The sequence below is a fragment of the Acidaminobacter sp. JC074 genome (assembly GCF_022496765.1).
Classification (GTDB): domain Bacteria; phylum Bacillota; class Clostridia; order Peptostreptococcales; family Acidaminobacteraceae; genus JABXKX01.
Map to the genome: position 1 here is coordinate 1 of NZ_VANV01000009.1, position 57,671 is coordinate 57,671.

The following is a 57,671-nucleotide window of genomic DNA, read 5'->3' on the forward strand; positions in this document are numbered from 1 at the left end:
ACAGTCTATCAAATGACACTACTGTTATTTGTKGTGAGGAAAAATGGATTTAAAGGTATATTTACTGTACAAAGACTTAAATCTATAGGAATTGTATCAAAGAAAGGATATGTCAAAGTATTGGAATTACTTACTTGACATAAAGAGGAAATATGAATTATTTAATAGTTTTAAATAAAGATGAAGATACCGTTTCTTACATAGATTTAAATACCCACCAAACGGTCAAGAAAATCGCTACAGATTATAATCCACATGAAGTGGTCATCAGTCCTGATAAAAAGAAAACCTTTGTGACTTGCTCACTAGGCAACTCACTTTATGTCATTTCTAATGAAAGTCTTGAAGTTATTGATGTCATCAAACATGAGGATTTTAACTTTCCACACGGTTTAGCTGTTTCAAAAAAACTCAATGAACTTTACTTGGCTTCTACCAGGTCCAATAAGTTTTATGTTTTAGACATTGATTCACACGAGATAAAAAGGGTTTTGGATACTTATCAAGATATGTCTCATATGGTGACCATGTCACCTTATGAAAAACTGGCTTATGTTCCAAATATCGGGTCAAACAACATTTCAATCTATCATACTGAAGAAGAAAAGATCATCAATCATTTTCCAGTAGGTAATGGTCCTGAGGGACTGGCAATCTACAAAAATGGTGATATTTACTCTGCCAACCAAGATGATAACACTGTAACTGTTTATGATCCTGCAACTTTAAAAGAAAAGCATAAGCTCAGAGTGGGTATACTGCCTATACGTGCTATGTTCTCTCCAGACTACAAGTACCTATTTGTACCCAACAGAGAATCTCACGATGTATCAATCATTGTTCCAGACTATGTATTTTGCGGCAAAACAAGACCTTATGAAATCAAAAGATTGCCTCTTGGTAGATGGTCAGGCGGCGTTATCTTTAGTGACGATGGTAAGTTCGCTTATGTTGCCAACAATAAAACAAATGATGTATCGGTCATTTCAATGGACGACTTAGAAGTCATCTATAAAATAAAAACAGGCATCCATCCAGATGGTATTGCCTACTTAAAAATGGACACTGAATAATCAGTGTCCATAGTTTTATACAAGTATTTCATATCCTTCTTCAGTGACAACTAGTGTATGTTCCCACTGAGCTGAAAGCTTGCCGTCTCGAGTGACTGCCGTCCAGTCATCCTCTAAAATATTAAGCTTATAGGTCCCTTCATTGATCATAGGCTCTATGGTAAATACCATGCCCGGCACCATTAACATGCCCTTTTGTCCTGTATCGAAATGACTCACATGTGGGTCTTCATGGAAGTTCTTACCGATACCATGACCACCAAAATCTCTAACTACCGTGTAGCCTTTACTTGTTGCATAAGCTTCAATGGCTAAACCTATATCAGATATAGAACCATATGGCTTGACTTGGTCTAGACCTATCTGTAGACAATCTTTTGCACATTGAACCAGATCTTTAGCCCTTTCAGATACTTGACCAACTAGGTACATGCGGCTGGCATCTGAAAAATAACCATCTAAAATGGTTGTGACATCCACATTGATAATATCACCTTCCTTAAGGGGTCTGTCTTCTGGAATGCCATGACAGATGACTTCATTGATACTTGTACAACAAGACTTTGGAAAACCATGATAACCTAAGGTTGCTGGTGTACCACCTCTTTCTATTGTATAGTCATGTACAAACTTATCAATCTCATTGGTTGTCACACCTGGTTTGATTAGATCTGCAACACCCTCTAAGATGCCTTTAGTAATGACTGAACTCTTTCTTAAACCTTCTATGTCCTCTTCGTTTAAAAGCAATCGTCTTTCAGGTATTTCAAAACCTTGTTTTTCATACTTTTCTAGATTCTTATCAAAATCCATGTGGCACTTCTTATATTTCTTGCCGCTGCCACACCAGCAAATATCATTTCTATTTAACATGTATTCTCCTTCTTCAGTACAAAAGCACTTAACTTTTTATCTAATGAACACAACATGGGTGCCTTTAAAACAAAATCTAAATAAATATTTTCTTTGAAGGGTTTTATAATTGAATTCTTGTTAACAGTTTTGCCCCCCTTTTCATAAACCATCACAAGACGGTTCTCCACAGACATCTTTCGGGCATTCACATAGTCAACAAAAGCTGGGATATCTTCTAAAACATTGATCTTATAGATGATCACTTCATACTCATCAAACTCGTCACATAACTTGTCTTCAAAGTTAACATAAGCTATCTTCTTGAAACTATCAATCCTTAGTTTGCTTATATCCATTTAAACCTCCATCTGTCATTTTACAACATTTCTTATCAATACAAAAGTCATTACCTTCTTAATACCCAATTTTCTAGCCTTAAATACATGACTACTGTTAATTTCTTCTTATATTGGGTAATAAATTCTCAAGCATAACAATAATTAATTTCTTATCAGAGTATGAATTTCATTGTCGAAAATTCGTTGTTTTCTGAATTTTCTGTGAACTTCGTTATTTTTTTACCAATATAATAACGTTTTCCTGATGCATTTATTACAATTTGATTACTCATATGTTACAAGTATACAATATGCGTCATATGTACAATGAACTACTGAATCTTTCAAATGTCGCTATATCAAATGCTTATACAACATTTGTGAATCAAATAACAATGCTACTCTTTAAGAAATCTACTTGTTATGCTGAATATAGTGAAAGAAATATCAATCACAATATAGGGGAGGATAATATTTATGGTAGTGAGTAAGGACAAGGTAGAAGAGATTCTATATAATTACGACTGTCGCCAAGATGCCTTGGTACCCATTTTAATGGATATCCAAGATAAGTGTGACGATCATTATGTAGATGAGGAAACTCAAAGATACATCGCCAATCGCCTGAACTTGACGTATGTTGATGTCTATGAAGTTTCGTCATTCTTTTCTGCAATTAACAAGAAGCCTAAGGGTAAGTATCATATCCAACTGTGCAACAGTTCTGTTTGTCGCATCAACAAGAAGGATATTATTGAGGAATACTTAGAAAAGTCTTTAGGCATTCAAGTAGGTGAAACAACATCAGACAATCTATTTACACTTGAGCACACACCATGCTTTGGTGCATGTGATATTTCACCAGCTATTAGAATCAACAAGAAGGTTTATGGTCATTTAACCATTCAAAAGGTAAAACATTTGTTAAAAGATTTGAGAGGTGAATTAGATGACTAAAACATGTTCTATGATATCAGAATATTTCGACAAATATTCAATTAAAGAAATAGATAAGTATATGGAAATGGGCGGTTTCAGCGGCCTTAAGAAAACACTGGATAAAGGTCCTGACTTTGTTATAGAAGAACTGAAAGCTTCTGAGTTAAGAGGTCGTGGTGGTGCAGCCTACCCTGCTTATAAAAAATGGACAGCTGCCAAAGCTAGACCTGAAGAAGTCAAGTATGTACTTGTTAATGCCGATGAAGGTGAACCAGGTACATTTAAGGACAGAGACTTATTAGCAAGAGATCCTTATAAGATCATTGAAGGTTTAACAATTGCCGGCTATACTGTTGGCGCCTGTGAAGGTTATATCTATATTAGAGAAGAGTATGACGATATCCGTAGACAAATTATTGAAGCAATTGCCATTGCAAAAGATAATAATCTACTTGGTAATAACATTTTAGGTACTGAGTTTAGTTTTAATATAAAGGCTTATACAGGTGCAGGCGCTTATGTTTGTGGTGAAAATACTGCACTTATAGAATCTATGCATGGAAATGTGGGTCGACCAAGAGTTAAAAGACCGAGAGTTGGTGAAAGAGGCTTATTCGGTAAACCGACTATGGTTAACAATGTTGAAACCTATGCATGTGCTGCAACCATTATGAATCATGGCTCTGATGCGTACTCATCAGTTGGCCTTAATGGTCATAAGGGTTCTAAGATGATCAGTTTATGCGGCAACATCATGAGACCGGGTGTTTATGAGGTACCTTTTGGTATCACTGTAAAGGAAATAATCGAGGAAATCGGCGGTGGCACAAGAGACTTGAGTTTGGGGAAATTTATCCAATCTGGTGGTGCTTCATGTCCTTTGATTCCTTATACCCATTTTGATACAGAGTATGGTTATCATACATTTGACGATAATGGTTTTTCCATTGGTTCAGGATCCATCGTTGTTGCCAATGGTAATGTCAGAGTTGTTGATTATTTATCTGCAGTAACTAGCTTCTTTGAACATGAATCATGTGGTAAATGTACCCCATGTCGTGAAGGTACAAAACGTATCCATGAAATCATTGATGATATGTGTGCAGGTTCAGCTTCTATGGCTCAATACCAAAGAATTAACAAGATTTCACATACAATGATCAAGACCTCACTATGTGGTCTGGGTCAAACAGCACCTACAGCAATCCTAAGTGCTATGAAGCACTTTGAACCAGAATTACTAGAAAGTATAGAAGACTAAGGAGGCGAAAATGGTAAAATTAACGATAAACAACACACCCGTTGAAGTACCTGCTTCTTATAGTATACTTGATGCTGCTAGAGAAGCTGGTTTTGAAGTACCAACCCTATGTTTTATGAAAGAAATCAATGAAGTTGGTGCATGTAGAGTCTGTATGGTAGAGGTTGAAGGACAAGGTAAACTTCTCCCCTCTTGTGTAACTAATGTAAAAGAAGGTATGGTAGTTAAAACCAACACCAGAAAAGTTAGAGAATGTGTCAGAACCAATGTGGAGCTTCTTTTAGAAAATCACAATAGAGAATGTACAACATGTTCTCGCTCAGGCAACTGTGAACTTTTAAATCTCGCACATACCCTTGATATTCCAGATTTAGAATTCCAAGGTGCTAAACGCCATAGACATTTTGATAACTTTTCTCATTCTATTGTTAGAGATTCTAGTAAATGTATTCTTTGTGGTAAATGTGTTTCTACTTGTAAGAAGGTTCAAGGAATTGGTATCTTAGGCTTCCAAAACAGAGGCTTTGAATCCAATGTTGGTCCTGCCTTTGATCATAGAATGACTGAAACAGATTGTATTTTCTGTGGTCAATGTGTCAATGTCTGTCCAGTTGGCGCTTTAACAGAGAAATTAGATATTGATAGAGTTTGGGATGCCTTAGAAGATCCTGAAACTTATGTTGTTGTTCAAACAGCGCCTGCTGTACGTGCAGCACTTGGTGAGGAATTTGAAAATCCAATTGGTACAAGAACTACTGGTAAAATGGCTGCATCTTTAAGAAGACTTGGTTTTGACAATGTCTTTGATACAAACTTTGCAGCAGACCTTACCATCTTAGAGGAAGGACATGAACTGCTTCATCGTATTCAAGATGGAGGTGTTCTACCAATGATCACTTCATGTTCTCCAGGTTGGATCAGATATTGTGAGTTTAACCATCATGATTTCTTACCAAACCTTTCAACGTGTAAATCACCTCACCAAATGTTTGGTGCTTTGGTCAAAACATATTATGCAGATAAGCAAAACTTAGATCCTAAAAAGATGTTTGTTGTATCAGTTATGCCTTGTATCTCTAAGAAGACAGAAGCTGCAAGACCTGAGATGGAACAAGAAGGTCTTAGAGATGTAGATGCTGTTATCACCACTAGAGAGCTTGCTAGAATGATCAAACAAGCAGGCATTGACTTTAATGCCCTTCCTGATGAAGGCTTTGATAAGATTATGGGTGAATATACAGGAGCTGGTGTAATCTTTGGTGCAACTGGTGGTGTTATGGAAGCTGCCATTAGAACAGTAGCAGACGTATTAACTGGTGAAGACCTTGAAAGCATTGACTATCAAGCAGTAAGAGGTACAGATGATGTCAAAGAAGCAACTGTCAATCTTGGTGGCATCGACGTTAAAGTTGCAGTTGTTCATGGTACTAAGACGGCTGGCAAACTGCTTGACTTGGTTAGAAAAGGCGAAAAAGACTATCACTTTATCGAAGTAATGGGTTGTCCAGGTGGTTGTGTAAATGGTGGTGGTCAACCTCTTGTACCACAGCATGTCCGAGATGTAGTAGATATCAAGGTTGAACGTGCCAAAGCACTTTACCAAGAAGATATCATCTTAACATCAAGAAAATCTCATAAGAATGAAGAAGTTAAGAAGCTTTATGATGATTATTTAGGTAAACCTAACAGTCATAAAGCCCATCACCTACTTCATACACATTATACAAAAAGAACAATTTAAAGAAAGGATGGGCTGGACCCATCCTTTTATATATTCTCTTTTGTCATCTCATCAATGATTTTTCTTAGCTCTATAATAACTTGATCATCTGTTAAGTGTTTTTTACCATAATCTAAATTGAAGGTATAATCAAAGTCCTTTCCATTGTCAACTTGATTGTGTTGCATGATGGTTTCTATCTTGTCTAGAGCCTTGACTACCCTAGCTTCATAGGTCTTACCTTCCTCGTATTCTAACCATAAATTATAAAGCCAAGTCCTTTTATCATCTGGCAGGAGATTTGATAATCTAATAAGTGCCGCTTCTTCTATCAAGAACTTTGAAGCTTGGTCAGTCTCAACAACAGCTGGAATATCACCTTCATCTAACTCTCCTAAATCATGAATAATAGAAAGTTGAAGAGCTTTTAAAGCATCTAACTCAGGCAGATAATCACTTAAGAACATAATAAGAAGAGACAAACGCCAAGAGTGTTCAGCTGTAGATTCTTTTCTACCTAAACTTGTGTTGCCGGACCTAAGAACCGACTTTATTTTTTCAGCTTCACTTATAAACTCAATTATTCTTAACAAATCATCTGACATCATTTACCTCCCTAATTATTTACTTCATCTATCCAAGGAATAGATCTTGCTGCACCAGACTTACCTATGGCTAAACTAGCTGCTTTAGAAGCAAGTTCTAATGCTTCATATACTTGTTCTGCACTTAACATTGAAGCCATAAAATAACCTAAAAATGTATCTCCAGCACCTGTTGTATCAACAATTTCAATATTTATAGCATCACACTCAACAACTTGGTCACTATCCTTGTAAATAACACCTTGTCCCCCTCTTGTTATGACCACTTTAATAGTCTTGTTTTTCGATAAAAAATAGGTCATGGCATTTTCAATATTGTCTTGTTCTGATAATAAGAGAGCTTCATGAACATTCATGATAAGATAATTGATTTTTCTCAAATCAAGTGATTTTAATGTTTGAGTTATAGGTGAAGGATTTAAAACAACAATCATATTTTTCTCATATGCTTTATCTATAATATCAAGTGTACCTTTCACTTCATTCTGAAGAAGTAAAACATCTCCCTTATCAAAATCTGACAGTATACAATCGAAATCATTTAAGTCAAGGTCATCATTTGCTCCACCTACAACTAAAATAGAGTTCTCTCCCTTCTCATTCACTTGAATAAGTGCATGTCCGGTAGCTTGATCTGAAAGCATTAAGTAATCAGTGTTGATGCCTTGCTTGTCTAAAAAGTCTTTTAAGTAGAGTCCGTCTTTACCAACTTTGCCTGCGTGATAAACTTGTGTGCCAGCTCTCGTCATGGCAATGGATTGATTGAGTCCCTTACCACCTGGATTTTCTGAGTAGTCCTCTACTTTAATAGTTTCACCTTCATATGCGAACCTTTGAAGCTTGTATAATTTATCTATATTTATGGAACCCAAGTTCAGTATTTTCATTCTACCCTCCATCCTACTTGAGTAAAAGTTCAAACATCCTATTCTTAAACAAATCGTTATCAATAGACTTACAGACCACTGCATTCGGCTCATTAGATACAAATCCATCTGAAACTGCAAGTACCGCACCATCATCTAAAATAACCTGACCATAAGCTTTTTCCTCATGAATACAGGTATAACAGTAGCAGTCTACTCTATCAGTCATGATATCATCCCATAAGACCACGCCCATGGCTACTGCATCAGGTAGATCAACAATATGTTCACCACTTCTTTTTAGGTTATAGTCCAATAAAGACTTGTTACACTGAACACTGAAAACAGCTTCTTTAACACCACTATTTAATAACATCTCCATATCTTCTTTATTAAGAGCTGCATCACCCAAACAAACATCAAAACCAATGATGGTGATAGGTATGCCTGAATTAAGCATAATTGAGTAAGCTTCTGCATCCACATAAACATTAAACTCAGATACTGCTGTTGTATTGCCTCTACCGAAGCCAGCTGTGCCCATAGAGTATATTCTCTTCACCTTGGACATAGTTTTAGGCGACTTCATAATTGCCAAGGCGATATTGGTTACAGGACCAATGGTTACGATTTCAATTTCATCTGGATTCTTTTTAACAATATCCAAAATAGCCTCAACTGCATGTCTTTTTTCTGGACCAATTGTAGGATGAATCAAATCGCAATCTCCCATACCATCCTGGCCGTGTACATTTACTGCTGTAATTAAATCCTTGGCCAAGGGCTTAGATGCGCCAACATAAACTGGTGGCATCTCTTTGTTTGTTACTTCCAAGGTCATCAAGGTGTTTTTTGTTGCTAAATCAAGAGGTACATTGCCACAAACCGTTGTAATTCCTTCAATTTGAACCTCATCAGACTTTAAAGCCATAATTAAAGCTACTGCATCGTCTGAACCACAATCTGTATCAATCCATAATTTTCTCATATAATCTCCTTCCAAATACTATCCTTTGACTATAGTATAAATGCCATGATATGATTATTTTAGGTCAAATGACCCAAAGGAGATATTTATGGATTTAAAAGCACTCATCGATCAAGCACCTTCTCAGATCAAAGACCACTTCATCTATAGAACACATCTCAAAGATGATACCATCACTTTTGCTGATGAAAAGAATGACTACCTTTATATCTTGACTGAAGGACAAGCTGATGTGATTTTTCAAACCTATGAAGGTGCCATGCGTACCATATACAATTATCAACCCTATTCCTGTTTTGGCGAACTAGAACTCTTTAATGAAGATGCCAAAACTCATGAAATCATTTGTAAGACCGAATCTAAGACCCTATCACTTCATAAAGACTATGTCTTCATTTGGATGCAGTCAGACTTCAATTTCACCAAGTATTTAATAGAACAGCTATCATCTAAACTTCTAGAAAGCTCTAAAAGCTTATCAGCAGTGACTCTGTTAAATGTAAATGATCGACTACTTAACTGTATTTATACCCATAGCCTGTTAGGTGATTTATAAGAACTCACAAAAGACCAGGTGTGCACCGAAATCAGTACTCCAATAAGGAGTTTAAATAGGGCAATTGCTAACTGCCATTCAAATGGATTTATTGCCTATGAAAAAAAGAAGTTTAAAGTTCTGTCTCATGACAAACTGAAAAACTACTGCGAAACTTTAATCTAAAAAAAGCTTATAACATTTTCATGTCATAAGCTTTTGTATTATAATCCTAAATTTGTTCTGATTGTTTCTCTTAATTTAACCATATCATCAAATTGGTAGAACCACTTAACCTTTTGATCTTTGATTTCATTACCTTCAGGTTTATCAAAACATACAAAGAGTCTAAAGCTTTCAGCAATATCTTCTTCTGGATTTGTAGCAGCATAATCAGTTACAAAGTGATTTTGATACTTTTCGTAAAACTCATAAGCTGTATCAGGGTTATTAGGGTCTACAATTTTGTCAAAATCATCTTTAATCTCTGGCCAAAACTTCTGGTAAAACTCATTTAAGTAAGATGTTTTGGCTAAAATACCTTCTTCATTTTCATAAGTACCATTTGATTTTTCTTGCATTTGACTGGCATTTAACGTCAACAAGTGACCAAACTCATGTACAATTGTTTCATCGTACTCATTGATGTAGTTGCCCTTTTCATCAAAGGCATCTTTAATATCTAAAACCATTCTCCATTTAGTCAGTTCATCATTTTCTTGTCTTACATAAGCAAGAACATTGGCCTGACCATCTGAGTTGATTAAAATATGTTCGACATAAGGTCTCATGTCTTTTGAGATAACCTTTACAGCTCTGTCTACTAAGTAGTTAAACTTCAGCATATCATCAGAAGAAACACCTGACTTGTCACCTACATACTTAACATCCGCACCTTTTAACTGGAATTTTGCATATATCACACTAGATGATTCTAGTTGCGTGATGACCTCATCTGCATCAAAGCCTGCATCTTTAAGGATAGCTTCTAGCTCTTCATACATACCTTCAAGTGCTTCATTTTCTGGATCGTTTTGACTTAAGTCGATGATTTTTTCATCTAGCTCAACCAGCCTATTCTTTTGATCTTGGCTAAACTTATCTGCATGTTCTGTCGTAAACTCAGCCATGGTAGTCATAGGTACCTTTAAACCAAATGACTTTAAAAGTACATTCATCTCACCATATATTTCTCGAACAGCTTGCGCTGTATCTTCATTGTAGTTTTCTTCTGCCTTGTTGATTTTATCTAGTATAAGCTGAGCTTTTTGCTTTTGTTCATCTGAAAGTTTACCAATTTCAAAACCTAAATAGCTTTCTAACGTCCACGGTTCAAAACCATAGTCATCTGAAGGGTTCGAATCCTCTGAGTTTGAATCAGTTGACGTATCATTTGAGTCGTCCTTCATATCACCTTCCATTTCAAATGAAAGGTGAATATCAAAATCAGCTAGTCTTCTTGATAAGTTATTATACAAATCATCTAGACGTGAGTCGTTGAAATCTACAGCTTCGATTTTATTGATTTCATCTAATAAAGCAGTGATCTCATCTTGCTGGTCTTGGTTAAGACTATCGACTTCATCTCCTAATAAATTGTCAAGTGTCCAAGCTTCTATTTCCTCAGAGTCATAATCCATTTTTTCTTCTTGTACTGGTTGATTATTTGTAGCCTCTACAGGCTTTACTAATGCTTTTGACTGACAGCCCGTCATCAAAAGACATACGGCTAAAAGTGTTACTATATATTTTTTCATTACTTTCTCCTTACTTTTTTCGTTTCAATTGCAGCTAGATGACAAGACGATTTACAGTCACCACATCTGATACACTCTATACTGTTTAAATCCTTTGTAGGATTTAAATCAACTTTACACGACTTAGAACATGCGCCACATGATGTACATTTATCATGATCTATTTGATAACCTAAAAAGCTAAACTTGTTAAACAGTCCGTATATAATACCTAAAGGACATAATACTCTGCAAAATATCCTATAGACAAATACTGATACAATTAAAATACTGATTAAAATAAACATCTTCCATGTAAATAAAACACCAAGTGCCGATCTTAAACCAGGATTCTTTATTAATAGGGGTATAGCACCAAAGAAGGTACCACTTGGACATATATATTTACAAAATCCAGGATCACCTAAGCCTAATTTATTTGTAAATAATGTTGGAATTAAAATGACAAAGTAGATTAAAACACCGTATTTTACATACTTCAAGTATTTCGGCATCTTAAACTTTTTTGATTTTATCTTATACAAAAGATCTTGCAGAAGTCCAAATGGACACATATAAGAGCAGACAAACCGACCAAATACAGTGCCGATTATCATGAGTATGCCCATGACATAAAAGGATATCTGATATTTCATAGAACCCATTACTGCTTGTAATGAGCCTATAGGACAGGAGCCCAGTGCACCAGGACAAGAATAACAATTCAGTCCAGGTAGACACATAAGTTTTGTTTTGCCCTTAAAAATCTTACCGTTTATAAAACCACTTACATAGGCATTGGTACTTATGAATGTTAGAATCTGAATCCATAGTCTTTTCATTAACCTACTCCTATACATTCTAGGCAAATCTTAATGGCTTTCTTAAAGACAATGTCTGCCTCATTTCTATAAATGCCATAAGACATAAAACAAATGCCTATGGTCAAAAGATACCATTTAATTTTATTCATTGATTAAAGCCTCTATAGCCTTTGTTAAACCAGCCTCATCTGTGCCACCTGCTATAAATGATTTCAAAACCTTACCCTCAGAGTCTATAAATAGTGTGACAGGTACATAATCAAACTTAGAAGATAGGATTTCTTTTGTTTGGTCATTTTCTTTTAAAAGTGGATAAGTGATCTTTAACGTGTCTTTTAACTCCTTGACTTCATCTTCTGAAGAATCTAAAGCGAGTCCTAATATTTCAACACCCTTATCTTTATAAGCTTGAGATACCTTTTCAAAATCAGGCATTTCTTCTACACAAGGTCCACACCATGTTCCCCATAAGTTAAGGACCGTAACCTTATTATTCTTATATGTCTCTTTGTTAATTTCTTTGCCATCATATGTTTTGATGACCAAATCAGATAAGTCTATACCTTCTGCTGGGTTTGATTCTCCTGTAGATTCTGTTTGTGTTTCTGTTTTGATATCCTCTACATTGTTTTTTGCTGCCTTGGTTTGACATCCTGTAAATATTAATGATGTCATAAGTAATAAAATTATCAGTCTCTTCATGACTACCTCCCTCGATTTCTTAAGTCTGAAATCATTGTAGCAAGTCAAACTTTCACAAAAATAAAGGCAACCTTAAAACAAACTTAAATGTCCTTTTTTCTGTTTTTTTTCATTTGAAGTATGATAAAGTAATATTAGAAAGAAGGTATTTATGAAAGCAAAAATATTATTAATGGAAGATGATCCTGGCATCAACAACCTTTTAACCATGCAGTTAAAATCAGAAGGCTATGATGTTACCCAGGCATTTGATGGTAATCAGGCAACAGACTTATTTGATGACAGCTTCCATTTGGCAATTCTAGATATTATGGTACCCATCAAAGATGGCTTTGAAGTCTTAGAGTACATAAGAAAAACCAGTCACATCCCCATCATATTTTTAACAGCAAGAAACGAAGATCTAGATAAAATGAGAGCCTTAGGACTGGGAGCAGATGATTATGTCACCAAACCCTTTTCAGTGGTAGAAGTTGTCTATAGGTGTAAGGCCCATTTAAGACGTTACTTTCAATACACGCCCATGACCGATAATCATGTCTTAACGGTACAGGAAATCACGCTGGACAAGACTACATGTGAAGTTGTTTTTAAAGGACAGGTAATCAATCTTAACGCCAAAGAATACGAAATGCTTGTCTTCTTTATGGAGCATCCAGGACAGGTATTTACTAAACAACAACTCTATGAACATATATGGGGAGATGACTATTTTGGTGATGACAATACCATTATGGTTCATATCTCAAGACTCAGAGAAAAGCTCGGAGACAGTCCTAAAAACAGTAAGTATATCAAAACCATCAAAGGACTAGGTTATAGATTGGAGAAATCATGAAGTTAAATAGAATATCTAGGCATCTTCTTAAAGGTTATGTGCTGGTTCTTGGCCTTATCCTGGTCTTGATCTTATCAGTTTACGGCATGTATATGGGTTATACCAATACGCAACTTGAACGTTCTTCAGTTGATATGGATCAGCTTATTTTAGATTATGAAAAAGAGGGAGAAAAAGCCTTTGATAAACATGCCTTAAGAGTAGACGATTATTTAATCATCACCGATAAGTCTTATAAGATTATAAATGCATACAACATTGATCCAAATTCCTATAAGAGCTTTTTTGACCTCCAAATGTCAGATGAACTCAACCAAAACAATGCGTATTACTTATTTGAAAACTATGATGGCGATTTAGTATTTCATCTCTATTTGTCACCATATGAAGAAGAAGCCAATATGCTTTTTATCTTCTTAGTCCTTGCTATTTTGATCTTTAGTGTTTTTTCAGTTTTTTATGCAAGAAACACAAGCAAAAAAATAATCGAGCCCGTCAATGAGCTCATCTTAGGTGCTAAAAATATAGGCAAGGGAGATTACTCTTATCAAGTTGAGTATGAAACAGGTAATGAACTTGACTTGATAAGGGATGAAATCAACCAGATGTCCCATCAGCTTAAGGAAGAAAAACAAAGAAGAATGGCCTTAGAAAATGAAAGGAATCAGTTGATCATGAACCTTTCACATGACATAAAAACACCACTAACAAATGTTATCGGTTATTCTCAAGCCTTAATGTCGCAAAGCCTTGATGACAATACGAAAAAGTCTGTAGAAACCATTTATAAATATGGTCTTAATGCAGCGGCATTAACAGAAGAATTATTTGATTACAGCAAAATCAACACACATGAACTTAACAAAGAGTTACATGATATCGTTGAACTTACAAGAATAAAACTGGCAGAGTACATCCATGAGTTTGAGACCTTTAATATCAACTATGAGTTCGACTTACCAGATACAAAGGTCATGGTCCAGCTCAATAAACTTATGTACCAGAGGGTTCTAGACAATCTTATTCAAAATGCAATCAAATACAATGAAAAAGACTTTTCACTTAAAATTAGACTCAAGGACGACAAGGAGGATGTGGAGATTATCATAGAAGATGATGGTATCGGCATACCAGTAGGCTATCATGAATCCATCTTTAACCCACTTGTAAGAGTGGAAAGTTCAAGAAACCGACAACTAGGTGGTACAGGCCTAGGCTTGTCTATCGTCAAGCAAATCCTTTTGCAGCATAAGGGTGATGTCCAATTGGATTCATCTTATACAGAGGGATGTAGATTCATTTTAAGACTTAAAAAGGAGAACTAAATCAGTTCTCCTTTCTTATAAAATCCACTATATAATTAAAACCATTGTATGATTCAGCAAACTTCGAGTACTCATATCTCGACATTTGACCAGATTCATACATTTTTTGTATACGCTTGATGCTTCTTGCTTCTTTACCATACAGGTAATTGTAGATAAAGGTAATATAAAGATTGGCCTTATCACTTTGAAGCAGTTTCTTTTCTTTTCTTATCTGGCCAAGTCTCTTGTGAGCCGCTCTTGAATGGGCATAAAGATTAACTGATATGACATACAAGGCAACTGCTTGTAATGAAAAGACACCCAGCATTTCCATGGTCCCTTGACCATTTGATATTAAAAGCAGAACCAGTAAACCATCGAAGATAGCACCAATTTTAAGAAGCCATTTAGCCTTTGCTACAGTGTGATTGATATAGTATCTATCATCTGCCATTTCTAAAACAGCATCCTTGTATTTCCTGTATATCTCATCTTTTCTAATTACCACACCATTTCTATTTTCCGGTCTTAATGCTTCTATCAACTCTTCAACTGTGTTGATATTATGGTCTAAGATAAAGTTTAGAAGGACCTTTTCATCCTTTGATAAATCACCGTCTAAACTACCAACAATGATTCTACCATCCATAATAGCAATTTGGTCTTTCCTGTAAAGCTTCAAAAGGGTCACCATCATAAATCTTGTATTGATTTTAGTCAAGTGACTCGACCTTGTGGGACCATTGATCTTTCCTCTACTTAAAATAAAGAAATCTGTAATAGGATCAGCATTTGACGGTCCGTTTGTCTTATCTAATAAGGTCCATATTAAAGCCAGTAAAATCAAAGCAATACTAACCCCAACTGATGGCTTTAAAAATGATTCCAGCATAACAGGCATCTGGAATGTCATAAAGTATTTTAATCCTACAATGACACCTAAAATTAAGAGCAGGCCCACCATAAGTTTTAACTTAAAGTTCTTCTGTCCTTCTTCTCTATACTGCCTCTTATTGTATGCTTTTTCATATTTTTTTATTAGCTTGTTTCTTTTTCTTCTTCCACGTCTAGAAGGTGGTCTTTCTAAATGCTTTTTTATATGTAGTTGTGGTTTTTCTTCTACTTGCTGGTCCAAGTTTTCTATATTCTTTTCAGTCATGATTGTCACCTCTTAAGAACATGGTAAACCATAAAGATTAGAATATAATTAAAAAAAGTTTAGAACTAGCTAAAGTCTTAAGTTTAGACCAAGTCTTTAAGTGACTTTACCTGTAAAACCATATTTTCTGGTCCACTATGACTTCTAAGCTTATGATTGTACCAAATGCTTTCTAGACCTACACTCGATGCACCATAAATATCCGGCTTTAAACCATCACCAATCATAATCATCTTATCTGTTGTTTGATCATACTTGTTCATTGATGTATAGAACAATTCTGGATTGGGTTTTCTAATACCATGTGTGTATGAAAAAGTATATGAGTCAACATAATCATCTAAGCCTAAAGATTTAAAAATATCTATATAAACAAAATCTGGCAGATAACAATTAGACAAGACGCCTATTCTTTTACCGTTTCTATTTAAATCCTCAAGAAGTTCTTTAGCGCCATCATGTAAGCAAATATGATCTTTATAAGGCTTGTAAAAACTTAACATCAATGACCTAAACATGTCATCTGTCAAAGGTAAAAAGTCCTTTAAAATCTTATATACATCGAGTTCAATTAACTTAGATTCCCTTAAATGAAACTGGCCATAAAGCACATCTAAGAATTCATGCTTTAAAGTGTCTTTCTCCTTATGAATACCATATGCTTTTAAAGTATCAGACATATTTTTTAGACCCATCATATCTTTTTCATCATCTGTCAGACCTTGATGAAAACCCAATAATGTATTGCCCATATCTATGAAAACAACTGCTTTATCCTTAAAGATGGTGTGCATAACTACCTCAGTTCTAATGTCATATAGATTTTCTTGTCATCTCTATGAGATTCCACAAAGCCACAAGATTTAAACAAACTTTGAGACTTATCATTATATAGATAAATACCACTCAGTTTTATAGATGCCCAACCTAAATTCCTAGCTCTCTTAATAAGGCTATTAATGATTAACTTGCCAAGCCCTAACCCTTGATAATCTGGCATGATAACAATGGGCATGCAGTCTTCTGACAAGGTCACGTCACCAATCATTATCCCCTTGTATTCAATAACATAGACCTCACCTTTGTTTGAAAGATAAGCATACATCCTTTTTATATCATCCATCTTGTAAGCTTCTTGTCTATTTTCTGAATACCAAAGTATGTTTTTATTTTCATACCACTTGAGGGCAGTTTCATAATCGCCTTCTACAAGTGGCCTTAAGTTTAAATCCTCTGTAATTTTTATAAGCATTTTATCATATACAAACATGGATTGTTCTCATCCCAAAGTGTCTTAAAGACCTCTAAATGTTCGTATCCCATCCTTTCATAAAATTCTCTGGTTTTCTTGTAGTTTAGATCAGGATGATCTGCACTCAATGTCTTAACGGTCATGTATTTCTTATTATGACTTCTTGCATATGCTTCTGCATAGTCTGTTAAGCTTCTCCCTATGCCTTTTCCGTGATGGTCTTTCAAGACACCAAGAACATGCATATCAAAGCTATTTGGATGTTCCTTTAAAGCGATAAATCCTATGTCTTCATAAGCAATAAAAACACATGATTCAACTTCTTTTACATAGTTCAAAAGTGACGACTCTATACCAAACCACTCTGGTAGATCTCTGAGTACCTTTAAGCAAATGGTTGATTTTATTTTTACATCTTCTATCATTCTTATCATTATCTTCTCCTTGCAACTATTCTATTATACAACAAAATGAAACCAGCATCAGCTGGTTTGCATATTGGAGCTTATTTTTTTTCTAAAGATCAAGAAAATGATAAATGTAATCACGGTAACACCAAGACCATCTATTAAAAGCCCTGGCCAAGTGGCTGTTTCATTGACAATGTTTGTCATCCCATCATAAATCCAATAAAATGGTGACCACCAAAGTACAAAATGTTTACTTGTCGGTATCATCAAAGCACCAATAATTGTAATGGATATTGGTAAAAAGAGTATCTTCATATTAGCAAGTGCTGCCATCTGACTAGGAGATACCAAGCCAAGTATGAAGCCCATAATAATCACAATAGATAAGCCCATAATAGATATAAAGAGCACCTGAAGTAAATCTACATGGCCAAAGCCAAAGATGAAGTACATGGCTATGATTTGAATAACTGCTATAATTGAACCTGCCAAGCTCTTTCCAACTATAAACTCAAATCTTGAAAGTGGCGTTGCATTTAAAGCACCAAAAGTCATATTTTCTTTTTCTTCAATGATATTCATACTGACGACCATACCACCTAATACGAGTGCTAATACAGCCATTGATATCAAACCGATTAAGGCTACAGGTGAAACCTCTGCGCCTATATCTGAAAAACTGATCTCAGACTTAAGTTCAAACTGACCAGTCTTTTCTGAAATGCCTTTTCTGATTAAGTTGATGATCAGTGTAGAACTATCATCTTGTTCGTTGCCTTCTTTTAAAATTTCATATGTCCCATGATCTTCTACTAAACCAATCACATCATCTAATGCATTGACTCTGTCCTCTAAGTCCTGTCGGTTGTCAAAGACCTCCACATGTGCATATGGTGAAACATATGAAAGGGTCTCCTGAGTAACACTTTTATCTACTGCAAGGGTCATCATACCGGACTCTGTTGCTGGTACAAAACTCGCAATTAAAAATGCTAACACTATTGGTGACACCATGATATATAAGGCTATAAAATCTCTAACAGATGATTTAAAATCTCTGATGGCAATACTTAATATTCTTTTCATACAAGCCTCCTACACAGTCTGCAGACTTTTTGAGAATCTCATCAGTGAGATACCATAAGCCACGAGCCCAATCACTAAAGATAAGGCAATTGTTGAAAAAATAATTTGAGGATTGCCAGTTGGAAAAACTGCTTCTTTATAGGCAAACAACATATAATAAGTTGGTATCAGCTTCATCCAAAATGGTGCAAAACTGGGTGAAAAGTATGTGACAAAAGGTAAACTCATCAATAAAGAACCACCTAGTATCCACATCATTGCGCCTGTTATATTGTCAAAGAAACTTGCAAGTAAAAGTCCCAATGCCGATCCCATAAAAGAACAAGTAATGGTCATGACAATCAAATAGAAGTAGTTGGCTTTGAAGCCCACAACTAGCAATGTGGTCACAAGTAATGAAATCAGTCCCAGACCAATTAGTACAATGGTCTTTGACATTAAAAAGCTGTTAATGGTCCCTGGTGTTGTCATATATGCTGTGATGGTGTTCTCTTCCTTTTCAGAAAAAATCATAGTAGCAATTAGAAACATGCCAAGTAAAGCTGGTTCCATTACATGAAATAGTGGAAGAAGCAATTTGTTAAAAGATACTAGACCACTATCAAATGTTTTTAATTCTGTCACCTTTACCTGGATAGGTGCATAGTACTCCTCATTTAAAAATCTCGTATTTAGGACCATCAATTCCTTATGCTGGTCCGTTTCATAACCTTGGAGCCTATATTCATAGTCATTTTCATCTCTAAATATAATACCTATACTCTGCTTATTTTCCTCAATCATAAGATCAAGTGTTTCTAAAGAATCAACGGACTCATACATAGATTTCAAATTTTCTGGAGCATCATAATCAAAGTAGGCAAAGATCTTACTTTCAATACTGGTATCTTCAGGAATTACAAATAAGATGACAAGAACCATTAATACAGCAATAAAGATGGTCACATAGAAAAAATAGTTTTTAGTTGTTAACAACCAATCCTTTTTAATAAGCGATGTCATCATTCCTCAAGCCCCCTTCCAGTTAACTTGATAAAGATTTGCTCAAGTGTTGCCTCTTGAGAATGAATGGTGTCCACATGACCTTTTTTCATAATTTCATATAATTTTTCAACTGAGTCTGCTTGACTCATAGAAAGTGTTTCTTTAACGATTTTCCCCTCTTTTTCATATTCAACAGAAGCCAACTTCTGGCCATGTTCTAACTTTAAGTTTCTCGGCGTATCAAGGGCAACAATTTTACCATCATTAAGAAATGCAACCCTGTCACACAGCTCATCTGCTGTAAACATATTGTGTGTCGTCAAAAATATGGTTGTCCCTTCCTTTTGTTTCTGCTTGATAATACTTTTTATCTTGCTCGCAGTTGTCGGGTCAAGACCAGAAGTCGGTTCATCTAAAAACCATATTTTCGGATTGTTGATCATGGATCTTGCGAAAACAAGTCTTTGAAGCATACCTTTAGAGTACTCTCCAGCTTTTTTATTAGCTGCATCCTTTAAACCAACCATGTCCAAAAGGCTAAGAGGATCCGCCGTTTGCCCCTTATACATTTTTGCATGAAACTCAAGATTTTCAAGGCCCGTCAACTTTTTATAAACATTAGCAATTTCAAATGAAACACCAATTTCATTCAGCCTTTCACGAGACTTAAAATCTACAGCTTGACCATCTAAGAGTATCTGTCCTTTTTGATGGCTTAAAAGACCAATCAAGATCTTCTGAGTCGTAGACTTACCAGCACCACTTGGTCCCAAGAATCCGAAAATCTCACCCTTTTTTATTTCAAAACTGATATTGTCTACCGCATAATTATCATCTTCAGAATAAGAATGATATAGATTTTTTACTTGAATCATAATGCCTCCTTTGTACCAATACCTTTTTCCAATATATCCAACATATTGTTAGCCAATCGCATAAAAGTACCATCATCAATATCTGCTTCATCTAAATCTGTAAAGTAATGTTCAGTGATACTATTGCTCATATCTGTTATCAGTCTTACTAAAAATTTGGTATCTAAATGATCTCTTATCTTGCCTGCAGCCTTCCCCTGTTCAAACAAGTTTTCTAAATAAGCGTCAGAATCGCCTTGTAGAGGACCTAGTAATTCTTGTCTCTTAGTCTTTGGTAAGGTCATAAACTGCTTTGATATCTTAAACAAGTCCACATTCTTAGCAGCAAACTCTGTACCTGCTGCATAGAGCATCCTTAAAAAATCAAAGGTATCTGACATATCAATTTCTGTTTGGTATTTCTCAAAATATTTGAGCTTGCTAGTACCGATATGTCCTAAAACATACTTATACATATCTTCTTTGTCATCAAAATATTGATAAAAGCTGCCTTTTGCTATACCTGCCTGTCTGCAAATTTTAGATATGCTGACACTGTTATAATCATTCTCCGCAAAGGCTTTGATAATAACGTCTAATATGGCTTGTCTTTTTTCTTCACTCAAATTCATAAATGTATCTTTTGGCATATTCCCTCCTTGTGACCGGCCAGTCACTTTATGTTTTCATTATATGACTGCCTAGTCACATTGTCAAGAAAAAATATGACTGCCCCGTCACATGTCCGTAAAAAAAGAATCCCGAAGGATTCAAAACTTACTTTTCAATTTTATATCTTTCAACTTTATTAAAGAGCTGTCTTCTAGAAATACCAAGTGCTGCAGCTGATTTGGTCATATTGTAATTGTTCTCTTCTAAAACCTTTATAATAAAGACCTTTTCTGCTTGTTCACGGTAAGATCTTAAAGTTTCTTTTTCAGTTGGCTCACCTTCAAAGTGCTCAGGTAAGTCTTCTGCTAGAATCTCACCATTAACAGATAAAACAACCAATCTTTCAATAATATTTTTAAGTTCACGAATATTACCTGGATACTCATATTGTAGAAGTCTTGTATAAACCAAATCTTCTACATGGGTTATCTCTTTTTTCATGTCCTTTTTTATCTTATCAAAGAAGAACTGGATAAGAGCTGGCAAGTCTTCTTTACGCTCTCTTAAAGGTGGAATGGTCACAGTGATGGTAGAAATTCTATAAAATAGATCTTCCCTAAACTGCCCTTCAGCAATTAAATCATTTAAGTTCTTATTGGTCGCACATACCAACCTATAGTCAATCTCTCTTAGTTGATTCGAGCCAATTCTTTCTATGGCCTTTGATTCTAGTGATCTTAAAAGTTTAACTTGTATATTCAAAGACGTATCGCCAATTTCATCTAAGAAAAGTGTCCCATAATCAGCCGCCTCAAAACGACCAATTCTTGTATCATCCGCTCCTGTAAATGCACCCTTTTCATGACCAAATAACTCTGACTCTAATAAACTTTCAGAAAATGCATGACAGTTTACAGGAACAAAAGCTTCTTCACTCCTAGTGCTTAATTGGTGGATATACTGGGCAAGTATTTCTTTACCAACTCCTGATTCTCCCAATAGCAGGATGCTAACATCCGACTTGGCTGCTTTTTCTATGGTATCTAAAACCTTTTTAAAACCAGCGTTTTTAGTTTCTAGAACATAGTCCGACTTTTCATCTACTCGTTTGATGTACTTTCTAAGTTTAACAATCTTCTTGATTTCAATAATCAACTCATCAGGATCATGACCCTTGATAAAGTAAGAAAAAGCACCTTTTTTCATGGCTTCAACTGCATTTTGAACGGAACCGTATCCTGTAAATAAAATGACTTCTGTGTCAGAGTACTTTTCTTTAATGGCATCTAATAACTCTAATCCTGTCATTTCTGGCATGATTAAATCTGTAATGACTAAATCAAAGCTTTCCTTACTTAAGATCTTCAATGCTTGTTTACCACTTGAAGCTGTTTTGACCTTAAACTGATTAGCCTCTAAAATCAGTTTGATAACATCCAAGTATTCTTTTTCATCATCAACCAATAGAATTTTAAAATGTGTCGGATGCATATATTCCCCCTTTATTTATATGGAAATTCTAACGTGAATTCCGTACCAACATTAATTTCACTGCTTACATCAATTGTCGCACCAAGTTTTTCGATCTCAGTATAAACAATATATAAGCCTAGCCCCGTACCCTCACCTGGAGGTTTTGTCGTATAGAAGGGATGAAACAACTGGCTTAAAGCCTCTTTTGATAAGCCATGCCCACTGTCTTTTATCTTAATAATGAGCTTTTCTTCTTCTACATAACAATGTATTGACAATACACCATTTTCCCCTATTGCGTCTATAGCATTAGATAACAAATTTATAAGTATGTGTTTCATAGACTCCAGATTCAAAATAACCGTCAAGTCTTTGTCACAAGTAAATTCTATATCAATTCTCTTTTTAGATAATTTCTTTTCTAGAAGTTCAATGATGCTCTTTACAAAATCATAGAGATTAAAAGACGATACCTCTATACCAGAAATTCTAGAGAAGTTTAAGAGATTATCTATAATCGAACTGGCACGTTCAACTGATTTTTCAATCATTTCATAAGACTTGTCTCTTATGCTTTCGTCGTGGTTCTTCTTTAGGACGTAGGTATAATTTCTAATAAGACCAAGGGGATTTCTAATTTCGTGTGCCACCCCTGCTGCCAATTGGCCAACTGCAGCCATCTTATTGGCTGTCATCATCTGGCGTTCATTGATTTTTCTTGTGGTAATGTCCTTTAACATAACAATATGAGACTGACCATCTTTGTCAATATCATGCACACTGACTTCATAAAACTTGTTGTATTTAGAAAACTCCTTGTCCTTTTCTATATTGATATCTAAAAATTGTGTTAAGGGCTTGTTCATGACCTCATGCCGTGTTGCTTCTAAGGTATTGAAAAAAGCCTTATTGCCATTGATGATCTTATCGTTTTTATCCAGTACAATCATCAAGTGCCTTAAGCCATCAAAAGTCGTCTGTAAGGCCATTTCTGATGCTTCAAGGGCTATTTCAACTTCTCTTTTTAAAGAAGCATTCCAAGCGTAAAATAGATAACCACCAATGATGATTAAAATACCGATAAATATGATTGGAATGACATACTTGTCAAAGCCTTCTGGATTGGCAATGGGTGTAGAAATACCAAACCACTTCTGCTGGATTCTAGTCAGTTCCTCTTGTTTGTTAAGGGCAATAATTCCCTTGTTTAGAATAGCCACAAGCTCAGGTTCTGACTTAGGTACTCCAATAACAAATGTATTTTCATAAAGGAGTTCATCGTGAATTTCAAAATCTTCTTTCATATCATAAAAGTTTAAAAAATGATTGATAACACTTTCATCACCAACAACGGCATCCACTTCGCCATCCTTTAAAAGCTTCACAGCTTGGCTGTAATCATTTGTATTGACAACAATAGCATCCGGTGCTTTCTCATTAAGAAACTCATTTACAAAGTCACCAGTCTGTGCTGCCACTCTTCTATAATCTAAATCCTTAACCCCACCAATGGTGTCATCTGACTTTTTTACAACCATAACGGCATTCTGATAGAAGATGACATTGGTGAAATTATACTTTTTAGCACGTATTTCCGACGGATAAAGGTCCACCATATCTACAGTCCCCGCCTCTAGATTATCAAGGGCAGTCTGCCATATATCTGGCTGTAATTTGATTTCTATATCCAGTTCTCTAGAAAGAGACTCCATATAGTCAACAACGATACCGATGTACCTACCTGAGTTATCCTCAATGAATCTCAGTGGCGGCGAAGCATAGTCTGAAGAATAAACCAAATATTCTTTTTTATCTAACCAGTCTCTTTCTTCTTGAGTAAGCTTGTTGGATCTAAAGATCATGGACCAATCATTATTAGAGTATATATAGTTGTTGTTGGCGATGGTTAAAAGTATGCCTGATATGACAATCAGGAACAATGAAATTATTAAGCGTCTTTTCATAAAACTGTCACATCTTTCCTAGTACTATAGTGTTTCAGCCTATCTTCAAGGCTGCCTGCATGAAACTCAATGAGATTCTTATCAGGATCCCTAAGGTATACGGATGGCTTTTCATCTATATGCCTTTTTCTTCCTAAAGAATAAGTAAGGCCAGCCTCATCAAGCCTAATCTTTAAGCCTTCAATATCATCACAGTCAAATGCAACATGCTGATAAGATTCACCTGACTTGTCCTCTACATTTAATGCAAACCATAAACCATCTAAGTCATAATAGGCAAGTTTTTCGCTTACAGCTACAGGTTTTTTATCAAATACTTTGTTATAAAAAATAAGAGCCTCTGAAATATCAGAGACTGTATAAGTTACATGATTAATCCTCATATCGATCATAATCCTCATCTTTGGGTTTCGCTTTTTTAAGTAACACAATTAATATCAATATGCCTGTAGAAAACATAATACCTAAGGCAGTAAAGACCATTTTAATGATACCTCCGGCAGTCATCTGACTGATATTTAAAACGACGTTTTTATTAGACTCTGTACTTATATGATACTCACCTGAAAGAGGAATGTCAAAAGTAAAAATGCCTCTTCCAGATCGATTGTTAATATTATAAGTAGTAGAACCCACAGCAGGTGAAATAGGGATAGTCTTTCCCCCTTGATCTCTAATTACAATGTTCAAGCCATTCAGGTCTTCATAAGAAGATATTGTCACACTACCACTATTAATATTCTTAAATTCATGAAAAATGGTATAAGTGCCCTCTTCAAAGTTATGAGTCATTTGACTCGGTGCTTCAAACAAAAGGCCATCAGCCATACCCATTATCGAATACACCAAGAAGCCTGTAAAAGATAGGATACCTAGAATGCCTATGATTACAGATACTATAATTTTCTTTTTCATCATGCCTCCAAAAGTTTTGCCATATAATATTCATCAACATACTTGCCATCAACAAACATGCTGTGTTTTTTTACACCTTCGATTTCAAAACCCATTTTCTTATAAAGAGAAAGCCCCGCTTCATTATGAACCATAACTGTCAGTTCCAAACGGTGAAGACCAATAGATCTTGCATAAGATAAAGCTTTGTTAAATAAGAGCGTACCATACTTCAGATGACTATGCGACTTAAGTATGCCCATAACAATGTAGCCAGAATGCTTGATACGATTGCATTTACCTCTGGATAAGCTTATAAAGCCTTTTAAGCCATTGTCCTCTATAACAAAGCTACCTGGCTCGATTCTTTCTCTCAGGCTATCTCTTGTAACTTGTCTTTCTCCAGGTTCGTACATCATGTTCTTAGTTTCATGATCTAAGGAAAGAAGAAGGTTTTTAAAGCTTTCTGCATCCTCTTTTTCAAGCATTCTTATTTTTAAATACCTATCTGCAAATGATTTTAAGAATGGTTGTATTTTTTCATAAGTCCATGTCATCTTGTCATTAAGGGTCGTCACTTCTACAATTTCCGAATCCGGAAGTGGGCCAATCCTTTTTATATCTGCACCAAAGAGTCTGCCGTAAGAATCATTTACTGAATAATCACCAATAGGCCATATCTCATATTCTATAGCACCTGTTTCTTCGTAGAGTTCTCTTTTCGCTGCTTCAAACAAGGTCTCTCCCTCTTCAACATGACCGCCTGGAATCTCATAGGTCTGTCTGTCCTTATGTCTAACCATGATAAGTTCATCATCTTTCATAGCTACTATAACAACATACTTATGGTCTCTTTTTTTCATTTCATGTATATTAATCTTTAATCCACTCATCTTTTAATACCCCATACACCACATCATCTAAATAAACATCGTTTATCAGTTCAGCTGCTCTAATTGTCCCTTCCTCTGTAAAACCTAACCTTTCAGGAATTTTTCGACTTCTAACATTGTCACTTGCGCAGTAGATTTCGACCTTGTTCATACCAAGTTCAAAGGCATAATCGATCATCTTTATGACTGACTTAGTCATGACACCTTTACCTTCATGTGCTTGATCAAGCCAGTAACCTAACTGCAAACTCTTGTTAAAGGACTTGTAGTTTTGATGACCGATAAAACCTACAGGCTGATTGTTATAAAAAATAACCATACTGGCATAACCGACTTTATCTTCATTGTTTATACAGGCTTTTACAAAGTTTTCTATAGGCTGAACAGAATCTATCTGATGGACCCATCCAAACCAAGGCTTAAAACGCTCTAGGTTCTTCATAACTATATGAAATAAGCTGGCTGCATCTTTTTCTTCAACTGATTTTAATACTATATTTTCATCTACGATTAATTCCATATTTGATCCCCCATTAACAGATTAGCACAAAAGAAAAAATCGAACAATGTTCGATTTAAAAGAGGACGCTTCCTTTAAAAAAGAGATAAGCTTCCAAAGTATCTGAAAGAACTTTTCCGTTTCTAGCTTCTACTTCATCAATGATATAAGCCAGTGCATTGTAACAGGCAATATTTAGATTTTGAAAAACTAAATCTGATATATTATCAACAAAATCCTCATCTGTTAAAGTCATTTTATCTGCGATAAATATGATTTTCTCCAGCTCATTCGGCTTCTTTCTAAGAGTTGTATGGTTCTTAATGGCAGATACTGTATTTTCATCTAAATGAAAAACTTCCTTAGCCACAAGTGCTGATACCTTCCCATGTAACAGTTCTGGAATAGACAGTTCTTCTTCCGTAACAACAATGCCTTTATCATCTAATATCTGCGTGTAGTCTTCGATATTAATCAGCTTGCCAACATCATGTAAAAGACCTGCCATGTAACCGAGTTTTGGATCTAGCTTAAACTGATCACATAAGTCTCTTGCGATAGACGCAACATGTTCCATATGATCATATAAGTCTAACTGATCGGCCCTTTCACATAATTCTTCTAAAGTTTCTTCAATTGGATTATTTGACATTAACTCTTCTACTAAATTATTGTATTTCATGATTTTCTCCTAGTTTTAATAGTTGGTCTCTTCTCTTTCTGTATGTTAAAATCGGCAGATCTCCTTGAATTAAGATATCTGACATTTTTAGCATGGACTTCTTCGGTACTTGTGATAAAACAACTCGCCGGTCTTGATGGAGGACCTTTCGATTAAAGATCATAGCCAGTTCGTTAACCAAAACAGATAATAGTGGAACCTTTAAGAAACATTGATAAAACCTTAAGTAAATCTTTGTATGGTCTTCATCAATGGGTACAAAAGCTGCTGTAATTCTTATCTTGTCATCAATGTAATTTTGCCAAAGATTTGGAAACTTAAAGGCCAGTCTAAAGTCTTTTTCAGGATCAGGCGGTCTCATGTCACTTGGCTTCTTAGCAATTGTACCATCTTCTATACGGTTATAGACGTAAAACTCAAACTTTTCTTCATCCAACCACTGAATCAAAGGACCATCTACAACATACTTCTTACCTTTACCGATGGTGTTATGATGAACAAATGGCACATGGACCACATCCAGCTGGTTTTCAATAGCTCTTGAATAATGCACAGACCAGACTTCTGACATTTCAGAGTATGTAAAACCTTCAAGGTCAGTAAAATAACTGGGTTCAGAATCAGGCCTACTACCATAGTATATAAAGATATAACCATGGGACTCATAGGTTTCATAAGAGACAACCTTATACCGGTCAGGTACTTGATAGTTTCTTCCATAAGCCGGTATGACTTTTACTTTACCCGTGTGATCATACTCAAAGCCATGAAAAGGACATATAAGATCATCACCGCAAACCTCACCAAGGCTTAAGCTGACACCTCTATGAACACACCGGTCTTTTAAACAGTGGACTTTGCCTTTTGTGTCTCTATAAAAAACAAGTTTCTCATTGAGTCTGGTAACCCCTACAGGCTTTCTTTTTACCTCATTTGACCCGAGTACAACATACCATTGATTTTTTATCATAAATAGCCTCCACTTCATTTCTACCCATTATTACCTATTTCTAAAATTTAACTTGTATATTTTTAAAATTAGATTTATACTAAAAAAGTAGTAATTTTAGAACTAATGTTCTTATCCTATTCATTTTATGTTTGAATTGCAGAAATATTAGGTATAAATAACAACGTAACTATCATAAAGGAGGCAAACATGAAAAAACTGAGCATTTTAATGCTTGTATTACTACTTGTTCTAACAATGATCTCTTGTTCATCTGAATCGGAAGAGGATACTATTTTAAGAGTTGGTATGGAACTTAAATACCCACCTTTTGAAACAATAGATGTTGATGGAAATCCTGAAGGTGTATCAGTAAGAATGGCTGAGGCACTTGGTAAACACTTAGGCATGGAAGTTGAAATCGTAGATACTGCTTATCCAAGTTTAATTCCAGCTTTAGAAAGCGGCAACATCGATATCATCATTTCTTCAATGACAATTAATGAAAAGAGAATGGAAGTTGTTGATTTTTCTGATCCTTACACAACAAGCCAGTTAATGCTTCTTGCACATAAGGATTCTAAAGTAAAGTCATACACCGACTTAAACGACCCAGATGTAATCATTTCTTGTAAGACTGGTACAATTGGTGCCTTATGGGCTGCAGCAAATGCGCCTGAGGCTCAGATCAAGAATATTGATGAGGAAGCCAGTGCTGTACTAGAAGTTGCACAGGGTAACGCTGATGTATTTATCTATGATCCACTATCAATTGTAAATCATCAAAAGAATTTCCCAGAGTCTACAGTGGCAATTTTAGAACCACTACCTAATACAAAGGGCTGGGGTATTGCAATGAGAAAAGGCGAAGATGATTTAAGAGAAAAAATCAACGCTTGGCTAAAAGATGCCAAAACAGATGGTACTTTTGATACGATTAGAGAAGAGTACCTAAAAGACAAAATTAAAGAATTCGAAGAGAACGGTTTAGAGTTCTTCTTCTAGAAAGGAACACAATGAAAAAAGTAGTTAGCTTCGCAGCAGCAATCGCACTCTATTTACTATTTTTTGCATATGTTATGTACAAATCGCTCAATCGCGATTTAGACTTTAGTGACTATCAAGTTTACAGTAACGTTATTCTACAAGGCTGGTTCACAACGGTGTTCATCAGCCTTATTTCTATTTCGTTATCACTTGTCATCGGTCTGATTATATACTTTATGCAAGAATCAAATATTAAGATATTACATTATATCGCTGAAATTCATAAAACCCTTGTATTTGCAACACCACTACTGGTAATAGCTATAGTAGCCTATTACTATATTGGTAATTCTTTTAATATCACAGATAAAATCCTTGTAGGAAGTTTAACATTAGGTCTCTATATATCCGCTTATATCGCAGATATTTATAAAGGTGCTATAGAGTCTATACACATCAATCAATGGCAGGCAGCAAAGATGTTTGGTTTTAACAAGTACCAAACTTATCGTTACATCATTTTTCCTCAAGTCATTCGATCTATTCTTCCTCCTTTAGCAGGTCAGTTTGCATTAACCATTAAGGGTACTTCGCTCCTGAGTTATATGGGCACTTCAGAACTTCTAAACTCAGTACAACAAATCATGGCTGCAACATATAAGTCACAAGAAGGTTTTATTATTGTGTCTATCGGTTATTGGATAATCACTATTCCTTTAATTTTGATGGTAAGGAAATTAGAAGAGAAAGCAAATTATACGGTGTAAGATGAAATTAAATGTAGAAAACTTAAAGAAAATTTACGGTGATAAAACCGTCTTAAAAGACATCAGTGTAAAGATAGACGACCAACAAATCATTGCATTTCTAGGTGCATCTGGTTCAGGTAAGTCTACCTTACTCAGGTTAATTGCAGGACTTGAACCCTTTCAAGGTGGCAAGTTATGTGTCAATGATCACACTGTTGAAACTGATGATGCAAAAGCTGAAGCCTACAGAAAACGTATTGGTTTCGTTTTTCAAGACCATAACTTATTTAACCACCTAACAGTGATGGATAACTTATTATTGGTCTTAGAAAAAGTTCACCATAGAAAACATGAAGATGTATTACCAGAGCTTCACCAGCTCTTAAGAGACTTTGATTTATTTGATCACAAAGATAAGTATCCACACCAACTAAGTGGTGGCCAGTCTCAAAGAGTTTCCATTGTAAGAGCTTTATCTATTAAGCCGGAACTCATTTTACTTGACGAGCCCACATCATCACTTGATCCAATATTAACATATGAGGTGCTTTCTTCTGTTAAGAAACTGGCTGAAGAAAAAAAGGATTTTGTTATAGTTACACATGAAATAGGTTTTGCTAAGCAAGTAGCAGATTACATCATCTTCATGGATGATGGTGAAATTATTGAACATGGACCTAAATCAATTTTAGATAAGCCTAGTTCAGAAAAACTGCAAAATTTCTTAAATAAGGTTTTACCTTTTAATCAAAATGACTAGAGACGCCAAATGGCGTCTCTTATTGTTTAAGTTATTTACTTTGTACCAACAACATTGATCTCATCAAATCTAACCATAGGTGAATAGCCCATCGGATAGAAGACAACATTCATCAGCTCTAGCTTCTGACCAACCGCTTTAATCTTAAAGAGGTCTTCATAGATATTACCTGATACCATGGCATCTACAACCTTACCTGTCAACTTACCCTTTTCAATCAGGTAGCCAATGCTGACATTTAGAGAGTATTCACCAGCAGGAATATTGCCTGTATGGGTGCCCATAACACCGTCTACATAAATACCATAATCTATGTCCTTTATGATATCTGCATCACTTGTCTTCCCTGGATGAACCATAAAGTTCGTTGAATCCAGTAAAGGCTGATTTTCAATCTCCTTTGAAAACATGGTTTTCTTCTGAGCATTCCCTGTCACTTTACCTTCAAGCTTTTCTGATGACGAAACGCTATTTAAAAAGTTCTTTAAAACACCCTTTTCTATAATTGTTGTCTTAGAAGTCGGTGTACCTTCGTCATCAAACTTTATTGTCGCAAAGCCCTGCGGCAAGTTGCCTTCATCAGAAATATTTAAAATGTCTGAAGCAATAACCTGATTCTTTTTATCCTCAAGTGGTGATACACCTTTTGAAATAAACTCACCGTTAACACCTGCTAAAAGTCTCGTCATCAAAGCTCCCATGGCCTTACCACTAAAGACTACAGGCATACGTTTAGTCTCAACTTGATGCGTCTTATTTGAAATCATGTGTTTATTTACGATGTCTTCTAACTGTTTATCAGAGATCTCAAAATATGAAGAAAAAGCACTTGTATAGGCATTTTGTACAAAACCAGACTCAGACATGGTTGCAATGGCTACTTTTAAATGTGTCTTTTTATATGCATCAGATAGCCCGACTGTGTTCATCATTTCCACATGACTAATGGTTCTTTCAAGTGAAATTTGACTTGTAATGTCACCAAATTTATTCAAACGGTCATTAATAGACTTGGCAATAGCAATCAGTTCCTTAGCAGTCATTTCAGCAAGTTTGCTGTCATAACACTGAACATTACCCGCTTCCTCATGAAGAAATTTAAAAGGCTTACCTGTTCTGTATTTAGAAGAGGTAATGGCTCTATCTACAATACTTGTATCATCTTCACTAGATGATACAGCAGTACCGCCCTTACCGTCTTTATTCATTCTTAAAGAATAACCTACAACATCTTTTCCATCAACGGCCTTTATATGACCTTGTTTTATCTCTATAGAGATAATCTCATCTGCCTTTTTATAAAGTTCAGCATCGTCCACTTGCGTTTTAATATAGTCAAATAAATTCTTCATTATTTACCCCCTACTGACATGCCTTTGATTCTGATATAAGGCGATCCCTTACAAGAAGTTCTAAGTATCTGACCACCTTTACCGCAGCCACCACCTTTACTCATTGTACGTGTATTGCCAATCTTATCAATGTTTTTTAAGGTAGTAAACAAGTTACCTGTTAAAATGATATCTCTGACCATGGAAGTAATCTTACCATCTTCAATCTTATAACCGCCCTGTACTGCAAAGGTAAACATGTCTCCAGATGTTTGACCACCTGCTGTACCGAAAAGATACAAACCATTTTTTGTAGAAGATATGATATCTTCGTATGTATCCTTGCCAGTATCTATATAAATATTACCCATCCTGATAATAGGTGTATAGGCATAGTTCTTAGCTCTAAAGTGACCTGTTAAAGGTTCACCAGTAAGACCAGATGTGGCTCTTGAATGAAGTCTACCGGCTAATTTACCATCTCTAATCAAGTATGATTTTTCTGACTTTACACCTTCATCGTCATAAACAAAAGAGCCTGAATGTCCTTCTTCAGTCGGATCGTCAATGACGTTAAGCTCACTGGTAGCAAAAGTAGTACCCAGGGTCATGGTCTTTCTTAAGGCTTCACTTCTTAAAAGATTGTCAGCTTCACTTAAGTGACCAAAAGCCTCATGAATAAAGAGGCCACCTACGGTCGGATCTAAAACAACATCATAATCACCTGCTATAACAGGTTCCGCATCTAATAAGTCTACCGTCTGTCTGGCTTTTTGCATAACAGCCTGATCCTGGTTCATTATCTCTTTAAAGTTGGCGCCGCCACCTAATGAAAGTCTTGTTTGTTGAGTTAACTTGTCATTTTTAGATGTCATTCTAAAGTTAGCTGCAACAGACATCTGCTCTTGTCTGATCTGTGTGCCTTCATTGTTAACATAGTACTTTTCCTTATAGAGTTCTATGTACTCAATATCGCAAATAGATAGACCAGGCACCTCTGATGCCATCTTTCCATAAGATCTTAAAAGGTCAACTTTTTCATCTAAAGTAAGATCTCTTGGATCCATTTCAATAGATAATACAACCTCATCCTCTACAAGTGGCGCAGGTGCTAAAGTCATACTGCCTGGTATCTCCTTACTAAAAACAAGACACGAAGCTATACTTTCTTTTGCATGGTCTAGCTTGTTAAAGGATAAAGTCCCAAAGCCACCACCTACAAGTGCTCTAGCATGGCCACCTTCTTTTTCAATAATCTCTACTGATTTTACTTCATCGTTTCTTATGTTAATGGATAAGTTCTTTAGTTTTTCAAATCGCAAATCTTGATAGCCTTCATCACTTAAGGCATCTTTTAATTTTTTTAACATAATGTCCTCCTTAATACCCAGTATAGCATATAATTCGCCACACGAAATATCAATTAAAATAAAAATAGGTCACTGGGACCTATTATAAAATTTCTTTATTGTAATGACCTCTTGTATGGGTCTTCTTGTTAAAAACAGATGCTTGAATGGAACCATCTAATTTACCAGCAGCCTGCTTAATGATCTTTATAACTTCTTCACTGGATTCATTTGTAAAGTTCAACCTGAAAGCTTCAATGCCCTTGATGTTTTTAAGTTCATCTAAAAGATTCAGGGTCTTGCCATTTAAAATGGTGGTTGTACAATCCTCATGAGACATAATTGGAAAGGAACCATGTTCATCTTTTAGTTCATAAGTATTTGTTCGACACTTACCACACAGATCCATCTTTTCAAGAGGACAGTACTTTGTAAATAATAGGGGTGCACGCCCATAAACTATCATCTCTAATCTAGGATAACCATCATTTTCTTTATGATAAGCATCAATCAGACTATCCACTTGTTTCTTGTTAAGTTCGTAAGATAAGGTTACACGCTTGGCACCTAACTTATAGAGCTCATAACAAGCACCTGAGTTAACAACATTCATGGAATAATCTGTTACAAAAGGATTGGAATCTTTATAATGATGAATGCCACCATAACCACCTATCAGAAGTTGACCCTCTTTTTCAGTGTATGTGTTTTGATTTCTTCTTACAATGTTCTTATAGTAGACTTCTTTAATGCCGCTATTTATACATGCTTCATACTGTTCTTTCGTAGCTACACTGGCTGTTAGATAAGACGAACTCTGTTCAAAACTTATCTTTTCCTTGTCCTTTAAGACCTTTTTACGATTCTTGTGACTATCCAGTTTCAATTGATACAAGGCTTCAACAATTTCTCTTCTAGCATGGTTTAAAAGCTTTGCTGGAACAAAGGCATCTGCTTCATCAAAGTCCACATGACCTAGTTCAAAAATAGTATCATTTAATTTAGATAACTGCTTGATCACTTGATCTTTACTTGTTGGATTGTTGATGGCACCTTCAAGTACTTGGTCGCTTTCATAGTAATAATTACAACCTAATCCTTCAGCATCAATAATCAGCTTAGATCCTGGATATGCATAGACTCTCATATCAAGATTAAAGCGTTTAAACTCCTTCTCCATTGAAGCATTTAATGTTTTATAATAAGCATAATCCTTTGTTATATAAACAAGGTCCCCCTTTGACAGCTTCTCTTTGATTTTAATATAACAGACCTTCTCTGCCTTGTTGATTAAGTTATCATTTTGGTCATACAGCTTTGCCACTGTTAAAACAACATCTTCATTATTATGATTGATTCTGATGATGTCATTTTGATTGAGCGGTTTTGACAGACTTATTTCATACTTGTTCTTTACTTTCCCACTTACTCTACCAATTTCATATCCAAAGTTATTAGGTCTTGATACATTGGTTAAGTCTTTTTTCTTTTCATGGAACAAGTAACCTTTTGTAAATGTTCTAGAGAATGTTTTACTAAGATCCTCTTTATCGCTTACATTTATACGACCATCTAAGGCCTTTCGATATTTAGAAACAACATTGGCTACATAAGCAGGTTCCTTCATTCGACCTTCTATTTTAAGGGAATCAATTGCTCTTAAATCGTCTATATAATCAATGGTATTTAAATCTTTAGGCGATAAGATATAATACTTACCTAAAACACTGTCATTGGTCTTATCGATGATTTCGTATGCTTTACGACAAGAACCTACACATCTGCCTCTATTGCCAGATCGATAGCCTATTAACCCCGACATCAAACAGTTACCAGAATAAGAGACACACAGCGCACCATGGACAAAAATCTCTATGGGTAACTTGGCCTGTTTTCTGATTTCTTTTACTTTTTCAAAGGCAACCTCTCGAGATAAAACAACTCTTTTGGCCCCCATTTCTTTTAACATCAAGGTACCGTCTAAATCATCTATCCCCATTTGGGTAGAACAGTGGGCTTCCATATCTATAAAGTTGTTCACTACGTAATCCAGAGCCGCCAAATCCTGGACAATAATACCATCCACATGGATTTCATTCAAAGCACGCATCTGGTCTTTCATTTCTTCAATTTCATTTTCAAATACAATCGTGTTCATTGTTACATATATTTTTACGTTTCTAAGGTGGGCATATTTGACTGCTTCTTTTAAAGTTTCAATATCAAAGTTAGATGAATAGGCACGTGCACCAAATTTCTGCATGCCCAAGTAAATGGCATCACAACCATTTGATATGGCAGCCTTTAGTGATTCTATACTCCCTGCTGGTGCTAATAATTCAGTCATTTTTTCTTCTTTCTATCAGTCGTTTATATCCTATTTCACATATTCATGTGACACTCGCCAGCTAAATAACTAGACGCATGTTCAAGTATATATGAAGTCATCCTCTTTGTCACTAAGAGAATACATCTTATATATACCATGATTACAGGGATTTAAAATGATACAAAAAAAATCAGATGGAAAAAACCATCTGATAAATAAAATCATCTTAATAAATATATTTAGAACTCAACCTTTAACAGTCGTGTTGTAGCTGCAAATCCACAGGATTCTAGCACACTCTTTGACTGATAATTATGGTACCAACAAGCTGGAAGTGGTTGATACTCTAATGTCTCACATAAGTCTTTCAAATGTAAGATCACACTTCTACCAACACCCTTTTGTCTATGTTTTTCCACAGTAAACATACCTGTTCCCCTACAGTTGGTATGTATTTTGTTAACTTCAATAATACCAAAACCATAGATTTCCTCATCCTCGAGAATATAAATCTTTCTATCAGAAACCGCTTGATAAAGTTCACTAAAGAAATCCCCCGATAAACGTTTGATTGCCTCGACATCTGATAAGTTGGCAAGTCTTAACATGCTCTTTGGAAATGCTGGTGGATCAACCTCTCTTTTTGTATCATGAAAAATATAAGCTTGAAGATCAATGCTCGCATGAAAATCCATACTGAGTGATAAAAACTGTTCATCACATGTCGGTACGTAGCCATGAGTGATCTTAAACTCCTTAAGTACATATTTAAAACACATCTGAGCCAGATGCAGACTTTCCTCTTCAATATAAAACTGTGTTAACAAGGCTTTGTCATAAATGGCAAAGTAGCCGACAATTTCACCATCTATATCAAGCGTATAGAATCTTGAAGCAAGTATATGATCTTCCAAATAATCATCATAGGGTCCACTTAAGGATGCCAAATATGCATCAAACAACTCTTTTATATCATCTTTTTCTACTTGTAAGTAATCTAGCATATAACCTCCCTCATAATACAATTGTACCAAAAAAATAATCATTTGACATTACATTTAAATGACACATAAAAACTTCCTCAAAAGTATGAGGAAGCATATTATTAAATGTCTTTGACCGGCCACCCTTCAATGTAACCTCTTTCACCTCTAGGTTCCAATTGAAATCTTGGATTAGAAGTGTCATAAGTATAACCGTAAATTTCAGGTTTAAAATCTTTAATAGCCTTCATGGCAGCTGATACTTCTGTCATAAAGTTATCATCATCATAAGGTTCAGACTGGAATACCATTATCTTAGATGGTGGCAGTTCAATGATTTCAAAGCCTTCTGGTATTTCATTATCATAATCTAGTGGTAGTTCAACACCTTGAACATACTCAGAAGCACCTTCTTTGATAAGGTTATCAGATAACCAGAAGCCTGCTGGCTCATAGAGTGCTTCTTTAACACTCATTAGGATTCCCCAAACATCGCATCCCACTTCATCACAGTACTTAAAATATTCTTTTGCAGTCTTTGCTCTTAAGATCATTAATTTTCTTTTAGGTCTTTCAATCACTTGTGTAAAAATAAAATTACTCATTTCAGCCTCCTTTTCGATCGTAACAGGATAAGGCAGAAACCATTTGATAGGTGGTTTCTTCATAGCATACTTTTTAGGTGGTATGCCAAACTGTTTTGAAAAAGCCCTGGTAAAACCTTCATGAGAATCAAATACAAAATCCAGTGCGACGTCTAACACCTTTTTATCTTGATCTCTAAGTTGTTTGGCAGCCTTTGAGAGCCTATATTGTTTGATGTAGTTATAAGGTGTAAAACCTGTAAGCTCTCTAAAAATCTTCGATGCATATGAAGGCGACAAAAAACATGAATCCCCTAAATTCTTAAGTGTAATGGTTTCATGTAAATGTGCTTCAATGTAGTCTTGCATGATTCTAACCGCTAACTTTTTCTCGTCCATATCCCATCTCCACCTTAAGCCTAACACACGATTATTTTAATTTCTTGACCAAAATCACTTACTTATCTTATAAAGCACATGTTTCTTTAATGGACCTTCTACATTAGGATGATCAAAGTCTCTACTGTAAGTCATACCAATAGATTTCATGACACCTATAGAAGGTGTGTTGTTTTCAGATGTAAAAGAAACTATTTCCTTTAAGTTCAAATGATTAAAGGCATAATCTAAAACACGTTTTGCCCCCTCTTTGGCATATCCTTTTCTCCAGTGGTGACTCATCAACCTCCAGCCAATTTCAACGCATGGTGTAAAGTCCATTTCAAATTTTGGACTCGAAAGTCCAATAAAGCCAATAAGCTCTCCACTTGCTTTTACTTCAACAGCATAGAGTCCATAGCCTGCTTGGTATTTGTCTATGATTCTTTCTAAGAAGGCCTTAGACGATTTTTCATCCAGCATATTAGGAAAATATCTCATGACTTCTTTGTCACTGTTCATGACTAAAAAAGACGCTTCATCTGACAAGTTAAAGTGTCTAAATCCCAGCCTTTCTGATTGAAAGAGGTATTTAGATTCTTCTTTTATAATCTTAAAAAACTTTGCACTTTCTTTTTCATGCCACGGTGTATGACCACATTTATCCAAGTAATAGGCCCTAGGCTTTAAACCAATTTCTTTTAAAGGTTCCATAACCCCTTCAAAGGCATGTGGATCTGCTTGACCATGAATGATTACAATCTCTGCTGTAATCTTTTTACCCATTTCTAAAATACGGCCAGACTTTCTGAGGGGCCTAAACTCCCCCATCAAACTTTGATGACCTTCCATGTCAAAAGGAAGAGACTCATCTTCATAATCTATAAGATCATATGAATCCATTTTAGCCATCAGCTTTCCAAATAGCTTTTTATCACTGAGTGGTTGACCCTTTCCTAACTGGTCAAAAAAGAGAGCCACCTGGTCTTGTTCTGCTTTTGTCAAACGATTCATCCTAGTTTGATTCATATCTGATAAGTAAGCCTCTTTAAAAGAGCCACAACCAATCAGAATGATTTTACTAACGGGATATTTACAGGCATACATATAAGCAAGCCAAGCCCCCCACGAATGGCCGATCAAAATAAGTTCTTTTAAATGAAACTCATCAGCCACCTCTTTAATTTCCTTTAATTGTGCTTCTATGGTTTTTCCGTAATTCAGAAGCTCTATACCGCCCAAAGATTTAGCCAAATGAGACACACTTCCAATGGCTCCAGGGCCACCATGAAGTATAATCTTATCTGGCTTATCATAAATTCTATATCTCATATTCTCTCCGTAAAACTGACATAACCATGACCGATACATAGCCGTCATTATGTTTAACACATTCTCTTAAAATCCCTTCTTCTTTAAAACCCAAGGTTTTATAAAGTGAAATTGCATTTTGATTATGCATTCTCACATCTAACCAGAAGCGATTTGTATCTAACTCTTCAAAGGCAAACTTCATAAGAAGCCTTATGGCTTGACTACCATAGCCTTGTCCACTCTTAGTGACAACGATGCGCATCAGTTCATAATTGTCATCTGGATTTCGATTGGCTATCAAATAACCAACACGTTTTCCATCGGCTTGTATGATCTGATGATCTGTAAACTCATTTTCTATTGCTTTAAGATGCCTTTCTTCAGGCCATAATATCACAAATGCATTTTGCGAAGCCTTATTTTCAGCATCTAAAACATACTCTAAATCTTCTTTATTAGTATTTCTTAAAGTTACCATACCGATCCTTTTTTATCTGACCTTTTTTACTGACTTGAAAAACACTGATTTTATAGTCTGCATCAGGAAAATCGCCAATGTGCATGCAATGATGATTTAAATAAAATTCCGAAAGCTTTTCATTTCCTGCCCAGCAGTCTAGTAAAACTGGTATCTTTTTATACTCTTTTCTTAAGTGTTTAAAAATATGGCCAGTCATATCCTTGCCCTGATAAAATGGATGAATCAGCATACGGTATACATATAAACCATCTTCCATTTGTACAGGAAACTTTTTATGAATCGGCTTAATAGAAAAACTACCAATCAAACGATTGTGGTCTTCTAAAATAAATACTTCACCTCTTTTAATCTGAATCTCTAATTCATCAAGCTCACAAGGAGCTTCCCACTGATAAACATAGTCATCAATCAACTTCTTAGATGTAGCTTGGATCAAAGCTGTCATTTGGCTTAAATCCTCAAGCCTTGCTTGTCGAACCAACATTATTTCACCCCTTTTAAAACAAGTTGTCAGATCCTAAAGACTGTTTGTTGTTAGAAATATAGTTTTTAAGTCTTTCTGTAAAAAAAGTGTTTTGTCCTTCTGAAACCAACTGGTCGTATTCGAATACGACATTGAGTAATAACCATTTACGAATGATGCCCATAGTTGTCTTATTACCATAATACCCATTTAAATACGCTTCAATAAATTTATTTGATGACTTGTAAGCCGCTTGATCATGATCATGTGGATCTATAATAAAATATAGGGTTCTTGCTATGTCGGCTTCTGCAGGTCCTAAGACAGCATCAGACCAATCAAGCGCTTTAAGGCCTTGATCAGAACAAATAAGATTATAAGGCATAAAGTCACCATGGAGTAAAGATTTGCCTCTTGGCAGGGATTTTAATATTTCATGTAACCAAAGCTTGTCCTCTTGTGAAAAATTATCTAATCTTTCAATGTGTTTTTCCATAATATCATGGATATTATATAGGGTTAAATGATCTGTGTTATAGTCATGGACTTCTCTATGACATTTTCCCATTAAAAGGCCGTAGTCATTTAAGGATGTTTCTTCTATTCTATCTAACAATAAATCACCCATAATTTCTTCCATTTCATAGCCGGAACGTCCACTTAAGTCCACCCTATTATAAACCTTAGGTCCAAATGGGGTTTGATCACCTATGTACTTGCAGGTTCTAAACTCCATTTCTAAATACTGGCTGTCATCAAATAACTTAACCACTCTGCCTGGCTCAATCCGAAAGACATTACCAAACTCTCCACTACCAATTAAAATCATACACTTTCCTCTCTTATAAAAGACTCATGGTCTTTTTTAAAGTCTCGTTTCATATTAGATTCATATTTGCTTTTATAAGCATTTGAGAACTCTTCAGCTGAAATATGGTAACGATTAAGTGTGTCTATAAAATACATGAGGACATCTGATAACTCCTCCACCATATGGTCTCTAACAGGACCTTCAGTCATAATTTCCTGAGTCGATTTTTTCTTTATGACTGAAATGACTTCTCCGATTTCTTCGATCATGTACAAGATAAAATCTTTTCCATATTCAGGTGTCATAGGCGACCAAGAATCCTTATTCTGATCGTAAAGGTCATAGGACATCTTCATCATATCTGATATTGTTAAATCACTCATTGTTGCTCCTTATATTGTTGTCATAGCCACATGGACATTTTATATGATGTATATGGGCAGTAAATCTGTTTCGTTTAATAAGCGCTTCATGGCATTTCGCACAGTAGGTATTTTGTTCACCACCAACATTTCCAAGGTAGACATGTTCAAGATATTCACTGGCAATCAATTTAGCAGACATCATTAAAGACAAGTCTGTCGCTTCAGCTTGAGATTGGTACTGAGGAAAATATCTAGATAGATGAAATGGAATCTTTGGATTTACAGATGCTATCAACTGGACTATGGTCTCTACATCCTTTAAAGAAACACCACCGGTCACCATTAAGGTCGTCACTTCTAAATGGACCCTGTTCATGAGTTCTAAATTTCTACAGACCGTTTCATAATCACCGCCACAAAGCTTATAAAAATCCGCCAAGCCCTTGAAATCTAGATTAATCCCATCGATATAATCTAAAAGCTTAACAAGTGGTTCTTCATTGATCATACCATTTGTCACTAAGACTATTTTCTTTTCTGGTGACACTGACTTAAGTTTTTTAGAAAAATCATAAATATACTCATAGTTAATTAAGGGTTCATTGTATGTAAAGGCTATGGCAGTATCCACATAGCTTATCAAACGATCAACAGACACCTCTGATGCTTCCAGTATATTTTGAGACAGTTCATGATTCTGACAAAAAGGGCATACCATGTTGCAACTTGAAAAACCGACTGATAAAATCTCGCTACCAGGATAAAAATGATAGAGCGGTTTTTTCTCAATTGGATCTACATGGGCAGAAACAAGCCTGCCATAACCTAAGGCATACAGCTTACCATCCATAACCTTTCTTATCCTGCACCTGCCGCTTTGTCCTTCTCTTAACTTACAAGCATGTGGACATAAGTCGCAATAAATATAATCGTCTACTTTTCTATAATACATCGCTTCTTTCATATAATCACCTACATCTATCATATTATAAATTTTCTTAAAGCACATCATTTTGATGCATAAAATGTGTATTTTGGTTCAAATCACCTAACAATTGTCAGAATTATTGTACAATTTACATAGGAGGTGCTTTATGTTTTTTCTAAGACCCATCATGATTTCTACATACCTTGTTTTGATATCTTTATACCTATTCAACCATTATCTTAAAAACGAAAAGAAAAAATCACTTTACATAAGTGGCGGACTCTTAGCTGTCAGTTTGCTCTTATTTATCATAGTTTATACAGATACCCTATTAGATGCTTTTGTCATCAGTATTCTATTTGGCCTTGTAGCAGCGATTTGCTATATACCATGTAAAATGGCAAAGGCATACAATAAGTATTATAGACTTGTATTTATCATCACCCATTTAATTGCATTTTCTATATTAGGTGGCATAAGGATTATGATACTTGTTGCAAATCCATTTTACTTTCTAATACCACTACTGGGCTTTAGCACCTTGTATGTCTTTAGACAGACACCTAATAAAATAATTGCAGTAAGATTAGTTTGTACACTCATTCTTATTAGAGCCCTCTTTACTTTCGATTATGAAGTACCCTTTACCATTAGACAGGTTGACTTCTTTAACGGCTATTCTAACAACATATCCTACTCTAAATTACATGACAGCAAGGCCAAGATAAAAGGCATTGAATTTTATAATGAACATTTCGACGAGAGAATGGTTGATGTCATATGCATTTACAGACCTGATAAAAAAGCAGTCATATCTATCAAGAATTCTAAAAAGAAAGTCGTTCGTTTAATTTACGAAGATGGGGAAGTGAGGAAAGAATAATGGCGTTTATCATACTTTTGATTTTACAAACAGGTTCTTATTTTCTACTACATATATCAGGAAGAGAAAGTCATGAGCTCTTTTTCATCCTGTGGGGCATTGTTACATTGGGGATCTTTTTAAACAATGTTTTTAGATTACCGACAATAGATATGTCATCTCACCAAAGACCAGATGGTTTAGAATACACAAAAGGACATTATAGAGACCGTTTTATGCATAACAGCATTTTTATCAACCTTCAATACCTAGCACTCTTTTTAATGAATGCAGGCGCTTACGCTTACATCCTTATCACACAATATTAGGAGGTCTTATGGTCATCATTATCTTTTCATGTCTTCAGGTACTCACATATATGGTGCTTAGGGTTTCAAGTCCAGATGGCCAACTAACTTATTTTGCAATTTGGTCTTTGATTACTCTAGCCATCTTTCTTATGAATGCTTTTGAGTTACCACAGTCTGGAGAAAAACCATTTACTAGACAAGACACCTTAGATTATATGAAATCATTTACAGGCGACCATTCTATTCACAATACATTTTCATTGAATCTTCAATATCTTATCATAGCAATAATCAATATTGTAATAACAATCATTGTCTATAAAATACAATATTAAAAAGCGCATATAGCGCTTTTTTTATCCTTGTAATTTAACCAGTAATTCTTCTAAAACTCTATCAGCATCTTCATGGTCTACTTGACAGGTACCTGCATTTTTATGGCCACCACCGCCATAGCTTAACATGATTTCACCGATGTTCACATCACTAGAACGGTTGATGATCGACTTACCTACTGTAAATACAGTATTTTGCTTTCTAAAACCCCAGATGACCTGAACAGAAATCTTTGTATCAGGATATAAGGCATACTTTACAAAACGGTTACCAGGATAAATGGTCTCTTCGTCCTTTAGGTTAACCACCAGTACATCTCCTTGAACACGAGCGTTTTTTCTGATTTGATCATAAAACTGATCTTTATAAGAAAAGAACAAGTCTACTCTCTCTTTAACATCTTCTAGTTGTAAAATCTCTTCTATGGTATGGTTTTTACAATAATCGATTAAATCCATCATCAGGTTATAGTTTGAGATTCTAAAGTCTCTAAATCTTCCTAAACCTGTTCTAGCATCCATTAAAAAGCTCAGAAGCTCCCAGCCCTTTGGATCTAAAATATCTTCTTCTGTAAACCAAGCTGCATCTGCCTTGTCTACAGCAGCCATCATTTCATCAGAAATCATAGGAAACTTGTCTTTGCCACCATAATAATCATAAACAACTCTTGCTGCACTAGGCGCATCCGGGTCTATGATATGATTGTCTTTCTTTTCATTTCTAATGGTTTCACTCAAGTGATGGTCAAAAGCCAGTCCTATACCTTCTACATAAGGTAGATTTGTAGAAATATCATTTTCAGAAACTTCTATTATGCCATCTTGCATATCTTTAGGATGAACAAATTTGATATCCTCTATTAAGTCCATCTCTTTAAGTAACACCGCACATACTAAACCATCAAAATCACTTCTTGTTATCAATCTCTTCTTCATATCTGCCTCCTCGTAATATTTATACCGTTAAATAGGATCTTTAAGCATAAAATTACGACTTGAAATAGACCAGTAAAACAGATACACTAGGAAAAGACTGAAAGAAAGGGAATTTATGAAATTAATCAATACATATATACATCCAGATGTTGCAGATCTTAAGGATCCAAAAACATTTGAAAGAAAAGCCGCAAGAGCTGTTGTATTAAAGGATCAGGAAATCCTTCTAATCTACACCAAGTATTATGATGACTACACACTACCTGGTGGTGGCATCGATGAAAATGAGTCTGTAGAAAAAGGCCTTATTAGAGAGCTACACGAAGAAACAGGTGCTGAGGGGATAAAGATTCTTGAACCTATCGGCATTTATGAGGAATACAGACCTTATTACAAGGGCTATGACCAAATGCATATGCTTTCTTATATCTACCTGTGTGATATAAAAGCACTGGGGCAGGCAAAACCTGAAGCCTATGAGATCCAGAACGGCTCTGTACCTGTATGGGTAAACATCGATACGGCCATCAAACACAATGAAGACATCATTAAGAACAGCCCTGACTCAATGGGCCAATCTGTTGTTAGAGAGCTTGAACTCTTTAAATTAATTAAGCAAAAATATGACAAAAAACACTTCTAAGAAGTGTTTTTATATTGTCTCCATATTATCAACAAAGGCATCTGCATCGTCTATATAAGCTTTAGCAACATGTGAATCTGCTGCTCCATAATAAATTTCAATTTGATTGTCTTCTGAATATCTTGCACCATTAACAAAGGTAATGTTTTTAGTATCACCTGCATATGAAGCAGTTTCATACCACTTTTCTGGTAGCAATATCGCCTCTTTTGTTTTTTTAATACATCGTAGGGTCTCCTTGTCTAGAAGAGCTGCACCAGTATTGTATGCCTTGTTGTCTTCTTTTACAACACCATGATAAAACATGATATAACCTTCCTTATGCTCAAGTATAGGGCCACCACCAATCTGGCTGCCTTCCCATGCATAAGTCGGTTCAAGAATTGTGTATTCATGAATGTTATCTAGATAGTCATCCCAGAAGCTCGGTGGTGCTTTAATTAAGTCCTCAAGTGTATCGAAAAATACAACTTGGACTGAAGGATACTTAATCTTTCTTTTTCCAGATGCATCAGGCTTAATTCTTGTGAAATAAGCGATCTTACCTTGATGTTTCATAATCCAAGCATCTCGATCCCCTTCTTCACGTCTAGATCCAATCAAGACTCTTTTATAATGCTTAAAGTCCTTGGTCATAACAAGTCCAACTCGACCACCTGCTTTGTGGTCTCCAGTATAAGCTGTATGGGTCATGACATGGACCACACCAATATAGGTATCATCCACTTTACATAATCTTAAGTCCTCAGTTCCAAAAGGGCCAAAATAAGTTGGTACATATGTTTCATTCGTATAGCCATCAATCCATGTAGAAGAAGACCCTGTCATTTTATAGCCAGTAAAATCAAAGTTTTTTCCATTGTCTTCACTTATGAAGATTAAGTGGTCGCTTATCTGATTGGCATAGATATAAGCACGGTCTGTCACTGCCATCAACTTACGATCGTCTCTGGTCGCTCTGACAATCATATATACCTTTCCATCTACATCACATACACCTGGATTAAAAAGCGTATCATAGCCTGCTAGTGTATCTCTTTCTAAAATCGGATTATTCTCATCACGTCTAAGCATCTTATCTCCTAACTTGGTAAACCTGTTTGCAAACAAACTAACTTGCCTGAAATCTCATAACTTGCTACATCTGCTGGTAACAAAATCGTTTCCCCTCTAGAAATATCTTCACAAAAGCCATCTGCACAAATCTTACCCTGTCCTTCTACACAGGCAATAATCTTAAAAGTATCTGTTTTCATCTCATGAAATTGCTTTGAGATATCAAGCTTTGCAATTTCAAACTCCTCGCAGGTGACTAGATAGGTTTTTTTATAACCATATCTAATTCTTCCAACGCCCTTTATGACCTTAGCTTCCAAATTTGTTTTGATAACGTCTATAGACTTGTTGATATGGAGTTCTCGATCTCTGCCATAATCAAATACACGATAAGTCACATCACTGTTTTGCTGAATTTCTGCCAGCAAAATATCACCACAAATGGCATGGATCAAACCACTCTCTATAAATATAAAGTCCCCAGACTTAACTTTGATTCTTTTAAGCTCTGTTTCTATTTCACCATTACTAATAGATTTTGATAAGTCTGATTTTGACATTGGATTCATCCCAGCAACGATTTCTGCATCAGGTCCAGCACTTATAATATACCATGCTTCTGTTTTACCTGCATCATTTTCATGTTTATTAGCATAGTCATTTGAGGGATGAACTTGAATGGATAATTTCTCTTTGGCATCTATAAACTTAACTAGTAAAGGTAGTTTATCTTCTGAACCAGTTCCTAGCAAAGCCTCACCTTTTAAAGTTTTTAAATCTTCCAAGGTCATGCCTTTATAAATGCCGTTTGAAATGATACTCGAATAATCATCCCTATCAACGATTTCCCAAGACTCCCCATAGTTCTTTTCATCTAATGAATCATTGTCTTTAAAGGAAAGTAATCTATTGCCTCCCCATATTTTTTCAATATACTTCGATTCAAATTTTAAAGGATACATCTTACACCTCTAACCAAATAATCTCATACGGTTTAATAGATACATGACCACCTAATCTTTCATCAGTCATCAGGTTAAGACCAGATTCACTTAAGTTAAGACTTACCGCCTCATTTGATATGTTGATATATACATTTACCTGCGCTGATGTCTTTTCGTTCATTCTCTTTATACTGAATATGCGATTATCAATAAATACAGCTTCTTGTATGGCATCAGGAGAAAAAGCGCTGGAAGACTTTCTAACCTTTATTAAGTCTAAATACTTGTAGAAGATCATCGATCTTAGACTATCAGTTTCTAATGATTCTTCAACTTTGTCAAGCTGAAGTTTTTCTCTATTGATACGTCTGTTAATACCTGATTCTTCAACACCTTTTTGATAATTTCTAGAACCCAATAAGGAATGAATATAAATACCTGGTACACCTTCAACAGATAATAAAATGGCCTGAGAAGCTAAAAATCTCTTAGCCCTGATCTCATCATTCTCATCTAAATCACTTAATGCATCTACATATGAAATGTTCAGTTCATAAGGAGCTTTTGAACCATCACTTAAAGTTCTATAGTTAATCTTACCGCCTCTTAAGCCAACTTTGTCTACAATAAGTGCTTGCTCATCCTTGTCTAAAATACCTTCTACTGGCCTCATCCCAATGCCATCATGAGAAGCAAGAAAGTTAAAATAACTTGTATCACTTGATGTTCTATCAAGTCCATCAATCCACTTAAGAATCTTAGTTGAATCTTCAGAGATAAATGTATGTAGGGTTAGTGGTGGCAGTGGAAATTGATAGACCATATGTGCTTCATCATTGTCACCAAAATATGATATATTTTCCTTATGAGGCACATTTGTTTCAGTAATCAAAATCGTTCCTGGTACGATTTCATCTAAAATCATTCTCATCACCTTAATGAGTTCATGAGTCTCCTCTAAATGAATACAAGATGTACCTAGCTTCTTCCACATAAAGCCTATAGCATCTAATCTGATATACCTAGCACCTTTTTTAGCATAAGCTATCAAGATTTCCATGATTTCTATAAATAGGGGAATAGACTCATAGTTTAGATCTATTTGATCTTCACTAAATGTTGTCCAAAGATACTTTGTTCCCTCATTTGTCTCAAATGGACTGAGTAAAGGAAGTGCTCTAGGTCTGGTAACTTCAGAATAGTCTAGACTAGGATCACATTCGTGAAAATAAGTTTTATATTTTTCATCTCCATTTAAATAACCCTTAAACCAGTCACTAGATTTAGATATATGGTTGATAACGGCATCAAACATTAAATCATATTGATTTGATAAACTCTTGATATCACCCCAAGTTCCGAGTTCTTCGTGAACTGCTGTATAATCTACAACTGAAAAACCATCATCTGAAGTATAAGGATAGAATGGTAATAAATGAACAGCACTTAAAGCATCTTTTGCATGTTTAGATAAAAATGTATCCAAAGTTTTCAGCGGACTCTCCTTTGATAATAATGAGTCACCGTAGGTAATGAGCATCATATCTTTTTCTGATAATCTTTGCTCATGTGATGAAATACGACCATGCTTGTTGACTAAGTTCATAACCTCAGCAAAGCATTTATCAGCATTTGGCCCGTATATTTTCTTTAACTTATTCTTTAATTCATTTTGTAATAACATAATGTCCCTCGTTGTCATTTTTTATTATTTAAAAAGGACCGTAGTCCCTTTAAGATGATTCACGTTCAATGATTTTAGGTTCACTGATTTGAATTTGTTTAACTTCTTCATTTTTTATTTGCTTAACGATTGTTTTCAAAGCTGTTTTTCCTAATCCCGATGTATCTTGATCGACAGTAGATAGTGGTGGATATAAGAACTCTGAAATAACAATGTTATCAATGCCAAGAATAGCGATATCCTCAGGTATTTTTAAGCCTTTTTCATGTACAGCCCTATAAACACCAATTGCTCTTTCATCTCCAGATACAAAGAATGCATCTATGGTTTCTTCGTCTAATAATTGTTTGGCCTTTTCAAAGGCTTTAACAACTGAATCAACACCTGAAAAAGTTTTGTGCTCTACATCCGTTGCTGAAAGCGCGTTTTCGAAACCTTTAATCCGTTCCTGGTTAACAATGAAATCATCACTACCGACAAACTGAACAATCTTTTTATAACCTCTTTTATGGAGATATTCACCACCAATAAAGCCCGCTTTGTAATTGTCCAGGTCAACATAATAACTCTTATCATCATCAAGCTTACCAACTAGTACATAAGGAATATTATTTTCATATAGGTACTTTAGACGAATATCATCTTTTTTATTATCAAATATAATAGCACCATCAGCCAGCCTTGCCTTTAATAAGTAAAAGCCATCTGTCTCATCTCCAATTACACCAGTCGCAGATGAAGGTGACACAACTACTTTATAACCCGTTTTTTTAGCTTCTTTAAAAATCGAATTCAAAATTTCATTATGCCAAATAGACCAGTAGCTTCCACCATGTGTATCAATAAAAACAATAATTGTCTTCGTCTTTCGACCTTTAAGACCTTGAGCAGCAAGATTAACAACATAACCTTCTTTCTCAATAATCTCCATTATTTTTTTCTTTGTATCTGGTTTAACTTCTGAACTGCCATTAATGACCCTAGATACTGTTTTTACAGACACACCTGCAAGTTTTGCAATATCTGTCATACTCGTTTTCTTCATACTTTTCTCCAAATCTATTTATACTTATTATAAGCAATATTTGCTTATGTTTCAAAGATTTGAGTTAAATAAATATTTTCTCAAGTATTCTTAATAGGCTTTGATAAGAAAACTCTGATTTAGCAATCTCAAAGTTTTTATTCACTACCTTATCTCGTAATTCTGCATCCGTCAATAATCTTTCCACTTCAAGCGCTGCTGCATCTACAATATCTTGATCTACCCTAACCAATCGGTTCTCATCATAAGTAAAGGAAGAACCTAAGGAAACAACATCAAAATCGTGTGGCTTTATGTCCGTCACATAAACCGGGTACTCATAAACTAATATTGGCTTCTTAGAGAAAATCGCCTCTAAGAACTGATTACCCCATCCTTCTAAAATACTTGGATAAGTTACAAAATCTGCATCTACATAAGCATCCCAAAGACTGTAAAGTTTCTCATTTTCATTGGATCTTGAATGTTCTATGATGTCATTTCTAAAAATTAATTTTAGATCATAATTTTTAGCCTTATCTTTCAGTTTCTGAATATAGTCAGACTCCGATTCTGGTAGACCTACCATAACCAAAACTACCTGACCATCAAATTCTCTACCATCATAAAGTTTGACTTCTTTATCTTTTATATTATGCTTCAGCTTACCAGCAACATCTATGGCCATTTCTATAGCCTTTCTTTCTGCGATACGTGTCGCCTGAAGAAGGAAAATATCATTTTCTTTTAGACCCAATTTTTCTCTAAGATCAAAGTTATATTCATCTTTTGTCCATAAGGGTACATCAAAATCAAATACATTTGGTACAACTGTAGCATCTATTCCCTTACGGATTTTCATCTCTTCTTTAGCAATGTTATTGATTACACAATGCTTAATCAGCGGTGATCTAGGTGGAAAATACGTATCCAACATGCCATGAACCGCTTCACATGTAGGATGACTGTATTTTTCTCGCTCCCAATAAAAGTCATGATGATGAACTATACACTTTGTCATTGTTCTTTTAATGGCGTTAAAGAAACCAATACCTGCTGGAAGCCCCCAGCCTAGTGACCAAATATTATTTGGTACAATCACATCTATTTCATTTTCCTCTATAAACTTTACTAGCTTATTTTCAATAATTTCAGCGTAATCTTCAACAGCATCTACAAATGCCATTTCAGTATAATCTTCTAAAGCAACATAGGCATTTTTTACAAACTTATCATTCTCAGGATGTGCGTAATGAAGTTCCTCTATAATGTGCGCTTGAGTCGATCCTTGACTGCCTGCCACAAAGTAAACTTTATGACCCAGTCTTTCTAAGATAATTCTCCACTTTTCCATTTCTAGAGAAACACCGTCGGTTTCTCCAACTCTAAAGTGGCAAAGAGCTATATTCATGTCTGCCTCCTAGCCTTTTACAGCACCACCCATGATGCCTTTTATGAAGTACTTTTGTAATGCTACAAATATAATAACAACAGGTAATACAACCATAACATTCGCTGCCATAATACTTGACCATGGGACTGCAACGGTTTCTTTTGCAAGCATGCCTAGTCTCAGTGGCAAAGTAAATTTATCACTAGACTTTAATAAAACAAGTGGCATGGTAAATGAGTTCCAGTTGTTCACAAACTCAATTAATGTAAGTGATGTTATACCAGGTTTTAGAAGTGGTAATACCACCTTAAAGAAAATCTGATATTCTTTACAACCATCAATTCTCGCAGCTTCAAGTAATGAATCTGGTATGTCTTCAATATACTGTTTCATAAAAAATATACCAAATACAGTCACAGAGAATGGAATGATCAAACTGATCAGTTTGTCATACATATTCAACTTAGTTATGATTGTAAAAAGCGGCAATAATAGTACGGTTGCAGGAATTGTCATCGTTGCAACTAAAATGGTCATTAAGACATTCTTGCCAATAAACTTTTTCTTTGCAAATGCATAACCTGCAAGTGTCGAGTTAAATACAATTAAAACAGTCGTTGATAAAGAAACAATCAAAGAGTTCATAAATGTCTTCGAAAACTTCAACAGATCCCATACCTTTGTATAATTACTAAAGGCAAATTCCTTTGGCCAAAGCGTTGGCGGAAAACTTGTGATTTCCATGTCTGTTTTGAAACTTGATATAATCAACCAATATAGTGGAATCAGAAACAGTATTGCTAAGACCCACAAAGTGATTTTACTTGTTAATCCTTTTCTCTTCATAATCCCTCCTATTCTACTTCTTTGCTTGCAGTCATTTTATTACGTATAAGTGTTACAATTACAAGTATTGTAAACAATACATATGACATTGCTGCAGCTCTACCAAACTTAAAATATTTAAATGCTGAATTATAAATTAAGAACGGAATTGTCGTAGTAGAATCACCAGGACCACCGCCTGTCATAATAAAGATCTCTTGGAATACATTTAGGCAATTTACTAGTAAAAGTATAAATACAACTGTGTTCATTTTGCTTAACATAGGCCAAGTGATTTTTCTAAATGTCTGGAATTTTGAAGCCCCATCTAAAGCTGCAGCCTCATAAAGTTCAGCTGGAATGTTTTGAAGTGCCGCTAAATAGATCAGCATAAAATACCCCACACGTCTCCAGGAAGACATAATGGCTATAACTGGCATAGCTAAAGCGGATTCAGATAACCAAGACGGCCCTTTTACACCGAATATATCTAATACACCATTTATAAGCCCTTTATCACCAGAAAACAACATCATAAAAATCATACTTGCACTGATAATGGAAACAATATAAGGTGTAAAGAATACACTTCTTAAAAAACCTACACCTTTCATTTCTGTATTAACAAGTGTTGCCAAGAACATAGAACCAAGCATGGTAAGTGGTATAAATACGATACCGAAATATATTGTGTTAAAGATACTTTTTCTAAACAAAGGATCTTTAAAAATACTTACATAATTACTTAAGCCTACAAACTTACCTGGAATTTCAAACAAACCCGTTCCTAAGAGTTGCAAAGGTTTTAAATCTTTAAAACTAACATTTAAAGCCCATATTGCAGGATAAAGTACAAATAATGAAATAATAATTAGTGAAGGTAAAATATATAAATATGCACCCCAGTCATTTTTCTTTAATCTCATTGAGATTGTTTCTTTTTTGGATATACTGTTATGTTTCATATGCCCCCTTCATATAGTAAGGGGAGAAAACTCTCCCCCTAGTCATTTAATTCTCATCTAAAATTTTATTACCCATTTCTTCAATGTTCATTAAAGCTTCTTCAGGTGTTAATTGACCTGTCATAACTTGATTTAATTGAGATTGATAAACTTCCTCTTCTACTCTAATCCATCCTGTAGATGGTGTAGAAATTGATGGGTATTCAAAACCTTTAATAAATACTAAAAGTTCTGGATGCTCTTTAAAGTAGTCAGTGTCTTTCATATCTTTTCTAATAGGTACTCTGAATGGGTAGTAATTGCCATCGTCAGCAACTTCACCCTTCATTAACATTTCTTGACCTTCTTTAGAACCTAAGAATTCAATCAACAATTTACTTGCTGCTAACTTCTGGTCTTCAACACCTACAGGTACTGTTAACATATATGGACCAATATCTGCTGCTCTACCTGCAGAACCAGCTGGTACTTCTGCTGCTGATACTTCAAATGGATTACCATTTTTCCAAATATCAGTTACACCCCATGGACCTTGGAACTCCATAGCTGTGATACCATTTCTAAAGTCAGCCATTACATCACCACCATTTTTGTTAGCTGTATCTGGTGGACATACTTCCTGAACAAGCTTTGAGTAAAATTCTAAAGCTGCTTTACCTTCATCAGAGTTAATAGCAATTCTTTCTTTACCATCTACTTCTTTAATAAGTTCAGCACCTGCTTGAGTTACAAACATATTGAACATCCAAGTGATGTCATGAGATTGCTTACCAATTAAACCTAAACCATATTGATCAATAGTACCGTCGCCATCTTTATCAATTGTTAGTGTCTTAGCATATTCATACAATTCATCCCATGTTTCTGGTGCTTTGTCTAAACCCGCTTCATCAAACATAGTCTTGTTATAAACCAATTGGATTGAATGACCCATCCATGGATAACCAAATAAAGAACCATCAAACTCACCAAGCTGCCAAATTTGATCAAAGAATAAATCTTTATTACCACCAAAATCACCAGTTAACTCAACAAATCCGCCTTGCTCACCAATCGCTTGAACATGTCTATATGGCACTTGGATAACTTCTGGTGCTTCTCCAGATAAAATAAGTGATAAAACTTTCTGTGCGTCTTGTGTACCACCTAATAAATTCACCTTAATGTTTGGATTCTTAGCTTCAAATGCATCTAGGATTTCTCTAATAGCTTTACCTCTACCAGAATCTTCTGCCCATACGATTTGCATTGAAATTTCTACATCTTCCTCAACTTCTTCTAATTCTACAGGTTCTGTTACAGCTTCTGTTTCAGTTTCCGTAACCGCTTCATTAGAAACGTTTTCCTCAGCTGTATTACTAGACCCACAACCGACAGCAACAAGCACTAACATAAGTGATAGCAATACTGCAATAAATCTTTTCATTTAATCCCCCTCGTAAAAATCGAATTTTCATATACAAATGTCCTTCGTAGGACATTTTAAGATAATAAGGTCATTTTGCAAAATGTCTCTCGTTGTCATTACTATAGCATAGTTTTTTTTTCTGTGCAATACACAATTTGAAAATTATTCAACAATTCAAAAAATAGCAGGATATCCCGCTATTTTGTAAGCCATGATTTAACATGCTCTTCAATTAATTTCCTAAGTGATGTTTCTGGATCTCTTAATGATTCATCAATACCAGAGACAGTAGGCACGACTGAAAATACCTTTTCAAAATCAGTTACATCAGTTTCCATGATACCACAAATAGCAATTGTTCTGATTTTTTGTCTAGATGTTCTATTAAGAATCCCTGATAGCACTTTTCCCCTAGAGGTTTGACTATCTATCTTCCCCTCACCTGTAATAACTAAGTCATATTTCTTTATTAAATCATCAAAAGAAAGCGCATCTAATACCAAGTCTATCCCACTTTTTAAGATGCCTGAAAAGAAGGTTACAAAACAAAAACCTAAGCCGCCTGCTGCACCAGAACCAGCCAGTTCGTGTTTACTACCAAACACATGACTGACAACATCTGCATAACGGACCATGCCTTCTTCTAGAAGATGACACATGTCAGGAGTTGCCCCCTTTTGTGGTGAAAAAGTATAGGTAGCACCATGGTCACCCAACAAGGGATTATCGACATCACAGGCTACCTCTACTCGGACGTCTTGCAAACGTCTGATAAAGTCATCTGCTTCAAATCGAGCAACCCACTTTAAGTCTTTTCCTGACAAGTCCGTCATTAAGCTGTCCTTGTCATCATAGAATTTGACACCTAAGGCCTCTAACATGCCTAGACCGCCGTCATTGGTAGAAGTCCCACCTATGCCAATAACAAAATGCTTTGCCCCTCTTTTAAGAGCATCATCAATCATCATCCCCAAGCCATAGCTAGAGGTCAAAAGAGGATTTCTCTCATCATCTCCTAACAGAGACAGACCACAGGCAACAGCGCTTTCAATCACTGCTTCACCTTGGTCAGTTAAAAGATAATAGCCCTCTATCATTCGACCCAAAGGGTCTTTTATTTCGATCTTTATACGCTTACCATTTATTTTATTTTTTAAAGCCTCAATAACACCTTCTCCACCATCAGAGATAGAAACGACGTCAACTTGATCATGAATCAAAACTTCTTTCACGATTTGTCCAACTGCCTCTGAACTTAAAGTACCTTTGAACGAATCGGATGCAACCAGTATATTCATATATGCCTCCTTGTCCACCCAATTATAGAATGTCATTTAAAATCATGATATGTTATGGAAAACAGTTTTTCATGTCTTAAATTACAAATAGAAATAATCCTTTAGCTTGACTGCCATATACAGTACAAGCAAATCATTTAACTTTCTTGGATTGTAGCCAGTTTGTTTAGACAACTTATTCAAACGATACTGAAAGGTATTTTTATGTATATACATTAAGTCTGCAGCTTTGCTGATAGAACCATTTTCTTTTACAAACATATCAATTAATTCTGCATACTCTTTTACATGTTCAGAATCTAGACTTGAAAAAACCTTATGAAAAAAACGTTCTGCTATGTTTTTGGGAATAGAATCTATAATCATTCCCATGTCTATTTGGTCATATAACTGAATAACATGACTTTGATGAAGCGTTGTCTTTAAGGCAATCTTACCTTCATTGTATGATTTCTTTAAATCTAGTATATGGGTATAAGCATTGCCTATTCCATACCTAAACTCTATTTTTAAAGTCTCTTTCAAGTAGTCATTTAAATTATTCAGCTTATGAATTAAGATCTGGTCATCCACTTCATGTGTGACAATCATCAAGTTGCCTTGATAATAAAGGGTTAAGTCTGAATCACTTAAATATTTTTTTAAGGTAGACGTATAATCAAAATGATCTGGTACAAGGGATATATCATTTTCCTTAGAGTTACGACCAATGACAATGACACGTCTTTTTTTAAGCGCCTCTAGACCAAACATTCGAAGTCTTGTATTTAACCAAGTCTCATCAATATCTTCTTCAAAAGAAGATGTAATAATGGTATCAAAAAATTGTAGGAGCTTTTCATTTTTAAACTGCTTCGATTGGTTGTAAAGGTGCTCTTTGATTAAGATTTCAGTCATCTTTTTAATGATTTCACCGTACTTTAAGACCTCTTTGCCTTTGCCGGTAATACCTATAACACCAACAATATTGTCTTCTAAAAATATCGGTAGATTAATCCCTGCCACAGCCCCTTGGTATTCATTGTCAAAGTATATGATCAATTCATTTCTAGATTCCAAGACCTTTTTAGCACCACCATGGAAATCACCGATACGCTTATCATCTGTACTGGCTATTATGATGCCTTGATCATTCATCAAATTAATGTCTTCTTCTATTATCTTTGAAATATTATCTACAATATCTTGTGCAATCACACGATTCAGTTCCATAAGCCACCTCCAATTTCATTTTACGTCATAAAAATCACTTTTTCTAGGTTCCTAGAACCAATAAATAGAATTATTAACGCATCATATTGGTCTGTGTACTAAAAAAAGCCTACTCCTAAGAGTAGACTTGATTTATTTCTTATGTGTACCTTTTAGACTGACAATCCTATGAATCAAATCTTTGTTTTCCATATAATAATAACCCATTCTGATAAACTGGAACCTATCTGTACCTGATTCAAAGACTTTATCTAGCCCCTCTTCAACACGACCTTTAGTAATGACCAGTGAATTTGGATTAACGGACTCTATCAAAGTATCATCTGAAGGCGTCTCTAAAAAGAGCTCTTCATAGGTTCTAATTTCAATTTCACGACTTTTCGCAGATACCCAGTGAATGGTGCCTTTTACTTTTCTACCAGTAAAACCTGTACCGGACTTGGTTTCTGGATCATAAGTACAGTGAAGTTCAGTAATTTCACCTGAATCATCTTTGATGATATCATGACATTTAATAAAGAAACCATGTTTGAGTCTAACTTCTCCGCCTAAAACAAGTCGTTTGTATTTAGCCGGTGGATTTTCACTAAAATCATCTTTTTCAATGTAGATCTCTTTGGTTAAAGTGATGTCACGTTTTCCAAAAGACGCATCTTTAAAGTGAT

At 35.3% G+C, this 57,671-nt stretch carries 62 protein-coding genes (1 of these 62 running past the window's edge); 14 read left to right on the plus strand and 48 right to left on the minus strand.

Going from position 1 to position 57,671, the window contains the following annotated elements; all coding sequences use genetic code 11:
• Window positions 1–152: 152 nt before the first annotated feature.
• Entirely contained in the window at window positions 153–1,073 is a 921-nt protein-coding gene (locus EZV73_RS10355) for a YncE family protein (RefSeq protein ID WP_240840236.1), read from the plus strand.
• Window positions 1,074–1,088: 15 nt separating this feature from the next.
• Here the strand turns inward: EZV73_RS10355 and EZV73_RS10360 are convergent, their stop codons facing one another.
• Both EZV73_RS10360 and EZV73_RS10365 read right to left on the minus strand, forming a co-directional pair.
• Window positions 1,089–1,946, minus strand: a complete 858-nt coding sequence (locus tag EZV73_RS10360) for a methionyl aminopeptidase (RefSeq protein ID WP_240840237.1) — start codon at window positions 1,944–1,946, stop codon at window positions 1,089–1,091.
• Window positions 1,940–2,284 (minus strand): hypothetical protein, encoded by a 345-nt coding sequence (locus EZV73_RS10365; protein WP_240840238.1) that lies wholly within the window; start codon window positions 2,282–2,284, stop codon window positions 1,940–1,942. Before EZV73_RS10365 ends, EZV73_RS10360 begins: the two co-directional genes overlap by 7 nt.
• Before the next feature lie 459 nt (window positions 2,285–2,743).
• Here EZV73_RS10365 and EZV73_RS10370 point away from each other — a divergent pair, with 459 nt between their 5' ends.
• The 3 genes from EZV73_RS10370 to EZV73_RS10380 are packed head-to-tail and all read left to right on the plus strand — an operon-like array spanning window position 2,744 to window position 6,207.
• Window positions 2,744–3,223: an NAD(P)H-dependent oxidoreductase subunit E gene (locus EZV73_RS10370; RefSeq protein WP_240840239.1), complete on the plus strand. Its 480-nt coding sequence runs from the start codon at window positions 2,744–2,746 to the stop codon at window positions 3,221–3,223.
• The gene (locus tag EZV73_RS10375) at window positions 3,216–4,466 is read left to right on the plus strand and encodes an NADH-quinone oxidoreductase subunit F (RefSeq protein ID WP_240840240.1); all 1,251 of its coding nucleotides are present in this window, start codon (window positions 3,216–3,218) and stop codon (window positions 4,464–4,466) included. Before EZV73_RS10370 ends, EZV73_RS10375 begins: the two co-directional genes overlap by 8 nt.
• 10 nt (window positions 4,467–4,476) lie before the next feature.
• A complete protein-coding gene (locus EZV73_RS10380; protein WP_240840241.1) occupies window positions 4,477–6,207 on the plus strand; it encodes an NADH-dependent [FeFe] hydrogenase, group A6 in 1,731 nt (576 codons plus the stop codon).
• Window positions 6,208–6,233: 26 nt separating this feature from the next.
• Here EZV73_RS10380 and EZV73_RS10385 read toward each other — a convergent pair whose 3' ends face one another.
• The 3 genes from EZV73_RS10385 to EZV73_RS10395 are packed head-to-tail and all read right to left on the minus strand — an operon-like array spanning window position 6,234 to window position 8,645.
• Complete coding sequence (locus EZV73_RS10385; RefSeq protein WP_240840242.1) at window positions 6,234–6,791, minus strand: HD family hydrolase; 558 nt, start codon at window positions 6,789–6,791, stop codon at window positions 6,234–6,236.
• An 11-nt stretch (window positions 6,792–6,802) separates the two neighbouring features.
• Window positions 6,803–7,678: a ribokinase gene (locus tag EZV73_RS10390; RefSeq protein WP_240840243.1), complete on the minus strand. Its 876-nt coding sequence runs from the start codon at window positions 7,676–7,678 to the stop codon at window positions 6,803–6,805.
• 13 nt (window positions 7,679–7,691) lie between these two features.
• Window positions 7,692–8,645 (minus strand): nucleoside hydrolase, encoded by a 954-nt coding sequence (locus EZV73_RS10395; RefSeq protein WP_240840244.1) that lies wholly within the window; start codon window positions 8,643–8,645, stop codon window positions 7,692–7,694.
• 88 nt (window positions 8,646–8,733) lie between these two features.
• Here EZV73_RS10395 and EZV73_RS10400 point away from each other — a divergent pair, with 88 nt between their 5' ends.
• Window positions 8,734–9,201, plus strand: coding sequence for a cyclic nucleotide-binding domain-containing protein (locus EZV73_RS10400; RefSeq protein WP_240840245.1), 468 nt, complete (start codon window positions 8,734–8,736; stop codon window positions 9,199–9,201).
• A gap of 203 nt (window positions 9,202–9,404) precedes the next feature.
• On the opposite strand, the gene EZV73_RS10405 is transcribed toward EZV73_RS10400, so the two are convergent.
• From EZV73_RS10405 to EZV73_RS10420, 4 genes are read right to left on the minus strand one after another with little or no spacing between them, the layout of a single operon-like run.
• Window positions 9,405–10,937, minus strand: a complete 1,533-nt coding sequence (locus EZV73_RS10405) for a hypothetical protein (RefSeq protein ID WP_240840246.1) — start codon at window positions 10,935–10,937, stop codon at window positions 9,405–9,407.
• Window positions 10,937–11,758, minus strand: a complete 822-nt coding sequence (locus tag EZV73_RS10410; protein WP_240840247.1) for a 4Fe-4S binding protein — start codon at window positions 11,756–11,758, stop codon at window positions 10,937–10,939. The genes EZV73_RS10405 and EZV73_RS10410 overlap by 1 nt, the downstream gene beginning before the upstream one ends.
• A complete protein-coding gene (locus EZV73_RS10415) occupies window positions 11,758–11,889 on the minus strand; it encodes a CD1871A family CXXC motif-containing protein (RefSeq protein ID WP_240840248.1) in 132 nt (43 codons plus the stop codon). Before EZV73_RS10415 ends, EZV73_RS10410 begins: the two co-directional genes overlap by 1 nt.
• Window positions 11,882–12,442 (minus strand): TlpA disulfide reductase family protein, encoded by a 561-nt coding sequence (locus tag EZV73_RS10420; protein ID WP_240840249.1) that lies wholly within the window; start codon window positions 12,440–12,442, stop codon window positions 11,882–11,884. Before EZV73_RS10420 ends, EZV73_RS10415 begins: the two co-directional genes overlap by 8 nt.
• A 151-nt stretch (window positions 12,443–12,593) precedes the next feature.
• On the opposite strand from EZV73_RS10420, the gene EZV73_RS10425 reads away from it, so the two are divergent.
• Together EZV73_RS10425 and EZV73_RS10430 are read left to right on the plus strand one after the other, a co-directional pair.
• Window positions 12,594–13,280 carry a response regulator transcription factor gene (locus tag EZV73_RS10425; protein WP_240840250.1) on the plus strand — a complete coding sequence of 229 codons (687 nt, stop codon included), beginning with the start codon at window positions 12,594–12,596 and terminating at the stop codon, window positions 13,278–13,280.
• A complete protein-coding gene (locus tag EZV73_RS10430) occupies window positions 13,277–14,605 on the plus strand; it encodes a cell wall metabolism sensor histidine kinase WalK (RefSeq protein WP_240840251.1) in 1,329 nt (442 codons plus the stop codon). Before EZV73_RS10425 ends, EZV73_RS10430 begins: the two co-directional genes overlap by 4 nt.
• A 1-nt stretch (window position 14,606) precedes the next feature.
• Here the strand turns inward: EZV73_RS10430 and EZV73_RS10435 are convergent, their stop codons facing one another.
• From EZV73_RS10435 to EZV73_RS10510, 16 genes are all read right to left on the minus strand, one after another.
• Window positions 14,607–15,746 (minus strand): hypothetical protein, encoded by a 1,140-nt coding sequence (locus EZV73_RS10435; protein WP_240840252.1) that lies wholly within the window; start codon window positions 15,744–15,746, stop codon window positions 14,607–14,609.
• A gap of 83 nt (window positions 15,747–15,829) precedes the next feature.
• Window positions 15,830–16,540 (minus strand): HAD family hydrolase, encoded by a 711-nt coding sequence (locus EZV73_RS10440; RefSeq protein ID WP_240840253.1) that lies wholly within the window; start codon window positions 16,538–16,540, stop codon window positions 15,830–15,832.
• A 2-nt stretch (window positions 16,541–16,542) separates the two neighbouring features.
• Window positions 16,543–17,016, minus strand: a complete 474-nt coding sequence (locus EZV73_RS10445; RefSeq protein WP_240840254.1) for a GNAT family N-acetyltransferase — start codon at window positions 17,014–17,016, stop codon at window positions 16,543–16,545.
• Window positions 16,989–17,432, minus strand: coding sequence for a GNAT family N-acetyltransferase (locus tag EZV73_RS10450; protein WP_240840255.1), 444 nt, complete (start codon window positions 17,430–17,432; stop codon window positions 16,989–16,991). Before EZV73_RS10450 ends, EZV73_RS10445 begins: the two co-directional genes overlap by 28 nt.
• 48 nt (window positions 17,433–17,480) lie before the next feature.
• The gene (locus tag EZV73_RS10455; protein WP_240840256.1) at window positions 17,481–18,494 is read right to left on the minus strand and encodes an ABC transporter permease; all 1,014 of its coding nucleotides are present in this window, start codon (window positions 18,492–18,494) and stop codon (window positions 17,481–17,483) included.
• 9 nt (window positions 18,495–18,503) lie between these two features.
• Entirely contained in the window at window positions 18,504–19,499 is a 996-nt protein-coding gene (locus EZV73_RS10460; RefSeq protein WP_240840257.1) for an ABC transporter permease, read from the minus strand.
• Window positions 19,496–20,353, minus strand: a complete 858-nt coding sequence (locus tag EZV73_RS10465; protein WP_240840258.1) for an ABC transporter ATP-binding protein — start codon at window positions 20,351–20,353, stop codon at window positions 19,496–19,498. Before EZV73_RS10465 ends, EZV73_RS10460 begins: the two co-directional genes overlap by 4 nt.
• Entirely contained in the window at window positions 20,350–20,982 is a 633-nt protein-coding gene (locus tag EZV73_RS10470; RefSeq protein WP_240840259.1) for a TetR/AcrR family transcriptional regulator, read from the minus strand. Before EZV73_RS10470 ends, EZV73_RS10465 begins: the two co-directional genes overlap by 4 nt.
• Before the next feature lie 127 nt (window positions 20,983–21,109).
• Window positions 21,110–22,435 carry a sigma-54 dependent transcriptional regulator gene (locus EZV73_RS10475; RefSeq protein WP_240840260.1) on the minus strand — a complete coding sequence of 442 codons (1,326 nt, stop codon included), beginning with the start codon at window positions 22,433–22,435 and terminating at the stop codon, window positions 21,110–21,112.
• Between the two features lie 11 nt (window positions 22,436–22,446).
• Window positions 22,447–24,381, minus strand: coding sequence for a transporter substrate-binding domain-containing protein (locus EZV73_RS10480; RefSeq protein WP_240840261.1), 1,935 nt, complete (start codon window positions 24,379–24,381; stop codon window positions 22,447–22,449).
• On the minus strand, window positions 24,378–24,764 hold the full coding sequence (locus EZV73_RS10485) for a VOC family protein (protein WP_240840262.1): 387 nt from the start codon (window positions 24,762–24,764) through the stop codon (window positions 24,378–24,380). Before EZV73_RS10485 ends, EZV73_RS10480 begins: the two co-directional genes overlap by 4 nt.
• Entirely contained in the window at window positions 24,754–25,296 is a 543-nt protein-coding gene (locus EZV73_RS10490) for a hypothetical protein (protein ID WP_240840263.1), read from the minus strand. Before EZV73_RS10490 ends, EZV73_RS10485 begins: the two co-directional genes overlap by 11 nt.
• Complete coding sequence (locus EZV73_RS10495) at window positions 25,296–26,168, minus strand: GNAT family N-acetyltransferase (protein ID WP_240840264.1); 873 nt, start codon at window positions 26,166–26,168, stop codon at window positions 25,296–25,298. The genes EZV73_RS10490 and EZV73_RS10495 overlap by 1 nt, the downstream gene beginning before the upstream one ends.
• Window positions 26,149–26,688 carry a GNAT family N-acetyltransferase gene (locus tag EZV73_RS10500; RefSeq protein ID WP_240840265.1) on the minus strand — a complete coding sequence of 180 codons (540 nt, stop codon included), beginning with the start codon at window positions 26,686–26,688 and terminating at the stop codon, window positions 26,149–26,151. The genes EZV73_RS10495 and EZV73_RS10500 overlap by 20 nt, the downstream gene beginning before the upstream one ends.
• 55 nt (window positions 26,689–26,743) lie before the next feature.
• Window positions 26,744–27,349, minus strand: coding sequence for a bis(5'-nucleosyl)-tetraphosphatase (symmetrical) YqeK (yqeK, locus tag EZV73_RS10505; protein WP_240840266.1), 606 nt, complete (start codon window positions 27,347–27,349; stop codon window positions 26,744–26,746).
• Window positions 27,336–28,319, minus strand: coding sequence for an aromatic ring-hydroxylating dioxygenase subunit alpha (locus EZV73_RS10510; RefSeq protein WP_240840267.1), 984 nt, complete (start codon window positions 28,317–28,319; stop codon window positions 27,336–27,338). The genes yqeK and EZV73_RS10510 overlap by 14 nt, the downstream gene beginning before the upstream one ends.
• Window positions 28,320–28,508: 189 nt before the next feature.
• On the opposite strand from EZV73_RS10510, the gene EZV73_RS10515 reads away from it, so the two are divergent.
• Genes EZV73_RS10515 through EZV73_RS10525 form a run of 3 tightly spaced genes read left to right on the plus strand, consistent with a single transcriptional unit; the run spans window position 28,509 to window position 30,794 of the window.
• Entirely contained in the window at window positions 28,509–29,303 is a 795-nt protein-coding gene (locus EZV73_RS10515; protein ID WP_240840268.1) for a transporter substrate-binding domain-containing protein, read from the plus strand.
• A gap of 11 nt (window positions 29,304–29,314) precedes the next feature.
• Window positions 29,315–30,052: an amino acid ABC transporter permease gene (locus EZV73_RS10520; RefSeq protein WP_240840269.1), complete on the plus strand. Its 738-nt coding sequence runs from the start codon at window positions 29,315–29,317 to the stop codon at window positions 30,050–30,052.
• 1 nt (window position 30,053) lies between these two features.
• On the plus strand, window positions 30,054–30,794 hold the full coding sequence (locus EZV73_RS10525; protein WP_240840270.1) for an amino acid ABC transporter ATP-binding protein: 741 nt from the start codon (window positions 30,054–30,056) through the stop codon (window positions 30,792–30,794).
• Window positions 30,795–30,829: 35 nt separating this feature from the next.
• Here the strand turns inward: EZV73_RS10525 and EZV73_RS10530 are convergent, their stop codons facing one another.
• The 11 genes from EZV73_RS10530 to EZV73_RS10580 form a co-directional block, all read right to left on the minus strand.
• Complete coding sequence (locus EZV73_RS10530) at window positions 30,830–32,146, minus strand: TldD/PmbA family protein (protein ID WP_240840271.1); 1,317 nt, start codon at window positions 32,144–32,146, stop codon at window positions 30,830–30,832.
• The gene (locus tag EZV73_RS10535) at window positions 32,146–33,495 is read right to left on the minus strand and encodes a TldD/PmbA family protein (RefSeq protein WP_240840272.1); all 1,350 of its coding nucleotides are present in this window, start codon (window positions 33,493–33,495) and stop codon (window positions 32,146–32,148) included. Before EZV73_RS10535 ends, EZV73_RS10530 begins: the two co-directional genes overlap by 1 nt.
• Window positions 33,496–33,577: 82 nt before the next feature.
• A complete protein-coding gene (locus EZV73_RS10540; protein WP_240840273.1) occupies window positions 33,578–35,821 on the minus strand; it encodes a U32 family peptidase in 2,244 nt (747 codons plus the stop codon).
• 221 nt (window positions 35,822–36,042) lie between these two features.
• A complete protein-coding gene (locus tag EZV73_RS10545; protein WP_240840274.1) occupies window positions 36,043–36,807 on the minus strand; it encodes a hypothetical protein in 765 nt (254 codons plus the stop codon).
• 101 nt (window positions 36,808–36,908) lie between these two features.
• Complete coding sequence (locus EZV73_RS10550) at window positions 36,909–37,769, minus strand: AraC family transcriptional regulator (protein ID WP_240840275.1); 861 nt, start codon at window positions 37,767–37,769, stop codon at window positions 36,909–36,911.
• A 54-nt stretch (window positions 37,770–37,823) separates the two neighbouring features.
• Entirely contained in the window at window positions 37,824–39,080 is a 1,257-nt protein-coding gene (locus EZV73_RS10555) for a GNAT family N-acetyltransferase (RefSeq protein ID WP_240840276.1), read from the minus strand.
• Window positions 39,070–39,540, minus strand: coding sequence for a GNAT family N-acetyltransferase (locus EZV73_RS10560; protein WP_240840277.1), 471 nt, complete (start codon window positions 39,538–39,540; stop codon window positions 39,070–39,072). Before EZV73_RS10560 ends, EZV73_RS10555 begins: the two co-directional genes overlap by 11 nt.
• Entirely contained in the window at window positions 39,518–40,027 is a 510-nt protein-coding gene (locus EZV73_RS10565; RefSeq protein ID WP_240840278.1) for a GNAT family N-acetyltransferase, read from the minus strand. The genes EZV73_RS10560 and EZV73_RS10565 overlap by 23 nt, the downstream gene beginning before the upstream one ends.
• A gap of 13 nt (window positions 40,028–40,040) precedes the next feature.
• Window positions 40,041–40,835: a phosphotransferase family protein gene (locus EZV73_RS10570; protein ID WP_240840279.1), complete on the minus strand. Its 795-nt coding sequence runs from the start codon at window positions 40,833–40,835 to the stop codon at window positions 40,041–40,043.
• A complete protein-coding gene (locus EZV73_RS10575; RefSeq protein ID WP_240840280.1) occupies window positions 40,832–41,200 on the minus strand; it encodes a MazG-like family protein in 369 nt (122 codons plus the stop codon). Before EZV73_RS10575 ends, EZV73_RS10570 begins: the two co-directional genes overlap by 4 nt.
• Entirely contained in the window at window positions 41,193–42,146 is a 954-nt protein-coding gene (locus tag EZV73_RS10580) for a radical SAM protein (protein ID WP_240840281.1), read from the minus strand. The genes EZV73_RS10575 and EZV73_RS10580 overlap by 8 nt, the downstream gene beginning before the upstream one ends.
• A 130-nt stretch (window positions 42,147–42,276) precedes the next feature.
• Between EZV73_RS10580 and EZV73_RS10585 the strand changes: the two genes are divergently transcribed.
• Genes EZV73_RS10585 through EZV73_RS10595 form a run of 3 tightly spaced genes read left to right on the plus strand, consistent with a single transcriptional unit; the run spans window position 42,277 to window position 43,618 of the window.
• Window positions 42,277–42,993 (plus strand): hypothetical protein, encoded by a 717-nt coding sequence (locus tag EZV73_RS10585; protein ID WP_240840282.1) that lies wholly within the window; start codon window positions 42,277–42,279, stop codon window positions 42,991–42,993.
• The gene (locus EZV73_RS10590) at window positions 42,993–43,301 is read left to right on the plus strand and encodes a hypothetical protein (protein ID WP_240840283.1); all 309 of its coding nucleotides are present in this window, start codon (window positions 42,993–42,995) and stop codon (window positions 43,299–43,301) included. Before EZV73_RS10585 ends, EZV73_RS10590 begins: the two co-directional genes overlap by 1 nt.
• Window positions 43,302–43,309: 8 nt before the next feature.
• Entirely contained in the window at window positions 43,310–43,618 is a 309-nt protein-coding gene (locus tag EZV73_RS10595; protein ID WP_240840284.1) for a hypothetical protein, read from the plus strand.
• 21 nt (window positions 43,619–43,639) lie between these two features.
• Here EZV73_RS10595 and EZV73_RS10600 read toward each other — a convergent pair whose 3' ends face one another.
• Entirely contained in the window at window positions 43,640–44,554 is a 915-nt protein-coding gene (locus tag EZV73_RS10600; RefSeq protein WP_240840285.1) for an exopolyphosphatase, read from the minus strand.
• Window positions 44,555–44,669: 115 nt separating this feature from the next.
• Here EZV73_RS10600 and EZV73_RS10605 point away from each other — a divergent pair, with 115 nt between their 5' ends.
• Window positions 44,670–45,197, plus strand: coding sequence for an NUDIX hydrolase (locus tag EZV73_RS10605; protein ID WP_240840286.1), 528 nt, complete (start codon window positions 44,670–44,672; stop codon window positions 45,195–45,197).
• A 9-nt stretch (window positions 45,198–45,206) separates the two neighbouring features.
• On the opposite strand, the gene EZV73_RS10610 is transcribed toward EZV73_RS10605, so the two are convergent.
• The 11 genes from EZV73_RS10610 to EZV73_RS10660 form a co-directional block, all read right to left on the minus strand.
• The gene (locus EZV73_RS10610; protein ID WP_240840287.1) at window positions 45,207–46,271 is read right to left on the minus strand and encodes a hypothetical protein; all 1,065 of its coding nucleotides are present in this window, start codon (window positions 46,269–46,271) and stop codon (window positions 45,207–45,209) included.
• An 8-nt stretch (window positions 46,272–46,279) separates the two neighbouring features.
• The gene (locus EZV73_RS10615) at window positions 46,280–47,215 is read right to left on the minus strand and encodes a type I phosphomannose isomerase catalytic subunit (protein WP_240840288.1); all 936 of its coding nucleotides are present in this window, start codon (window positions 47,213–47,215) and stop codon (window positions 46,280–46,282) included.
• 1 nt (window position 47,216) lies between these two features.
• Entirely contained in the window at window positions 47,217–48,881 is a 1,665-nt protein-coding gene (locus tag EZV73_RS10620) for an alpha-amylase family glycosyl hydrolase (protein WP_240840289.1), read from the minus strand.
• 49 nt (window positions 48,882–48,930) lie between these two features.
• Entirely contained in the window at window positions 48,931–49,926 is a 996-nt protein-coding gene (locus EZV73_RS10625; protein ID WP_240840290.1) for a LacI family DNA-binding transcriptional regulator, read from the minus strand.
• Window positions 49,927–49,990: 64 nt separating this feature from the next.
• Window positions 49,991–51,316, minus strand: coding sequence for a glycosyltransferase family 4 protein (locus tag EZV73_RS10630; RefSeq protein WP_240840291.1), 1,326 nt, complete (start codon window positions 51,314–51,316; stop codon window positions 49,991–49,993).
• 9 nt (window positions 51,317–51,325) lie between these two features.
• A complete protein-coding gene (locus EZV73_RS10635) occupies window positions 51,326–52,144 on the minus strand; it encodes a carbohydrate ABC transporter permease (RefSeq protein ID WP_240840292.1) in 819 nt (272 codons plus the stop codon).
• An 8-nt stretch (window positions 52,145–52,152) separates the two neighbouring features.
• Window positions 52,153–53,088 carry a carbohydrate ABC transporter permease gene (locus tag EZV73_RS10640; protein WP_240840293.1) on the minus strand — a complete coding sequence of 312 codons (936 nt, stop codon included), beginning with the start codon at window positions 53,086–53,088 and terminating at the stop codon, window positions 52,153–52,155.
• A gap of 46 nt (window positions 53,089–53,134) precedes the next feature.
• On the minus strand, window positions 53,135–54,514 hold the full coding sequence (locus EZV73_RS10645) for an ABC transporter substrate-binding protein (protein ID WP_240840294.1): 1,380 nt from the start codon (window positions 54,512–54,514) through the stop codon (window positions 53,135–53,137).
• Between the two features lie 179 nt (window positions 54,515–54,693).
• Window positions 54,694–55,794 carry a glycerate kinase gene (locus EZV73_RS10650; protein WP_240840295.1) on the minus strand — a complete coding sequence of 367 codons (1,101 nt, stop codon included), beginning with the start codon at window positions 55,792–55,794 and terminating at the stop codon, window positions 54,694–54,696.
• 81 nt (window positions 55,795–55,875) lie between these two features.
• Entirely contained in the window at window positions 55,876–57,006 is a 1,131-nt protein-coding gene (locus EZV73_RS10655) for a sugar diacid recognition domain-containing protein (RefSeq protein WP_240840296.1), read from the minus strand.
• A gap of 132 nt (window positions 57,007–57,138) precedes the next feature.
• A protein-coding gene (locus tag EZV73_RS10660) for a glutamine--tRNA ligase/YqeY domain fusion protein (RefSeq protein WP_240840297.1) crosses the window boundary here: on the minus strand, window positions 57,139–57,671 show its 3' portion. Its footprint extends 1,078 nt past the window's final position; the window shows 533 of its 1,611 coding nt (coding positions 1,079–1,611); its start codon lies off the right edge, out of view — the gene reads right to left on this strand; it ends in the stop codon at window positions 57,139–57,141.

Coding starts and splice junctions, on each gene's coding strand:
- EZV73_RS10415 (WP_240840248.1), bottom strand. CDS start 11,889: ATGAATAAAATTAAATGGTATCTTTTGACCATAGGCATTTGTTTTATG.
- EZV73_RS10360 (WP_240840237.1), bottom strand. CDS start 1,946: ATGTTAAATAGAAATGATATTTGCTGGTGTGGCAGCGGCAAGAAATAT.
- yqeK (WP_240840266.1), bottom strand. CDS start 27,349: ATGAAATACAATAATTTAGTAGAAGAGTTAATGTCAAATAATCCAATT.
- EZV73_RS10510 (WP_240840267.1), bottom strand. CDS start 28,319: ATGATAAAAAATCAATGGTATGTTGTACTCGGGTCAAATGAGGTAAAA.
- EZV73_RS10425 (WP_240840250.1), top strand. CDS start 12,594: ATGAAAGCAAAAATATTATTAATGGAAGATGATCCTGGCATCAACAAC.
- EZV73_RS10455 (WP_240840256.1), bottom strand. CDS start 18,494: ATGAAAAGAATATTAAGTATTGCCATCAGAGATTTTAAATCATCTGTT.
- EZV73_RS10620 (WP_240840289.1), bottom strand. CDS start 48,881: ATGTTATTACAAAATGAATTAAAGAATAAGTTAAAGAAAATATACGGG.
- EZV73_RS10590 (WP_240840283.1), top strand. CDS start 42,993: ATGGCGTTTATCATACTTTTGATTTTACAAACAGGTTCTTATTTTCTA.
- EZV73_RS10405 (WP_240840246.1), bottom strand. CDS start 10,937: ATGAAAAAATATATAGTAACACTTTTAGCCGTATGTCTTTTGATGACG.
- EZV73_RS10520 (WP_240840269.1), top strand. CDS start 29,315: ATGAAAAAAGTAGTTAGCTTCGCAGCAGCAATCGCACTCTATTTACTA.
- EZV73_RS10610 (WP_240840287.1), bottom strand. CDS start 46,271: ATGCTTAGACGTGATGAGAATAATCCGATTTTAGAAAGAGATACACTA.
- EZV73_RS10500 (WP_240840265.1), bottom strand. CDS start 26,688: ATGGAATTAATCGTAGATGAAAATATAGTATTAAAATCAGTTGAAGAA.
- EZV73_RS10480 (WP_240840261.1), bottom strand. CDS start 24,381: ATGAAAAGACGCTTAATAATTTCATTGTTCCTGATTGTCATATCAGGC.
- EZV73_RS10395 (WP_240840244.1), bottom strand. CDS start 8,645: ATGAGAAAATTATGGATTGATACAGATTGTGGTTCAGACGATGCAGTA.
- EZV73_RS10490 (WP_240840263.1), bottom strand. CDS start 25,296: ATGAAAAAGAAAATTATAGTATCTGTAATCATAGGCATTCTAGGTATC.
- EZV73_RS10645 (WP_240840294.1), bottom strand. CDS start 54,514: ATGAAAAGATTTATTGCAGTATTGCTATCACTTATGTTAGTGCTTGTT.
- EZV73_RS10485 (WP_240840262.1), bottom strand. CDS start 24,764: ATGAGGATTAATCATGTAACTTATACAGTCTCTGATATTTCAGAGGCT.
- EZV73_RS10535 (WP_240840272.1), bottom strand. CDS start 33,495: ATGTTAAAAAAATTAAAAGATGCCTTAAGTGATGAAGGCTATCAAGAT.
- EZV73_RS10600 (WP_240840285.1), bottom strand. CDS start 44,554: ATGAAGAAGAGATTGATAACAAGAAGTGATTTTGATGGTTTAGTATGT.
- EZV73_RS10650 (WP_240840295.1), bottom strand. CDS start 55,794: ATGAATATACTGGTTGCATCCGATTCGTTCAAAGGTACTTTAAGTTCA.
- EZV73_RS10655 (WP_240840296.1), bottom strand. CDS start 57,006: ATGGAACTGAATCGTGTGATTGCACAAGATATTGTAGATAATATTTCA.
- EZV73_RS10375 (WP_240840240.1), top strand. CDS start 3,216: ATGACTAAAACATGTTCTATGATATCAGAATATTTCGACAAATATTCA.
- EZV73_RS10545 (WP_240840274.1), bottom strand. CDS start 36,807: ATGCTAGATTACTTACAAGTAGAAAAAGATGATATAAAAGAGTTGTTT.
- EZV73_RS10450 (WP_240840255.1), bottom strand. CDS start 17,432: ATGATAAGAATGATAGAAGATGTAAAAATAAAATCAACCATTTGCTTA.
- EZV73_RS10640 (WP_240840293.1), bottom strand. CDS start 53,088: ATGAAACATAACAGTATATCCAAAAAAGAAACAATCTCAATGAGATTA.
- EZV73_RS10530 (WP_240840271.1), bottom strand. CDS start 32,146: ATGAAGAATTTATTTGACTATATTAAAACGCAAGTGGACGATGCTGAA.
- EZV73_RS10365 (WP_240840238.1), bottom strand. CDS start 2,284: ATGGATATAAGCAAACTAAGGATTGATAGTTTCAAGAAGATAGCTTAT.
- EZV73_RS10615 (WP_240840288.1), bottom strand. CDS start 47,215: ATGTATCCTTTAAAATTTGAATCGAAGTATATTGAAAAAATATGGGGA.
- EZV73_RS10470 (WP_240840259.1), bottom strand. CDS start 20,982: ATGCCAAAAGATACATTTATGAATTTGAGTGAAGAAAAAAGACAAGCC.
- EZV73_RS10550 (WP_240840275.1), bottom strand. CDS start 37,769: ATGGACGAGAAAAAGTTAGCGGTTAGAATCATGCAAGACTACATTGAA.
- EZV73_RS10475 (WP_240840260.1), bottom strand. CDS start 22,435: ATGCATCCGACACATTTTAAAATTCTATTGGTTGATGATGAAAAAGAA.
- EZV73_RS10440 (WP_240840253.1), bottom strand. CDS start 16,540: ATGCACACCATCTTTAAGGATAAAGCAGTTGTTTTCATAGATATGGGC.
- EZV73_RS10430 (WP_240840251.1), top strand. CDS start 13,277: ATGAAGTTAAATAGAATATCTAGGCATCTTCTTAAAGGTTATGTGCTG.
- EZV73_RS10570 (WP_240840279.1), bottom strand. CDS start 40,835: ATGATTTTAATTGGTAGTGGAGAGTTTGGTAATGTCTTTCGGATTGAG.
- EZV73_RS10370 (WP_240840239.1), top strand. CDS start 2,744: ATGGTAGTGAGTAAGGACAAGGTAGAAGAGATTCTATATAATTACGAC.
- EZV73_RS10540 (WP_240840273.1), bottom strand. CDS start 35,821: ATGACTGAATTATTAGCACCAGCAGGGAGTATAGAATCACTAAAGGCT.
- EZV73_RS10595 (WP_240840284.1), top strand. CDS start 43,310: ATGGTCATCATTATCTTTTCATGTCTTCAGGTACTCACATATATGGTG.
- EZV73_RS10410 (WP_240840247.1), bottom strand. CDS start 11,758: ATGAAAAGACTATGGATTCAGATTCTAACATTCATAAGTACCAATGCC.
- EZV73_RS10460 (WP_240840257.1), bottom strand. CDS start 19,499: ATGATGACATCGCTTATTAAAAAGGATTGGTTGTTAACAACTAAAAAC.
- EZV73_RS10390 (WP_240840243.1), bottom strand. CDS start 7,678: ATGAAAATACTGAACTTGGGTTCCATAAATATAGATAAATTATACAAG.
- EZV73_RS10380 (WP_240840241.1), top strand. CDS start 4,477: ATGGTAAAATTAACGATAAACAACACACCCGTTGAAGTACCTGCTTCT.
- EZV73_RS10605 (WP_240840286.1), top strand. CDS start 44,670: ATGAAATTAATCAATACATATATACATCCAGATGTTGCAGATCTTAAG.
- EZV73_RS10400 (WP_240840245.1), top strand. CDS start 8,734: ATGGATTTAAAAGCACTCATCGATCAAGCACCTTCTCAGATCAAAGAC.
- EZV73_RS10385 (WP_240840242.1), bottom strand. CDS start 6,791: ATGTCAGATGATTTGTTAAGAATAATTGAGTTTATAAGTGAAGCTGAA.
- EZV73_RS10575 (WP_240840280.1), bottom strand. CDS start 41,200: ATGAGTGATTTAACAATATCAGATATGATGAAGATGTCCTATGACCTT.
- EZV73_RS10525 (WP_240840270.1), top strand. CDS start 30,054: ATGAAATTAAATGTAGAAAACTTAAAGAAAATTTACGGTGATAAAACC.
- EZV73_RS10435 (WP_240840252.1), bottom strand. CDS start 15,746: ATGACTGAAAAGAATATAGAAAACTTGGACCAGCAAGTAGAAGAAAAA.
- EZV73_RS10630 (WP_240840291.1), bottom strand. CDS start 51,316: ATGAATATAGCTCTTTGCCACTTTAGAGTTGGAGAAACCGACGGTGTT.
- EZV73_RS10515 (WP_240840268.1), top strand. CDS start 28,509: ATGAAAAAACTGAGCATTTTAATGCTTGTATTACTACTTGTTCTAACA.
- EZV73_RS10495 (WP_240840264.1), bottom strand. CDS start 26,168: ATGAGTGGATTAAAGATTAATATACATGAAATGAAAAAAAGAGACCAT.
- EZV73_RS10580 (WP_240840281.1), bottom strand. CDS start 42,146: ATGAAAGAAGCGATGTATTATAGAAAAGTAGACGATTATATTTATTGC.
- EZV73_RS10625 (WP_240840290.1), bottom strand. CDS start 49,926: ATGAAGAAAACGAGTATGACAGATATTGCAAAACTTGCAGGTGTGTCT.
- EZV73_RS10635 (WP_240840292.1), bottom strand. CDS start 52,144: ATGAAGAGAAAAGGATTAACAAGTAAAATCACTTTGTGGGTCTTAGCA.
- EZV73_RS10445 (WP_240840254.1), bottom strand. CDS start 17,016: ATGTTTGTATATGATAAAATGCTTATAAAAATTACAGAGGATTTAAAC.
- EZV73_RS10555 (WP_240840276.1), bottom strand. CDS start 39,080: ATGAGATATAGAATTTATGATAAGCCAGATAAGATTATACTTCATGGT.
- EZV73_RS10355 (WP_240840236.1), top strand. CDS start 153: ATGAATTATTTAATAGTTTTAAATAAAGATGAAGATACCGTTTCTTAC.
- EZV73_RS10420 (WP_240840249.1), bottom strand. CDS start 12,442: ATGAAGAGACTGATAATTTTATTACTTATGACATCATTAATATTTACA.
- EZV73_RS10465 (WP_240840258.1), bottom strand. CDS start 20,353: ATGATTCAAGTAAAAAATCTATATCATTCTTATTCTGAAGATGATAAT.
- EZV73_RS10560 (WP_240840277.1), bottom strand. CDS start 39,540: ATGGTAACTTTAAGAAATACTAATAAAGAAGATTTAGAGTATGTTTTA.
- EZV73_RS10585 (WP_240840282.1), top strand. CDS start 42,277: ATGTTTTTTCTAAGACCCATCATGATTTCTACATACCTTGTTTTGATA.
- EZV73_RS10565 (WP_240840278.1), bottom strand. CDS start 40,027: ATGTTGGTTCGACAAGCAAGGCTTGAGGATTTAAGCCAAATGACAGCT.